Genomic DNA, 54,727 nt, shown 5'->3' on the forward strand with positions numbered 1-54,727 from the left:
TCCTGAAGGAACACGACCTCGATGCGCGCCGCACCGCGTTCGAAACCGACGCGGCCGCGCGCGCCGCGTGGTGGCAGCGCGCGACTGGCGGCGCACCGCCGGCGCCCGGCACGACGGTCGTCAGCCTGTTCGCATACGAGAATCCGGCCGTCGACGCGCTGCTCGCGCAGTGGCGCGACGGCCCGTCACCGGTCGTCGCGCTCGTGCCGGCCGGCCGCGTGTCGCCCGCCGTGGCGCGCTTTTTCGGGGTCGAGTCGTTCGGCGCGGGCGCGCATGCGAGCAGCGGCAACCTGGTCGCTCACGGGCTCGCGTTCGTTCCGCAGGCCGACTACGACCCGCTGCTGTGGGTGGCCGACATCAATTTCGTACGCGGCGAGGATTCATTCGTCCGTGCGCAGTGGGCACGCAAGCCGTTCGTGTGGCACATCTACCCGCAGGCCGACGATGTGCACCTGCCGAAGCTCGACGCCGCGCTCGCGCACCTGTCTGCCGGCCTCGCCGACGCGCCGCGCGCAGCGCTCGGGCGCTTCTGGCATGCGTGGAACGGCGCCGGCACGCCCGACTGGGCCGATTTCCTGCAACACCGCGCCGCACTGGACGCCAACGCGGCCCGCTGGGCCGATACGCTCGCGGCCGTCGGCGATCTCGCCGGAAAGCTGGCCGAATACGCAAAATCTCAGTTAAAATAAACGGTTATCCGACGGCTGACCATGCAAGCGCTCGCTTTTGGCGTCCACCGGAACGCACCGCTTGGCACCTCGGCTGTTGCGCAACGCTCAGGCACCTATTTATTTGATTTGATCAGGACAGTTTTTTTATGAAGACCGCACAGGAACTCCGCGTAGGCAACGTCGTGCAGATCGGCAGCGACGCATGGGTCATCTCGAAGACGGAATACAACAAGTCGGGCCGTAACGCCGCCGTCGTCAAGATGAAGATGAAGAACCTGCTGACCAACGCAGGCCAGGAATCGGTCTACAAGGCCGACGACAAGTTCGACGTCGTCGTGCTCGACCGCAAGGAAGTGACGTACTCGTACTTCGCCGACCCGATGTACGTGTTCATGGACGCCGACTACAACCAGTTCGAAGTCGAAGCCGAAATGATGGGCGAAGCGCTGAACTACCTCGAAGACGGCATGGCATGCGAAGTCGTGTTCTACAACGAGAAGGCGATCTCGGTCGAACTGCCGACGATCCTCGTTCGTGAGATCACCTACACCGAGCCGGCCGTCAAGGGCGACACGTCGTCGGGCAAGGTGCTGAAGAACGCAAAGCTCGCAACGGGCTTCGAACTGCAGGTTCCGCTCTTCTGCAACACCGGCGACAAGATCGAAATCGATACGCGCACGAACGAATACCGCAGCCGCGCGTAATCGCCAGCGATTCCCGCGTCGAACAAAGCGCCCTTCGGGGCGCTTTTTGTTTGCCTATCGCCAACAGCGACCGCAAACCAGTGCCATATCAAGCACAAAATCCACCGGTAAAGATATTCAATTTGTATCATCGGTAACTGTTTTATAGCGCCGGAGAAATAATGCGCGTTACGCGTTCGGCGGGGCATAAAATCAGTTTTTAATCTGACATGCGGCTGCGGCTCCCGATGGCCGACGGCCCGCCTCTCTTGACTCGACTCGCGTCCACCATGCCACACGCCCTGATTGTCGAAGACGATCCCAACAGTCTCTCCGGCCTCACCGCGCTGCTCGCCGCAGACGGCTTCTCGGTCGACACGGCCACGTCGCTCGCCGAAGCGCGTACGGCGCTCGGCCGCTCGATTCCCGATGTCGTCCTCGTCGACCTGAACCTGCCGGACGGCAGCGGGTTCGACCTGCTCCAGCACCTGCCGCAGCAACAGCCGAACGGCTCGTTGCCCGTCATCGTGCTGACGGGCAACGCGACGGTCGAAAGCGCAATCGAGGGCCTGCGTCACGGTATTTGGGACTACCTGCTGAAGCCGATCAACATTCCGCGCCTGCGCAGCCTGCTCGCGCGAATCCCCCGCCCGTACGAACTGATCGACGAAGTGCAGTCGCTGCGCGCATCGCTGCGCCATCTCGGCCGCTTCGGCGCACTGGTCGGCCGCAGCGACGCGATGCAGCACGTGTACGACATGATCGAGCACAACGCGCGCACCGAAACGGCCGTGCTGTTCGCGGGCGAAGCCGGCACCGGCAAGAAGCTGGCCGCACGCACGCTGCATGAACTGAGCCGCCGCCGCAAAGGGCCGTTCGTGTCGTTCGACTGCCGGACGATCACGCAGGCCGGCCGGCACGGCGCATCGCTCGACAGCGTGCTGTTCGGCCATGAGCGCGGCGCATTCGACGGCGCCGAGCGCCGCGAATCGGGCCTGTTCGAACAGGCGGGCGGCGGCACGCTGTTCCTCGACGAGATCACCGCGCTGCCGCTCGTGCTGCAGGAAGCGCTGCTGCAAGCGCTCGATTCGCAGAACTTCATGCGGATCGGCGGCACGAGCGCGATCACGAGCGATTTCCGGCTGATCGCGACCACGCGCCGCCCGGCGCGCGAAGCGGTCGCGAACGGCACGCTGCGCGAGGATCTGTGGCTGCGCCTCGATGCGGCATCGGTCACGATGCCGCCGCTGCGCGAGCGCGACGGCGACGCACTCGCGATCGCGGACGCGCTGATCGACGAACTGAACCGCGAAGCGCGCGCGACCGGCCGCAACACGACCGACAAGCGCGCGGCGCCAGGCTTCGTGCGCGAATGCGTGTCCTACGAATGGCCCGGCAACGTGCGTGAGCTGCAGGAGCGCGTGCGCTTCGCGTACGACGCATCGGGCGACTTCATCGAGACGCTGCGCGCCGGTGAGACCAGCTTCGCCGCCGGCGCCGCGCTGAACGGCAGCAGCGTGCAGATCAAGGTCGGCACGCCGCTGGCCGACGTCGAGGATCTGCTGATCCGTGCGACGCTCGACGCGGTCGGCGGCACGCGCCACCGCGCGGCGACACTGCTCGGCATCAGCCCCAAGACGCTGTACAACAAACTGCAGCGGATGAAGGTGAACTGAGCGGCCGGCGATGCATGCGGGCGCTGACAGGATTTGACCGTTAGTTGCGCCATGAGGTCGCCGTGCCGGCATGCCTGATTTCCGCCGCAGTCCCGTTCACGCCTGCCGCACCCCATGTAAAAAGCCGCGCGGTTGCGCGGCTTTTTGCTTCAGCGACCGGAATGGCGCGGTTCCGCGCCCCTTCCCCGCTTACGCCAGTGCGCTGCTCAACAGCGCCTGCGCCTGCAGATACTCGGGCTGCACGATCAGCCTGTCCCACTTGAGCGCCTTGCCGCGCGCGCGCATCCGCTTGAGACGTCGTACCGACTCGGCCGATGCGTGCGCCTTCAGCCCGTTCAGCACGACCTCGGCTGCGTCCGGCTGGTTGCAGACGAGCACCATGTCGCAACCGGCGGCGAGCGCGGCTTCGGCCGCCTGAGTGAGCGTGCCGCCTTCGCGGGCGGCCTCCATCGACAGGTCGTCGCTGAAGATCGCGCCCGTGAAGCCGAGCCGGCCGCGCAGGATGTCCTGCAGCCACACGCGCGAGAAACCGGCCGGCCGCTGGTCGACCCGCGTGTAGATCACGTGCGCGGGAATCACCGCGGACAGCGACAAGCCGAGCCAGTCGTACGGCGCGACGTCCTGCTTGAGGATCGCGTCGAGCGTGCGATCGTCGGTCGGCAGCGCGACGTGCGAATCGGCCTCCGCGAAGCCGTGCCCCGGAAAATGCTTGCCGCAGTTCGCCATGCCGGCGAGCGACAGCCCGTGGTTCAGGCTCTTCGCGAGCAGCGTGACGACGCGCGGGTCGCGATGGAACGCGCGATCGCCGATCACTTTCGAGTGCCCGTAGTCGAGATCGAGCACGGGCGTGAAGCTCATGTCGATCCCGCACGCGCGCAGCTCGGCGGCCAGGATGTAGCCGACGGCGGTCGCGACCTTCGTCGCGAGCAGCACGTCGCGATCCCACAGCTCGCCGAGGCGGCGCATCGCGGGCAGCACCGTGAAACCGTCGGTGCGGAAACGCTGCACGCGCCCGCCCTCATGATCGACGGCGATCAGGACGTCTTCGCGCACCGCGCGGATCGAGTCGGTCAGCGCGGTCAGTTGCGCACGATTCTGGAAGTGCCGCGCGAACAGGATCACGCCGCCGGTGTTCGGATGCGCGAGGCGCCGCGCATCGTCGCGCGACAGGGCCGTGCCGACGACGTCGAGCATGACCGGGCCGGGAGTCGTTTTCATCGAATCGGGAATTCCGTCAGGAGGAGGTTCGGGAAACAGGTGCAGGCGCGGCGTCCGTCTCGGCGATCACGAACGACACCGCATAGTCGCGTTCGTCGCTGACCGTCACGCGCGCCGTGATGCCGCGCGCGGCAAGCCAGTCGGCCAGCTCGCCCGACGCGACCACGTACGGCTCGCCGCTCGGGTGGTTGAGGGTCTGCAATGCACGCCACGTCATCGGCCAGTGCATGCCGAGCCCGATCGCCTTCGAGAACGCTTCCTTCGCGGAAAAGCGCGTCGCGAGAAACGCGATGCCGCGCGCCTCGGAACGTGCGCGACGCGCATGGAACACGCGCAGCTCGTCGGGGCCCAGCACCTTCTCGGCAAACCGGCCGCCCGTGCGTTCGAGCACGGCCGCGACGCGGCTCACCTGGGCAATGTCGGTACCGATACCGTAGATCGCCATGTCAGTACGCGCCGGAGCGTCCCAGCGGAGCCGGGTTGCAAACGACGCCGGCGGCGCGATGGAACTTCATCTTCAACGCGCGCCGCCATGCAGCGCGGCGACGCGTGCGGCAACCATGATCGCCTTCATCTCGCGCACCGCGTTGTCCCAGCCCGCGAAGATCGCGTGCGCGACGATTGCGTGGCCGATGTTCAGCTCGACGATGCCGTCGATCGCGGCAATCTGCTGCACGTTCGTGTAATGCAGGCCGTGACCCGCGTTGACCTTCAGGCCGAGCTGCGCGCCAGCCTGCACGCCCGCGACGATGCGCTCGTATTCGCGCTGCTGCGCGGCTTCGTCTTGCGCCTCGGCGTAGCGGCCCGTATGCAGTTCGATCACCGGCGCGCCCGCTTCGTGCGCGGCGCGGATCTGCGTTTCGTCCGGATCGATGAACAGCGACACGCGCACGCCCACGTCGGCAAGCTGCTTGCACGCCGCGCGCACGGCCTCGAAGTGGCCGGCGACGTCGAGGCCGCCTTCGGTCGTCAGTTCCTCGCGCTTCTCGGGCACGAGGCACGCGTCGTGCGGACGCACTTCACACGCGATGTCGAGCATCTCGGCCGTCACCGCGCATTCAAGGTTCATGCGCGTCTTCAGCAGCGGGCGCAGCTTGCGCACGTCCGCGTCGACGATGTGACGGCGATCCTCGCGCAGGTGCAGCGTGATCGCGTCCGCACCGGCCTCTTCGGCGGCGAGCGCCGCGCGGATCGGGTCGGGATAGGCCGTGCCGCGCGCATTGCGCAGCGTCGCGACGTGGTCGATGTTCACGCCCAGGTCGATGGCGGTGGGCGTTGTCAGGAAGAAGCTCATAGGTTTTGCAGGTCGATCAGGATCTGGCGCGTGGCAAGCGGCGTACCGCCGAGATAGGTGTTCAGCAGGAAGCGCATCAGCGTCTTGCTTTGCGCAACCGTCTGGGCTCGATGGTAATCGTCCTGCTCCATGTCGAGCAACGTCTGTCCGGTGATGACCGGCCAGTGCGACGGCACATCGTCGTCCGCATTGCGCACGCCGCGCTCGGGATCGAACACGTAGCGGCGGTCGGGTTCGACCGCACGGCGCGCGACCGTGCGGTTCAGCGCCATCGCGTAGCCGGTCTCGCGCAGCAGCACGCGCTCGAACGAACGCAGCACCTGCACCGCGGGTTCGCCGTGCGCGAGGCGCGTGAGGGTCAGCACGTAATGATTGAACAGCGGCGGCTGGGGATCTTCGCGCGCGCAGAACTTCACGAGCAGTTCATTCGCGTAGAAGCCGCACAGCAGCCCGTCGCCGACGAGCGGCAGCATCCCGCCGACCCACTCGGCGCCCGTCAGCGTGCGCACCTCGGATTTGCCCGACCAGGACAGCAGCAGCGGCTGGAATGTCTGCAACACGCCGCGCAGTGCGGAGTGCGGGCGCTTCGCACCCTTCGCGACGAGCGCGAGCCGGCCGTGATCGCGCGTCAGCACGTCGACGATCAGGCTCGTTTCCCGGTACGGATAGCTGTGCAGCACGAACGCCGGCTGCTCGGCGACGCGGAAATCGGACGTGCGAGACGTCGCGCGCCGCGCCTTGCGCGGCGGTTCGGGCGGTGCCGGCAGCGGCGCGTCGTTCGCGCCGGCCGTCACCGCGTCTTCAGTCGACGTCAGCGCGTCATTCGTACCCATAGGCGCGCAGCCCCGCCTCGTTGTCGGCCCAACCGCTCTTCACCTTCACGAAGGTCTCGAGGTACACGGGGCCGTCGAACAGCTTCTCCATGTCCATCCGCGCCTCGGTGCTGATCTGCTTGAGCTTCTCGCCCTTCTTGCCGATCACCATCGCCTTGTGCGAATCGCGCTCGACGAGGATCGTCGCGAAGATGCGCTTCAGGCGCCCCTCCTCCTCGAACTTGTCGATGATGACGGTGCTCGTGTACGGCAGTTCGTCGCCGGTCCAGCGGAACACCTTCTCGCGCAGGATCTCGGCCGCGAGGAAGCGCGAGCTGCGATCGGTCAGCTCGTCCTCGCCGTAGATCGGCTCGCCTTCCGGCAGGTACGGCTTGATCGTCTCCAGCAGGCGCTTGATGTCTTCCGGCCGCTGCGCCGACAGCGGCACGAGTTCGGTGAATTCGCGCAGCGCGCTCATCTGCTGCATGAACGGGAACAGCGTCGCCTTGTCGGCCACGCGATCGATCTTGTTCGCGATCAGCAGCGTCGGCATGCCGGGCGGAATCAGGTCGAGCACCTTCTGGTCGTCGGGCCCGAAGCGGCCCGCTTCGATCACGAACAGGATCACGTCGACCGACGTCAGTGTCGACGTGACCGCGCGGTTCAGCGAACGGTTCAGCGCGGTGCTGTGACGGGTCTGGAAACCCGGCGTGTCGACGAACACGAACTGCGCGTCGTCGAACGTGTTGATGCCGGTGATGCGATGGCGGGTCGTCTGCGCCTTGCGCGACGTGATGCTGATCTTCTGGCCGACGAGTGCGTTCATCAACGTCGACTTGCCGACGTTCGGGCGGCCCACGATCGCGATCATGCCGCAACGGAAACCGGTAGGAGCGGGAGTGTTCATATCGTTTGGGAGACAGGTTCGGAAACGGCCGCGCGGCGCGCGGCACGATCGATGGGCAATTCAGTGGTCGGCATCGGCCACGCGCGCCTGCGTGGCAGCAAGGCTCGCACCGCCCGGCGGCGTATCGGAATCGGGCGCCGCGGCATCGCGAGCACGCACGGTCGCGCGCGAAGCGGGGTCGGAGCCGGCCGAAGGCTTGTCGGCGGACGACGATGCCGGATCGGCTGCGTGGCCGGCCGGTTTGTCGGCTGCGCGCGGCGCGGGCGCGGCTTCCGCGGGTTTTTCCGCAACCTTGTCGGTGCGCTCGGCCGGCTTTTCGGCAACCTTGTCGGTCGCCGGCTTCGTCGCCCGTTCGCCCTTGTCGGCAGCCGACTCGACATGCGCCGCTCGAATCGCGGCCATCGGCGCCGCAGCCGGCTCTACGCCGGCGCCGGTCGCAGCGGTTGCCGCAGGCACCGCACCGGCCGCCTTGGCCTCGCGCGCCGCCGCACGTTCCTTCCGCTCCGGCGAGCGCAGGTCGAGCGCTTCCTGCACGCCCTTCACGCCCGGCACGATTTCGGGTTCGACATGCTTCGACCCGCGCGCGTTTTTCGAGCGCTTCGGCTTCGTGGCCAGCATCGGCGCGGCCGCCATCACCTCGTCGAGCGCCTTCTTCGCTGCGGCCTGCTCGGCCGCGCGCCGGCTCGCACCGGAGCCCGACACCTTCACGTCCAGCTTCGGCACCGTGCATTCGACTTCGAATTGCTGATTGTGCGCCGCACCATGCGTCGCGACGACCGTGTAGGTCGGCAGCGCGATCTTGTGCCCCTGCAGGTATTCCTGCAGCAGCGTCTTCGCGTCCTTGCCGAGCGTGCGCGGATCGATGTGGTCGAGAATCGGGATGTAGAGGCGCTTGATGACCCCTTGGGCGGCTTCGAAGCCGCCATCGAGGAACACGGCCCCGATGATGGCTTCGAACGCGTCCGCGAGGATCGACGGGCGGCGGAAACCGCCGCTGCGCAGTTCGCCCTCGCCCAGCCGCAACCCGTCCGAAATATTCAGGGCCTGAGCAATTTCGTACAGCGACTGCTGTTTGACGAGGTTGGCGCGTACGCGCGACAGGTCACCTTCGTCCAGCTTGCTGAAACGCTGGAACAAAAGGGCGGCCACCGCGCAATTCAGAACGGAGTCGCCGAGAAACTCGAGCCGTTCGTTGTGCGTGGCACTGTGACTGCGATGGGTCAAAGCCTGGCGCAACAATTCCGCATTGCGAAATTCGTAGCGCAGCCGGCTTTCCAACTGGGATAGGGGCATGTGCAGGAGTATAACGCGGGCGCCGGTCGGGCCGAAACGGCACGGCCGGACACGAAAAGGCGTGACGAGGCGGTGTTACCGCCGGTTCTTAAAGTAGTTCGGCAATACGCGACGCGGCCCGTGCATCGCGTATTGCGCGTGAGTCGAATGCGATCAGTTGAAGGAACCGATGCGCTTCAGGTCGCTGAAGTTCATCCAGATGAAGAACGCGCGGCCGACGATGTTCCGGTCCGGCACGAAACCCCAGTAGCGGCTGTCCGCGCTGTTGTCGCGGTTGTCGCCCATCATGAAGTAGTGACCGGGCGGCACCTTGCAGATCACGCCGCGGCTGTTGTACGTGCAGTTGTCGCGATACGGATAGTCGTATGCGCCCATCACGAACGGCGGCACCGCGGGGTTGTTGAGGATCGCGTTCTTCTTGTTGCCGATCGTCTCCTCGAACTGCTTCGCGTAATTCTGGCGCTCGTCGTCGAAGAAATCGGGCAGCGGCGTTTCGGGCACCGGCTGGCCGTTGATCGTGAGCTGCTTGTCCTGGTACGCGACCGTGTCGCCCGGCAGGCCGATCACGCGCTTGATGTAGTCGACCGACTCGTCCTTCGGATAACGGAACACGACGACGTCGCCGCGCGACAGCGGGCTGCCCTGCGTGATCTTCGTGTTCGTGACCGGCAGGCGCAGCCCGTACTCGAACTTGTTGACGAGGATGAAGTCGCCGACGAGCAGCGTCGGCACCATCGAGCCCGACGGAATCTTGAACGGCTCGATGATGAACGAACGCACGACGAACACCGCCAGGATCACCGGGAAGAAGCTCGCGGTGTACTCGAGCCACCACGGCTGGCGCAGCTTCTCGTCGCGCAGCTTCGAACGCGTCTGCACGGCGTTTTCGTCCGCGAAACGCTTGTCGATGCGCGACTGCTGGCGATCGAACTCCTCGATCGCCGAGTCGGCCGCCATGCGTCGCCGCGGCAGGAACACCAGTTTGTCCAGCACCCACGCTACGCCCGTCACGGCGACGAGCACAAAAAGAATCAGCGCAAAATTCATGAAAGGAACAGTCCTGTTATTTGTCTTCGACGCGCAAGATCGCAAGGAACGCTTCCTGCGGGATCTCGACCGAACCCACCTGCTTCATGCGTTTCTTGCCTGCTTTCTGCTTTTCGAGCAGCTTCTTCTTGCGCGTGATGTCGCCGCCATAACACTTCGCCAGCACGTTCTTGCGCAGCGCCTTGATGTTCTCGCGGGCGATGATGTGCGCACCGATCGTGGCCTGGATCGCCACGTCGTACATCTGGCGCGGAATGATCTCGCGCATCTTCGCCGCCACTTCGCGGCCGCGATACTGCGATTGCGACCTGTGGACGATCACCGACAGCGCGTCGACCTTGTCGCCGTTGATCAGCATGTCGACCTTCACGACGTCCGCCGACCGGTATTCCTTGAACTCGTAGTCCATCGACGCGTAGCCGCGCGACACCGACTTCAGGCGGTCGAAGAAATCGAGCACGATCTCGGCCATCGGGATTTCGTAGGTGAGCTGCACCTGGCGGCCGTGATACTGCATGTTGATCTGCGAGCCGCGCTTCTGCGTGCACAGCGTGATCACCGAGCCGACGTAGTCCTGCGGCATGTAGAGATTCACCGTGACGATCGGCTCGCGGATCTCCTCGATCTTCGGCGGCTCCGGCATCTTCGCGGGATTCTCGACCATCACGATCGAGCCGTCGCTCATCAGGACCTCGTAGACCACGGTCGGCGCCGTGGTGATGAGGTCCATGTCGAATTCGCGCTCCAGCCGCTCCTGCACGATCTCCATATGCAGGAGACCCAGGAAGCCGCACCGGAACCCGAAGCCGAGCGCCTGCGACACTTCCGGCTCGTACTGCAGCGACGCGTCGTTGAGCTTCAGCTTCTCGAGCGATTCGCGCAGCGCGTCGTACTGGTTCGCTTCCACCGGATAGAGGCCGGCGAACACCTGCGGCTTCACTTCCTTGAAGCCCGGCAGCGCTTCCGCCGCCTGCTTGGCCGCATGCGTGACGGTATCGCCGACCTTCGCGGCCGTCAGTTCCTTGATGCCGGCGATGATGAAGCCCACCTGCCCCGCCGACAGCGAATCGAGATTGCGCGACTTCGGCGTGAACACGCCGATGTGCTCGACCGGATACTGCGCGCCGGTCGCCATCATCTTGATCTTGTCCTTCGGGCGCAGCGTGCCGTTGACGATGCGCACCAGCATCACGACGCCGACGTAGTTGTCGAACCACGAATCGATGATGAGCGCCTGCAGCGGCGCGTCCGGATCGCCCTTCGGCGGCGGCACCTTCGCGATCAGCGCTTCGAGCACATCCTCGACGCCGAGGCCCGTCTTCGCACTGCAGCGCGTCGCGTCGGTCGCGTCGATGCCGATCACGTCCTCGATCTCCTCGATCGCGTTCTCGGGGTTCGCGGCCGGCAGGTCGATCTTGTTCAGCACCGGCACGACCTCGACGCCGAGCTCGATCGCCGTGTAGCAGTTCGCGACCGTCTGCGCCTCGACGCCCTGGCTCGCGTCGACGACCAGCAGCGCGCCTTCGCACGCGGACAGCGAACGGCTGACCTCGTACGAGAAGTCGACGTGCCCCGGCGTGTCGATCAGGTTCAGGTTGTAGACCTTGCCGTCGCGCGCGCGATAGGACAGTGCAGCCGTCTGCGCCTTGATCGTGATGCCGCGCTCGCGCTCGATATCCATCGAGTCGAGCACCTGCGCTTCCATTTCACGGTCGGCGAGACCGCCGCAGACCTGGATGATGCGATCCGCGAGCGTCGACTTGCCATGGTCGATGTGCGCGATGATCGAGAAATTGCGAATATGATCCATTCAGTGCCGATCAAGCGAAAAAGGCGCGCTCGACGACTGCGGAGCACGCCTTGTGTAAGTCGGTGAAAAAACAGCCTATTTTAGCCGAAAAGGCCTTCACCGGGCGGTATTTCGGACGCCGGGCCGCGCGGCACCCGGCCGGGGCGCCTGCCGGGCGAAGTCCCGTGCGAAGCGACACCGGCCAGCGACAGGCTCAGCGCCGGGCCATGAGCGCGTCGCGCACCCTCGCGTCGTCGAACCGGTGGCGGCACACTTCCGCGCCGTCCAGCAGCAGCACCGGCACGTCCTCGTCGTAGCGGGCGACGAGCGCCGCATCGGTGTCGATGTCGACATAGTCGACCGCGACGCCGAATTCGGCCGCCACCGGCGCCAGTGCGTCGCGCATGTCGTCGCACAGGTGGCACCAGCCGCGGCCGTAGAGCGTGAACATCGGCGCGTTACTTCTGGCGCGGCCGCACCGGCACGAACTGCGTATTGTCGCCGCGCCGCACCAGCACCGCGACCGCCTTTTGCGGATCGAGCTGCGCGGTCACTTCGGCGAACTGCTTCGCGCTCGTGATGTCGGTATCGCCGACGCGCAGCACGATGTCGCCGCGCTGCAGGCCCGCACGGGCAGCCGGGCCGTCGACGCCGTCGATCTGCACACCGTTCTTCAACTTCAGCGTCTTCAACTGATCCGCCGTCAGGTCGCTAACCGTCAGACCGAGCGAATTGGTCTGGCGCGGCTTCTGCGGCGCGTTCTTGCGCTGTTCGGCCTTGGCCGTCGACTCGACCGGCGTCTCCGCGATCGTGATCGGCAAATCGCGCGCCTGACCCTTGCGCCATACGCTGACGGTCGCCTTCGTGCCGGGCTTCGTGTCGCCGACCATGCGCGGCAGGTCCGACGCCGCGTCGACCGGGCGGCCGTTGAACTTCAGGATAATGTCGCCCGGCTGGATGCCTGCCTTGTCGGCCGGGCCGCCCGGCTCGACGCTGCTGACGAGCGCGCCTTCGGCCTTCGGCAACCCGATCGAGTCGGCCACGTCCTTCGTCACCTCGCCGATCGCCACCGCGATCCGGCCGCGCGTGACCTTGCCCGTCGCCTTCAGCTGATCGGCCACGCGCATCGCCTCGTCGATCGGAATCGCGAACGAAATGCCCATGAAGCCGCCGGTACGGCTGTAGATCTGCGAGTTGATGCCGATCACCTCACCCTGCATGTTGATCAGCGGGCCGCCCGAGTTGCCGGGGTTCACGGCGACGTCGGTCTGGATGAACGGCAGATAGTCGCCCGTGTTGCGGCTCTTCGAGCTGACGATACCGGCCGTCACCGTGTTGTCGAGACCGAACGGCGAACCGATCGCGACGACCCACTCGCCGACGCGCACCTTGTTCGAGTCGCCGATCGCGACGACAGGCAGGTTCGACGCCTGGATCTTGACGACCGCGACGTCCGTGCGATCGTCGACGCCGATCAGCTTCGCCTTGAATTCGCGCTTGTCGGTCAGCGTCACGTAAATGGTGTCCGCGTCGTCGACGACGTGCGCATTGGTCATCACATAACCGTCGGCCGACACGATGAAGCCCGAGCCGACGCCGCGATTCTGCTCGGTGTCGGGCGGATTGTCCGGTGCCGGCGCATTCTTCGGGTTGCCGTTGCCGCTACCGTTGCCGGGCGCCTGCGGCAGCGGAATGCCGAAGAAGCGCCGGAAGAATTCCGACATGTCGCCGTTGTCGAAGCCCGGCGGGAGCATCCCGCGCGGGCCGCTGCTCGTCGGCACGTTGGCGGTGGTCCTGATGTTCACGACGGCCGGCCCGACCCTTTCGACCAGATCGGCGAAGTCGGGCAGGCTGGCAGCGGGAGCCGTCACCGCGATCGCGGTATGCGGCACGAGCGGCAGGCAGGCAGACAACGCCGCCGCCGCGAACCATTTGCGCAGCGTGTGTTTCATCATGTCGGAAGCCGTAGCGTTACTTGGAAGCCTTGTATTCTATGGCAGACGCGAACTGCTGCAACGTGGCCGGCGGCACTTCGCCGAGCACGGTGATCCAGTAGTCGCCGCGACGCTTCACGAGAACGTGCGTCGCACCGGTGCTGCCCGCGCCTTCCTTGCGCGTGTTCTTCTCGGCCGGTTCGATGAAAACGGAGATCGTCGCGAGACCGTCGGTGAAGACGGCCTGATCGACCGGAATCGGCGGATCGCCCGCATCGCGCGCAGCCATCGGCCGGCGCACTTCGCGGATCTTCTTGAAACCGGCGACGCTCGGCGCAAGCTGCCAGCCCTGCGCTTCCATGTCGACCGTCGCGACCGGCGGGCGCACGACGGTCCAGCCGCTCAGGTTGCGCATGCCGGCCGCGATCGCGGCCTTGTCGCCGCTCGCACCGCCCGTCTGCAATTGCGAGAACGCAATCTGTTCGAGCACGTGATCGTTCGCATCCAGCGTCTGCGAACGCAGCAGCAGCCCCGTGCGAGCGTCGGCCCAAAGCTTGTACGTGAAACGGTAGGCATCCTTCGGTACGAGCTCGACGACCTGCGCGTCGATCCCGGCCACGCGGTCCTTGCCGAGCAACTTCGCATCGTAGACGGACATCACGTGTTCGCCGCTCGCGCCGAGCAGCGCGGGGAACGAATCGCGCGTCTGACGGCGCTCGACCACGCACAGCTTGCGCTCCGGCACGAACGTGTACAGCTCGTCGTTATGCCGCAGCAGCTTGCGCGGCTTGCCGTCGAGCGTCTCGATCCGCTCGAACTCGCCGTCGCGGGACGCGACGTGCGCGATGCGCGACGACTGGACATACCCGCCGCGCTGGTAGACGAACGTGCCCTCGTAGCTCTGCTGCTGCGCCGCCAGCTGGACGCGGTCGAGCCAGTCGGCGGCACCCTTGCGGGTCGCGACGGGATCGTCCGGTTGCTGGGCGCTGGCAGGAAGGGATTGAACGGACAACAGGGCGGCTGCGCAAAGCAGGAGGGCCGGCAGCCGCTTCCATCCGGAGATGGCGTGATTCAACTGCAATGTCCGCATCGGGTTTATTGGCCTGGCGTGGTGGTCACGGCAGCGCGGATCAGCGGCATCGAACCCGTGACGACGGGCTGCTGCGCGAATTGCTGGTGCGCTTCAAGGTATTGGTCGAGACTGGCGTCGCGAATGATGTTGACGTCCTGCAGCCCCGGCTGGGCCGACGCCTGCGCGACCGTCACGCGCTGCAGGTTGCCGCTTTGCGGCGCACCGACCGACGCGACCTGGACGGCGCCCGGCGTGCCGGCCGTCTGCAGTTGCGGAACGACGATCCACGTCAGCGTGGCCGCCGCGGCGGCCACCGCGAACGCGGGCACGACACGCCGGCGCAGCGACAGCAGCCTGCGCGCGACCGGCGCGGCCGCCGGCGCGAGCAGGTGCGGCTCGCTCTCGAGCGCGGCCGACATGCGCGCGGTGAACGCGACGCTCAGCGCGGGCGACAACGCGAGTTCGTCCGAGCGCAGCGCATCGCCGATCAGGTGGTAATGGGCCCACGCAGCGCGATCCGCGCGGTCGAGCTCAGCCAGAAACTGCCCGTGATCCGGGCCATCGAACATTTCGCCGTCGACCAGCGCGGAAAGGCGCTCGCCGCGTGAGCACGCCTGCGACTGCGTATTGACCGACCCCATGATGCTCCCCATCTTGCACACCCCGTCGTGACTTCACGACTCTATCCGTTACTAGACCCCGACCCGCGTCGTTCCGCCCATCGCGCTTACCAGCGCTTGCCTTCGGGCGTATCGAGCAGCGGACGCAATTTGGCAGCGATTGCCTCGCGAGCACGGAAAATTCGCGACCGGACCGTCCCGATCGGACAGCCCATCATTTCCGCGATCTCTTCGTAGCTCAGGCCCTCGATCTCGCGCAGCGTAATCGCCTGGCGCAATTCTTCGGGCAAGGCGGCCATTGCAGCGTTGACCGTCTCGGCAATCTGCTTGCTCATCAACATCGACTCAGGCGTGTTGATATCCCTTAGTTGGTCTGCGTCGGAGAAAGTTTCCGCTTCCTCCGCATCGGCCTCGGTCGAGGTCGGTGCGCGGCGACCTTGCGTCGCAAGGTAGTTCTTCGCCGTATTGACGGCAATCCGGTACAACCACGTGTAGAACGCAGATTCGCCGCGAAATTGCGGCAACGCACGGTACGCCTTGATGAACGCGTCCTGGGCTACATCCTCGACCTCGGCGGGATCCCGCACGAGGCGCGAGATCAGCCGAATGATCTTGCGGTGGTATTTGGAGACCAGGAGTTCGAACGCTGCCTTGTCGCCCTTCTGTACGCGCTCGACCAGAACCTGATCAATTTCTTTTTCACTCACCTGACAAATCCATTAACTAGGGATGCAACGTGGAGCGCTATTGTAGCGTTCCCGCACCGGCCGCTGGTTACGGTCGGTAACCGTGCCGCCGTCATGCCCGCCCCGCCGCGCCCGCGGTTCTCGCCAGCACGGACAGCGCGCTGAACGACGCGGCGTCGAGCGCATCGGCCGGAATCAGCAGCGGCCGGGCCCGCCGGGCGCCCTGCCCGACCGACAGCACGAGCAGCAGGCTGCTCCAGTGCGCATGGCCCGTCACACGGCCGCGGGCCAGCAGCCGCCCGGTGCGGCCAAACGCCGCAATTTCCCCGAATGCGTCGATCCACAACTCGGCCGGTAGCCGGCGGGCGCAGGCCCGCACGGCGCACACGGCCAGCAGCGCGGCCGTCGCGGCCGACACGCATGCGCCGGCGGCAGCGCCCGCGCGCGGCGTCCAGAACAGGTATGCCGACGCGGCAGCCGACGCGACGAACGCGGCCAGCACGACATACGACACGGCCGAGGCCCGCAACGCAAAGCGCTGCGGACGCCCGGCCGGAGCATCGAATGGACTCGTCAAGCGATTTCAGCGTCAGACGCGCTTGAACACCAGCGTGCCGTTGGTACCGCCGAAGCCGAAATTGTTCTTCACGGCCACGTCGATCTTCATGTCACGCGCGGTGTTCGCACAGTAATCGAGATCGCATTCGGGGTCCTGGTTGAAGATGTTGATGGTCGGCGGCGACACGTTGTTGTGCAGCGCCAGCACCGTGAACACCGACTCGAGGCCGCCCGCGCCGCCCAGCAGGTGGCCTGTCATCGACTTCGTCGAGTTCACGACGAGCTTGTACGCATGCTCGCCGAAGGCCGCCTTCACCGCGTCGGACTCGTTCTTGTCGCCCAGCTGGGTCGACGTGCCGTGCGCGTTCAGGTACTGGACCTCGTCCGGGTTCACGCCGGCGTCGCGCAGCGCCGCGACCATGCAGCGGCGCGGACCGTCCATGTTCGGCGCGGTCATGTGGTACGCGTCGCCCGTCATGCCGAAGCCCGCGACTTCCGCGTAGATCTTCGCGCCACGCGCCTTCGCCGACTCGTACTCTTCCAGCACCATCACGCCTGCGCCCTCGCCCAGCACGAAGCCGTCGCGATCCTTGTCCCACGGACGGGACGCGGTCGCCGGATCATCGTTGCGGGTCGACAGCGCTCGCGCGGCCGCGAAGCCGCCGATGCCGAGCGGCGACACCGTCGATTCGGCGCCGCCCGCGACCATCACGTCCGCGTCGCCGGCCTGGATCAGGCGCGCGGCGAGACCGATGCTGTGCAGGCCGGTCGTGCAGGCCGTCACGGTCGCGAGGTTCGGGCCCTTTAGGCCGAACATGATGCTCAGGTGGCCCGAGATCATGTTGATGATCGAACCCGGCACGAAGAACGGCGAAATCCGGCGCGGGCCGCGATCGACGTAAGTCTGGTGCGTATCTTCGATCATCGGCAGGCCGCCGATGCCGGAACCGACCAGCACGCCGATGCGTTCCGCATTGGCGTCGGTCACTTCCAGACCACTGTCCTTGAGCGCCTGCACGCCGGCGGCGATGCCGTAATGGATGAAGGTATCCATGCTGCGGGCTTCCTTCGCCGGGATGTACTCCTCGGCGCTGAAACCCTTCACCTCGCCCGCGAAATGCACGGCGAGGTTCGACGGATCGAACTTCGTGACGGTGGCGATACCGGACTTGCCGGCGACGAGATTGGCCCAACCGTCGGCAACATTATTGCCAACAGGCGAAATCAGCCCCAGGCCTGTAACAACAACACGACGGCGGCTCACGGTAACCTCTTTTCCATTATTGGATGACAAAAACAAAAGCCACAATGGCCACAGGAACCAGCCCTGCGAGCCCTGTGGCTGTTAGTCCGTCCGGCGCGAAGCCGGCAGGATGGCGCGTCAATCGCGAAGATCGCGGCGACGTGGCGAACAAGCGCGAAAGGCGCTTACGCCTTGACGTTTGCGCGAGCGTAGTCGATCGCTTGCTGAACGGTCGTGATCTTCTCTGCTTCTTCGTCCGGGATTTCCATGCCGAACTCGTCTTCGAGAGCCATCACCAGTTCGACCGTGTCGAGCGAGTCGGCGCCCAGATCGTTCACGAACGAAGCTTCGTTCTTGATCTCGGCTTCCGCGACGCCCAGTTGTTCAGCGACGATCTTCTTGACACGTTGTTCGATGTTGTCCATTACCCCTCCGAGGGAAAGTTCAGATTTACAAGTGCGCGCATTTTATCAGGTTTGCTGACGCCAAAACGCGCGTTGGCTTGATGGCCGATCAAGCGCCGATCCGCCTGAAAAACGGGATACGGCGCGGATAGTAAACGAAAATCGTTACGACATATACATGCCGCCGTTCACGTGCAGCGTCGTGCCGGTGATGTAACCGGCCTGCGGCGATGCGAGGAACGCGACGGCATGGGCGATGTCCTCCGGGCTGCCGAGGCGGCCGAGCGGAATCTGGGTCTTGAGCGCGGCCTGCTGTTCTTCCGGCAGCGTCTTCGTCATGTCGGTGTCGATGAAGCCCGGCGCGACGCAGTTCACGGTGATGCCGCGGCTGCCGATTTCGCGCGCGAGCGCACGCGTCATGCCCGCGACGCCGGCCTTCGCGGCAGCATAGTTGACCTGCCCCGGGTTGCCGGCCGAACCGACCACCGACGTGATGTTGATGATACGGCCGCCGCGCGCCTTCATCATCGGGCGCAGCACCGCGCGCGACAGGCGGAACACCGACTTCAGGTTGGTGTCGATCACCGCGTCCCAGTCCTCGTCCTTCATCCGCATCGCGAGCTGGTCCTGCGTGATGCCCGCGTTGTTGACGAGCACGTTCAGCGCGCCGAATTCCTTCACGGTCGCGTCGATCAGCGTCTCGGCGGCCGCCGCGTCGTTGACGTTCAGCACCGCGCCGCGGCCCGTGACGCCCGCTTCCGCGAACGCCGCGGTGATCGCGGCAGCGCCCGATTCGCTCGTTGCGGTGCCGATCACCGTCGCGCCCAGGCGCGCGAGTTCGAGCGCGATCGACCGGCCGATGCCGCGCGACGCGCCGGTCACGATCGCAACCTGTTTATCGAGAGTCTTTTCCATGAATCGAATATCCGTCTCTTGAGAAAAGGCGCCGCGTCAGGCGGTCACCAGCTTGAGCGCTTCGTCGAGCGACGCCGGATCGAACACCGACGCCCCCGTCAGGTTGCCGTCGATGCGCTTCGTCAGGCCGGCGAGCACCTTGCCCGGACCGCATTCGATCACGTGCGTGACGCCCGTGCCGGCGATGTGCCGCACGCACTCGACCCAGCGCACCGGGCCTGCCGCCTGACGCACCAGGGCGTCCTTGATCGCGACCGGATCGCTGACCACGGCGACGTCGATATTGTTCACGACCGGAATCTGCGGCGCCTTCACGTCGACATTCGCGAGATAGTCGCGCAACTGGTCCGATGCCGGCTTGAGCAGCGACGAATGGAACGGTGCCGACACGGGCAGCGGCAGCGCGCGCTTCGCGCCCTTCGCCTTCGCGATCTCGCACGCCTTCTCGACGGCGGCCTTGTTGCCTGCGATCACGACCTGCGCGGGCGCATTGAAGTTCACCGCTTCGACGACCCCCGCTTCCGCGGCTTCGGCGCACACCGCGCGCACCGTGTCGTCGTCGAGGCCCAGGATCGCGGCCATGCCGCCCTGACCGACCGGCACGGCCGCCTGCATCGCCTGCGCGCGGAAGCGCACGAGCGGCACCGCGTCCTTGAACGCGAGCGCGCCCGCCGCGACGAGCGCCGTGTATTCACCGAGGCTGTGACCGGCGACGATAGACGGCGCCGGGCCGCCTGCCTGCTGCCACGCGCGGTAGCACGCGTAAGCGGCGGTCAGCATCACGGGCTGCGTGTTGGTGGTCAGATTCAGCTCTTCGGCCGGGCCTTCGGCGATCAGCTTGCCGAGGTCCTGATTGAGTGCGTCAGACGCCTCCTGGAGCGTCTCGCGCACGACAGCCAGATCGGCGAATGCGTTGAGCATGCCGACTGCCTGCGAGCCCTGCCCCGGAAAAACGAATGCAAATTTCATATCGTCCCCAATTGAATCGATTCGGACGGCGCGCACGAACGGCGCGCCGATGAGATCCGCGCGCAGCAGTCGCGCGCCGCGGATCAGAAGCGGAAGACCGACGCGCCCCAGGTAAAGCCGCCACCGACACCTTCGATCAGCACGTGCTGGCCACGCTGGATGCGGCCGTCGCGCACCGCGGTGTCGAACGCCAGCGGGATCGACGCGGCCGACGTGTTGCCGTGCTGGTCGACCGTCACGACCATGCGTTCCTGCGGCAGGCCGAGCTTGCGGCAGGTGCTGGTCATGATGCGGATATTGGCCTGGTGCGGAATCAGCCAGTCGATTTGTTCAGGCGCGAGATTCGCCTTTGCAAGCGCCTCGATCGCAACCTTCTCGAGTACGTTGACCGCGAGCTTGAACACGGCCTGCCCGTCCATGTACAGGAACGCGCTGCCCTCGATCACGCCACGATTCACGTTGCCCGGCGTGCAGAGGATATGCGAATAGCTGCCGTCAGCGTGCAGCGCGCTGCCGAGCACGCCCGGCTCTTCCGACGCGGACAGGATCACCGCGCCCGCGCCGTCGCCGAACAGCACGCAGGTCGTGCGGTCCTTGAAGTCGAGGATGCGCGAGAACGTCTCGGCGCCGACGATCAACGCCGTGCGGTGCTGGCCGCTGCGGATGAAGCTGTCGGCCGTCGCCATCGCATACGCAAAGCCCGAACACACGGCCTGCACGTCGAATGCCGCGCCGCCGTTCTTGATGCCGAGCTTGTTCTGCAGCAGGCATGCGGTGCTCGGGAACACGAAATCGGGGGTCGAAGTCGCGACGATGATCAGGTCGATCGACTGCGGATCGATACCGGCCATTTCGATCGCACGACGCGACGCCTCGAGCGCGAGATCGCTCGTCGTGACGTCCGGCGCGGCGAAATGGCGCGCACGGATACCCGTGCGCGCAACGATCCATTCATCGCTCGTCTCGATGCCTTCCTTCGCGAGACGATCGGTCAACTGCTGGTTCGTGACGCGGTCGGGCGGCAGATAGCTGCCCGTGCCGAGCACGCGGGAATAGAGAGTCGATTGGGCCATTTATGCTTTAGAGGATTGCGCAGCGGAAGGTTCGGCGTGAGGGCCTGCGGCCGGGCTTGCATGGCCCGCGCCGCCCGCGTCGTGCTCGCCGTCGCCGAGCGACGCCGAATTGTCCGCCATCGCGCGCGCGAGGCGCTCCAGCACGCCGTTTTTGACCGCATCATACCCGCGTTTGATCGCCCACTCAAACGCGTAGGCATCGGCCGAACCGTGGCTCTTGATCACGAGGCTCTTCAGCCCCAGCAGCGCCGCGCCGTTGTACTGGCGGTGGTCGACGCGCTTCTTGAAACGCATCAGGACAGGCAGCGCGAGCAGCGCCATCAACCTCGACATCAGCGAACGGCCGAACTCCTCGCGGATGATGTTCGACAGCATCTGCGCGAGCCCCTCGGACGTCTTCAGCGCGACGTTGCCGACGAAGCCGTCGCACACGATCACGTCGACGGTGCCCTTGTAGATGTCGTTGCCCTCCACGTTGCCGCGGAAATTCAGCGTGCTGGCGCGCAGCAGCTCGCCTGCGCGCTTGATCGTGTCGTTGCCCTTGATGACCTCTTCACCGATGTTCAGCAGGCCGATCGTCGGCCGCTCCTTGCCTTCGAGCGCGGCCACCAGTGCGTGCCCCATCTCCGCGAACTGCAGCAGGTGCTGCGGCTCGCAGTCGACGTTCGCGCCGAGGTCCAGCATCATCGTGTAGCCGGTCGGGTTCGGCAGCGCGGACGCGATCGCGGGCCGCTCGATGCCGGGCAGCGTCTTGAGTACGTAACGGGAAACGGCCATCAGCGCGCCGGTATTGCCGGCGGAGATGCAGGCCTGCGCCGCGCCCTCCTTGACGTGGTTGAGCGCGACGCGCATCGAAGAATCCTTCTTCTTGCGCAGCGCCACTTCGACAGGGTCGTCCATCGCTACGACTTCGGTGGCGGGCACGATGGTCAGCGCGGGATCGTCGAGGGCTTTCAGCTTCTTGAGCTGAGCGCGGATCGCGCTTTCGATGCCGACGAGCATCAGGTGCGCATCGGGATGCGCGCGGACGAACTTGACTGCCGCGGGAACGGTCACGGACGGGCCGTGGTCGCCTCCCATGCAATCGATTGTGAGCTTTACGGTCATGGAATGCGACGAATTTCAGGCACAAAAAAGCGGCAGTTGAATGCCGCCTTTTTGTTGAGCCAGGAAAGTGTCAAGCGAACCAGTTGTCACGCGAACGGCGAACGTAGCGCGCAACGCGTGACTTGACGCTTAGTCGTTCTTCGTCTTGACGACTTTCTTGCCGCGATAGTAGCCGTTCGGGCTGACGTGGTGACGCAGGTGCACTTCACCCGTGCTCGGCTCGACTGCCAGCGGCGTTGCCGTCAGGAAATCGTGCGAACGATGCATGCCGCGCTTCGACGGCGACTTCTTGTTTTGCTGGACTGCCATGACTAACTCCTAAATAATTTTCCGGATTCTAACACAGCCCGATCCGGCGCTTAACTACCCTGGCCCAAAGCCCTTACGCCTTCCCGCGCCACAACTGCTTAGTGTTTCTTGGTGCCGTCACCGTCCTTCTTCAGCGCTTGCAGCGCTGCGAACGGATTCGGCCGTTTGCCTTCGTCCGCGGCTTCGTCGGACTCTTCGCCCGCCTCTTCCTCAGGACCGCTCGCACCCGACACGAGGCTTTCGTGAACTGCCGGGCAAACCTCGTGCCTGGGCACGAGCGGCAACGAAAGCAGCAACTCCTCTTCGATCAAGTCGACGAGATCGAACTGGCGTGAGCCCACGATCACATCGGCTTCATCGTCGTCGAGCGGAAATTCTTCAGCTTCTTCTTCGGTCGCGACGACGCGGTACACCATGTCGACGCCGAACGTCTGGTCGTACGGGGTCATGCAGCGCTGGCACGTGAGCCACGCCTGGCCATGCACCGCGAGGCGCAGATACGGCTGCTGCCCATCGGCGCCGTCGTCCTGCAATTCCTTCTGCGTGAACCCTTCCGCCTGCCACGTGAAGACCGTGTCGCGATCTGGCGCGTCCGCCGGCACTTCGTTTAACATGCGCGGCAGTTGCGAGAGGCGCACCGCCCCTGCTGCCTGTCGCCCGCTGCGGGCGAACTCGAACAGGTCGACCGCGTGCGGATCAAGCGGCGCCGCAGGTTTGCCAGAAGAAGTGTTCATGTGCGCTCCTGCCTACAGGCTGACTTGCGGGATCCGGCTTGGCGCCGCTCACTCACGTACGGGTACGTATTTACTTCCGAAGACCCGGCAGGCGCCACCACGGAAGCCTGCCGACGAAAAGCGGGAAAGCATACCTGTTTTACCTTTTGCGGTCAATCACTTAAGCTTGCGTCCGCACAACACCCGACGACTCACCGATCCAACCGACCATGCCGGATACCGTTTGCCGCCCGCCGCGGCTGATTCTTGCCTCCAGTTCCCGCTACCGCCGCACGCTCCTCGAGCGCCTCGGCGTGCCGTTCGACGTCGTGTCGCCCGACCTCGACGAAACCCCGCTCGACGACGAAACTCCGGCCTCGACCGCCCTGCGCCTCGCCGGCGCGAAAGCGCGCGCCGTCGCCGCGACGATCGACGCGCCGGACGGCGTGCTCGTGATCGGGTCGGATCAGGTCGCGACCTTCGACGGGCTCCAGATCGGCAAGCCCGGCACGCACCAGCGCGCGCTCGCGCAACTCGTGTCGATGCGGGGCCGCGAAGTCGAATTCCACAGCGCACTCTGCCTGTACGACAGCCGCACGGGCGAGGCGCAGGTCGAGGACATCATCACGCGCGTGCGCTTCCGCTCCCTGCCCGAGGCCGAACTCGACGCGTACCTGCGCGCGGAAACGCCGTACGACGTCGCCGGCAGCGCGAAATCCGAAGGGCTCGGCATCGCGCTGCTCGACGCGATCGACTCGGACGACCCGACCGCGCTCGTCGGCCTGCCGCTGATCGCGCTCACGCGGATGCTGCGTGCCGTCGAATATCCGCTGTTTGCAACCATCCGTGGAGACCGCGCATGACGGCCGGCACGCTTTATCTCGTCCCGAACACGCTTGGCGAGGGCGACGAATCGATGCTCGCCGCCGTGCTGCCCGCGGCCGTGCAGGCACGCGCCGGCACGCTCGGCTATTACATCGGCGAGAACGCGAAAACGACGCGCGTCTTTCTGAAGAAGATCGGCACGACGCGTCCGATCCAGGAAATCGAGATCCGCGAGCTGAACGTCAATACGCCGGCCGGCGAAATCGACCGCCTGCTCGCGCCCGTGCTGGCCGGCGCGGACGCCGGCCTCGTGTCCGAGGCCGGCTGCCCGGCCGTCGCCGATCCCGGCGCATTGCTGGTACGCCGCGCGCACGAGCGCGGCGTAAAGGTCGTGCCGCTCGTCGGACCGAGTTCGATCCTGCTCGCGCTGATGGCGTCGGGCCTGAACGGCCAGAGCTTCGCGTTCAACGGCTACCTGCCGGTCGACGCGGCCGCGCGCGCGAAACGCCTGCGCGAACTCGAGCAGCTGTCGCGCAAGGCGCGCCAGACGCAGATCTTCATCGAGACGCCGTACCGGAATCACGCGATGCTCGACACGCTGATTGCGACCTGCGCGCCGTCTACGCAGATCTGCGTCGCGGCCGACCTGACCCTCGCGACCGAAACGATCGCGAGCCGCACCGTGGCGGACTGGAAAAAGGCGCCTGCGCCGAATCTGCACAAGCGTCCTGCGATCTTCCTGCTGCTCGCGAACTGAAACCGCGGCCGGCCGGCGGGCCATCATGGCCCGCCAGACGCCGGTCAGCGCAGGCTGAACGACGCGCCGCCGGCCGTCAGAGCCTTCATCGCGGCGCCGCCGACGGCGGCGCCGAACTTGCGTGCGACGCGGTTCGTCAGACTTTCCTTCACCGTATAGTCGACGAGATCGGGCGCCTTCAGCACGTCGCGCGCGACCGTGTCGGTCGTGCCGTAGCCGTCGGCAAGCCCGAGTTCGACGCTCTTCTCGCCGGTCCAGAACAGGCCGGAGAACATGTCGGGCGTCTCATGCAGACGCTTGCCGCGGCCCTCCTTCACGGCCTTGATGAACTGCGCGTGCACCTGGTCGAGCAGCGCCTGCGCATGCGCGTCCATCTTCGGCGTCTCCGGCGAGAACGGATCGTAGAAACCCTTGTTTTCGCCCGACGTGTGCAGGCGCCGATCGACACCGAGCTTGCCCATCAGCCCGGTGAAGCCGAAACCGTCCATCAGCACGCCGATCGACCCGACGATGCTCGCCTTGTCGACGAAGATCTTGTCGGCCGCGGCCGCGATGTAATAGCCGCCCGACGCGCACATGTCGGTCACGACGACGTACAGCGGCTTGTCCGGATGCTTCGCGCGCAGCCGCCGGATCTCGTCGTAGACCATACCGGCCTGCACGGGGCTGCCGCCCGGGCTGTTGATCCGCAGCACGACGCCGACCGTGCCGTCGTCGTCGAACGCGGAGCCGAGCGCCGTGTTGATGTCTTCGGCATTCGCATTGACGCCGGCCGCAATCTCGCCGTCGATCGTCACGAGCGCCGTATGCCGCCCGCTCGTCGATAGTTTCGAATCGCTCGAGAAATCGATCAGCGCGAACGCGAGCAGCACGAACACGCCCAGGAACGCGAAGCGGAAGAAAATCTTCCAGCGCCGCGCCGCGCGCTGTTCCTTCACGGCCGCGAGCGCGATCCGCTCGAGCGCCGCGCGCTCCCAGTTCGGTTCGCGGCTGTCGGGACGGGAGGAGGAGTCGGGGGAATTCGGTTGGTCGGACATGCGGTGTTGTCGTCAGTCGGTCGTGGCGGGAGCGGCAGGACGCAGGTCGGCGTCGGGCACCCAGAATACCGCACGCCCGTCGGGCGTGTCGCGTTCGTCGACCTCGACCGGCCGCAGGCGGCCGCCGCGGCACGGGCCGCCGACGCACTTGCCGGTATCCGGCGCGTAGATCGCGCCGTGCGTCGCGCACATCAGGTACAGGCCCGACGACTCGAAGAACTGCCCTTCGGACCAGTCGAGCTCCATCGGCACGTGTGCGCAGCGATTCAGGTAACCGTATGCGCGACCGTCGTAGCGCACGAAGAACACGACGGCCTGCTCGCCGCGCAACGTCGCGTCGACGCGCACGCCGGCGCCGCCGTCGGCCAGCGCGTCCGATGCGCACACGCGCACGGCGTCCGGCGCCGCGCTCATGCGTGCTCCCGCAGCCACGCGGCCAGCGCGTCGACGTCCGGCGCGACGAAGCGCGGCGCGAGCGCAGCCAGCGCGTCGGCCGTGTGCGCGCCGTATGCGACACCGACGCCGGCCGCTCCGGCGCTCGCGGCCATCTGCAGGTCATGCGTCGTGTCGCCGATCATCACGGTGCGCGCGAGGTCCTGCCCCAATTCCCGGGACAACTCGTGCAGCATCGCCGGATGCGGCTTCGAGAACGTCTCGTCCGCGCAGCGCGTCGCGTCGAACAGGCTCGTCAGCTTCGACTGGTCAAGCACGCGGTTCAGCCCGACCCGCCCCTTGCCGGTTGCAACGGCGAGCAGGTAGCCCGTATCGCGCAACTCGGCGAGCAGCTCGCGCACGCCGGCGAACAGCTCGATGCGCTGGTCGTCGAGCAGATAGTGATAACGGTAGCGCTCGGCCAGCCGCGGATAGTCGGACGGATCGAGGGTCGGAGCGGTAACCTGCAGCGCATCGCGCAGGCCGAGGCCGATCACGTAGCGCGACGCCTCGTCGGATGGCGTGGGCAGGCCGAGATCGCGGCATGCGGCCTGGATGCTGTGCGCGATGTGCGCAGTCGAATCCATCAGCGTGCCGTCCCAGTCGAAGACGATCAGGTCAAATTGCTGTCGAGCCATGCGGTTCAGGCGGTATCGCGCAGTGCGCTGAGTTGGTCGAGGAAGCGCCGGCATTCGTCCGGCAGCGGCGCATCGAACTGCAGCGCCTCGCCGGTCAGCGGATGGTTGAGCCGCAGCCGGTGCGCGTGCAGGAACATCCGTTTCAACGACGGCTGCGCATTCGCGCGCGCCAGCGCCTTGTTCAGTGCGAAATCGCCATACTTGGCGTCGCCGGCGATCGGCAGGCCGAGATGCGCGAGGTGCACGCGGATCTGATGGGTGCGACCCGTTTTGAGTTCCGCTTCGACGAGCGCGTAGTCGGGCCAGCGGTCGACGAGGTTGAACACCGTATGCGACGGCAGTCCGTCGTCCTGCACGCGCACGCGGCGCTCCCCTTCCGGGGTCGAATACTTGAACAGCGGCACCTTTACCGCGCGGCGGCGCCCCCAGTCGGGCTGCCATTCGCCGTGGACGCATGCGAAGTAACGTTTGTCCATCCGGTTCTCGCGGATCTGTTCGTGCAGGCCCACGAGCGCCGTGCGTTTCTTCGCGAGCATCAGGATCCCGGACGTCTCGCGGTCGAGCCGGTGCACGAGTTCGAGGAATTTCGCGCGCGGGTGCGCCTGGCGCATCTGCTCGATCACGCCGAACGCGACGCCGCTGCCGCCGTGCACGGCGACCCCGGCCGGCTTGTCGATGACGAGCATCGCGTCATCCTCGTACAGCACGTCGAAATTCGCGGGCGGCACGATGGGCGTGTCGGCACGCGCGAGGTCCGCCGCCGCCACGCGCACGGGCGGCACGCGGACGACGTCGCCGAGCGCGAGACGGTACTGCGCATCGATCCGGCCCTTGTTCACGCGCACTTCGCCGCTGCGGAGGATCCGGTAAATATGGCTTTTCGGCACGCCTTTACAGACGCGCAACAGGAAGTTGTCGATCCGCTGACCGGCCGAGTTTTCATCGATCTCGATCATCGATACCTGGCCGCTTGCGACCGAATTCTGGGATATTTTGCCTAACTCATTCATACTGAATATAATTTTGCCCAGCCTGACGTTGAGGGTGGCCTGACCGGCCGGCCCCGACCGAGTCGGGCAAGGTGCAAGCGGAAACCATTATTTTACTTGCGCCGGGGGTCCGCTGCTCGCCCCTAATCAAAGAGATGCAGCAAGTTGCACGCACGGCGCCGCCCGTCGGCAAGGATCGCGCCCACAGGCGGATTCGGTCGGCAAGGCGCCGCGGTAACGGAAAGTTGGTTGAAAAGAATTTGATCGGCAGCCCGACGGCGCGAAGTGCGTCCGCAGGCTGCCGGTTGCGAAAATTACGGCGTTGCGCCCGATTTGGCCCCGCGAAGCGTGCGGGGCTTGGCGACGTCAAACCAGGGAAGTACACCCCAAGCGGGAAAGTCGGGCTGGATTCGATACTCCCCGCTGCGGCCCAAGCCGCAGCATCTGCCGCCAGCCGGCGCGCGCGACCCATTGCGCGCGCCCGTGGCAATGCCCGGACTCAGGCTTAGCGCGCTTTTTTGCAGCGTGCGGTGTGTGAACGCCGTGCTTTGAAGCCGTATTCGCAGGTGCCCTACGGCCGCCGGCCCCGTCTTTCGGGCCCAAGCGCCTCTTCAGGCAATTCTCCCCGCCATCGTTCCCGCTCCAGCGTGCTTGTGACAACACAACAAGGTGCGGCCTGCCGTCGTTCCCGCCCTCGCGACTGACAACCGCGAGGCGTCGGCTGCGGAGCCGCCTGGAGTCGTTCATGAAACGCATGCTGTTCAATGCGACGCAGCAGGAGGAGCTGCGCGTCGCCATCGTCGATGGGCAAAAGCTCATCGACATCGACATCGAGACAGCCGGGCGCGAACAGCGCAAAGGCAATATCTACAAAGGTGTCGTCACCCGCATCGAGCCGTCGCTCGAAGCGTGCTTCGTCAACTACGGCGAAGATCGCCACGGCTTCCTGCCGTTCAAGGAAGTCGCCCGCCAGTACTTCAAGGAAGGCATCGACATGCGCTCCGCGCGCATCCAGGATGCCCTGCGCGAAGGCCAGGAGCTGATCGTCCAGGTCGAGAAGGAAGAGCGTGGCAACAAGGGCGCCGCCCTCACGACCTTCATCTCGCTCGCCGGCCGCTACCTGGTGCTGATGCCGAACAATCCGCGCGGCGGCGGTGTATCGCGCCGGATCGAGGGCGACGAGCGCCAGGAACTGCGCGAAACGATGTCGCAACTGCAGATTCCGGACGGCATGAGCATGATCGCCCGCACCGCGGGCATCGGCCGCAGCGCCGAGGAACTGCAGTGGGACCTGAACTACCTGCTGCAACTGTGGCGCGCGATCGAAGCGGCGTCGCAAAGCGGCAACTCCGGCCAGCCGATGCTGATCTACCTGGAATCGAGCCTCGTGATCCGCGCGATCCGGGACTATTTCCAGCCCGATATCGGCGAAATCCTGATCGACACGACCGAGATCCACGATCAGGCCCGTGCGTTCATGGACATCGTGATGCCGGACAACGTGTCGAAGGTGAAGCGCTACCACGACGACGTGCCGCTGTTCTCCCGCTTCCAGATCGAGCACCAGATCGAAACGGCGTACTCGCGCACGGTGCCGCTGCCGTCCGGCGGCGCGATCGTAATCGACCATACCGAAGCGCTCGTCGCGATCGACGTGAACTCGGCGCGCGCGACCAAGGGCGCGGACATCGAGGAAACGGCGACCCGCACGAACCTCGAAGCGGCCGACGAAGTCGCCCGCCAGCTCCGCCTGCGCGACCTCGGCGGCCTGATCGTGATCGATTTCATCGACATGGAATCGGCGAAGAGCCAGCGCGAAGTCGAGCAGCGCCTGAAAGACGCGCTCAAGCATGACCGTGCACGCGTGCAGATGGGCAAGATCTCCCGCTTCGGCCTGATGGAGCTGTCGCGCCAGCGCCTGCGCCCGGCCCTGTCGGAAGGCAGCCACGTGACCTGCCCGCGCTGTAACGGCACCGGCCACATCCGCGATACCGAATCGTCCGCGCTGCAGGTCCTGCGGATCATTCAGGAAGAAGCGATGAAGGAAAACACCGCGGCGATCCACTGCCAGGTGCCGGTCGAGGTGACCGCCTTCCTGCTCAACGAAAAGCGTCAGGAAATCAACAAGATCGAGTCGCGCTTCAAGGTCGGCATCGTGCTGATCCCGAACAAGCACCTCGATACGCCGCACTACAAGCTCGAGCGCCTGCGCCACGACGACGCGCGCCTCGACGATCCGCGCGCGTCCTGGAAGATGGCCGAGGAAGCTGCCCGCGAACTCGAGTCGGAAACCGGCTACAGCAAGCGCACGGCAGAAGTGAAGCCGAAGCAGGAAGCCGCGGTCAAGGGCATCACGCCCGAGCGCCCGGCCCCGAGCCCGGCGCCGCAGCGCCCGGTCGAGCCCGTTCCGGCCCCCGCACCTGTCGCCGCGGCAAGCGGCGGTTTCATCGGCTGGCTGAAGGGCCTGTTCGGCATGTCGCCGGCTCCGGCGCCCGCACCGGTTGCTCCGGCACCGGCGAAGGAACAGGCGGCCCGCCCGGCTCGCGAGCGTACCGAGAAGACCGAGCAGCGCGGCGGCGATCGCAACCGCAACCGTCGCGGCGGCGCCCAGCAGGCGCAAGGCGGGCGCGACCAGGCAGCAGCAGGCCGTGGTCAGCCGCAACGCCTGGAGCGCGAAGGCAAGGAAGCGCGCGAACCGCGTGAAGGCCGTGAGCCGCGCGAGGGTCGCGAGCCGCGTGAAGGTCGCGAAATCCGCGAAGGTCGTGAGGGCCGCGAAGGTCGCGAGGGCCGTGGCCAGCGCGAAGGTCGCGAACCGCGCGAGCCGCGTGAAAGCCGTGAGCCGCGTGAACCGCGCGAGAACCGCGAACCGCGCGAGCGTGCCGAGCAGCCGGAAGGCGTCGACGCAGCAGGTCGTGGCGAGCGCCAGGAACGCGGCGAGCGTCGCGAGCGCGGCGAACGCCGCAAGCCGACCCAGCATGCGGCCACGCTCGAAACCGTCACCCGTGGCGAAAACCATCCGGAAGCGGAAACCGACAAGGCCGTTGCAGAAGCCCTGCCCGGTGCCGAGCTGGCAGCCGATGCGGAAGCCGGCGCGCGTGACGGCGAGGAACGTCGCCGCCGCCGTCGCGGCCGCCGCGGCGGTCGTCGCGAGCGCGACGAAGACGGCGCAGTCGTCGACCAGGCCGAGCAAGACCCGAATGGCGAAGCCTCAGCGCAAACCGTGACGCCGGAAGCACCGGCCGCTGCCGAACCGGCCCACATGGCCGCACCGGCAGTCGTCGCGGCCGTGGCAGGCGCCGTCGTCGTCGAAGCAGCGGTCGAGCAGCATGCTGCGCCGGCCGCTGCCGAAGCTCAGCCGGCACCGGCACACGCCGAAGCGGCTCCGGCCGCTCCGGTCGAGCCCGCGCTCGCCGTCGAGGCGGCTGCAGAACCGGCACCGGTCGCACCGGCCGTCGACATGGAAGCCGGTCCGGCTCCGGTCGCGGTTTCGCCGACCGATGCGTTCGAAGTGCCGACAGTACCGGCAGCAGCGCCGGCCGCTGTCGAGGCGCCGCAGTCCACGCCCGTCGAGCAGGCCGCACCGGCCGTAACGACCGAAGCCGCTCCGCCGGCTGTCGAGCCGGCGCATGTCGAAGCGGCACCGGTCGAGGCCGTTGCAGCACCGGCCCCTGCCCCCGCGCAACCGGCAGCCGCGCCCGCTTCGGCGAGCCTGGATGTCGTGCTGGAGCAGGCCGGTCTCGTCTGGGTGAACACGGACGCCGACAAGTTCGCCGCTGCGCAGGAAGCCGCATCGCGCCTCCCGCGTCCGGCCCGCGTGCCGCGCGAACGCAAGGTGCTGCCGCCGGTCGATACGGCCCCGATGCAGCAGGTCGAAACGACGCACCACTGACCGGCACATCGCCCGACCAGGAAAAGCCCGCCTCCGGCGGGCTTTTTCACGTCCATGCTGCGGGTTTCCGCCCACCGGACCCGGGCGGCCGCTTGCGGCTAAAATACAAGTCTGGCTCGCACTTCTTTCAACATGTCCCGACGCATCATTCCTCTCGCCGACGTCAGCGGGATGCCGGACGTCTCCGGCGTCGCGCATGCCCCCGACGGCACGCTGGCCGACACGTTCGCCAGGCCGCTGCGCGACCTGCGCATTTCGGTGACGGACCGCTGCAATTTCCGCTGCGTGTACTGCATGCCGCGCGCGGTCTTCGACAAGGACTACCCGTTCCTGCCGCACAGCGCGCTGCTCACGCACGAGGAAATCGAACGCGTGGCGCGACTCTTTGTCGCACACGGCGTCGAGAAGATCCGCATCACGGGCGGCGAGCCGCTGCTGCGCAAGAATCTCGAATTCCTGATCGAGCGCCTCGCGCGCCTGACAACGCATGACGGCCGCCCGCTCGACCTGACGCTGACGACCAACGGCTCGCTGCTCGCGCGCAAGGCCCGCGCGCTGAAGGACGCCGGGCTCACACGCGTGACGGTCAGCCTCGACGCGCTCGACGATACGCTGTTCAAGCGCATGAACGACGCCGAGTTCGCGAGCGCCGACGTGCTCGACGGCATCTTCGCGGCCCAGGCCGCCGGCCTCGCGCCGGTCAAGGTCAACATGGTCGTGAAGCGCGGTACCAACGACGGCGAGATCCTGCCGATGGCCGAGCGCTTCCGCGGCACCGGCGTGATCCTGCGCTTCATCGAATACATGGACGTCGGCACGTCGAACGGCTGGAACATGACCGAGGTGCTGCCGTCGGCGGACGTCGTTGCGCGGATCGCCGAACATTTCCCGCTCGTGCCGCTCGACGCGCACACGGCGGCCGAAACCGCGCAACGCTGGGGTTATGCGGACGGCAGCGGCGAGATCGGCGTGATCTCGAGCGTCACGCACGCCTTCTGCGGCGACTGTACGCGCGCGCGGCTGTCGACCGAAGGCAAGCTGTACCTGTGCCTGTTCGCGTCGACGGGCCACGACCTGCGCGCGCTCGTGCGCGGCGGCGCAAGCGACGCCGAGATCGCGACCGCGATCGCCCGCATCTGGCAGGCGCGCACCGACCGCTATTCGCAACTGCGCGGCAGCGCGTCGGCCGAACCCGCGCCCGACGGCGCCGGCAAGCGCGTCGAAATGTCGTATATCGGCGGCTGACGCACGCCGCCCTTTCCGCCTTCGCACGATGCCCGTTTCCGCCTCTCCCTCGATCGCCGGCCTGCTGCTCGCAGGCGGGCGCGCCACGCGCATGGACGGCGTCGACAAGGGCCTGCAACTGCTCGACGGTACGCCGCTCGCGCTGCACGTGCTGCGCCGGCTCTCGCCGCAGGTCGACGAGACGCTGATCAGCGCGAATCGCCACGCCGATCGTTATGCGGAGCTCGGTGCGCCGTTCGACGCACGCGTCGTCGCGGACGAAACACCCGATTTCCCCGGCCCGCTCGCGGGTCTGCTCGCCGGCATGCGGGCCGCGCGCGCGCCGCTCGTCGCGTGTTCGCCGTGCGATACGCCGTTTCTGCCCGCCGACCTGGTCGCGCGGCTGCATGCCGCGCTCGACGCGCAGCAGGCCGACATCGCGATGGCGGTCACTGTCGATGCGCAGCAGGCGCGCTCGCCACAGCCGACGTTCGCGCTGCTGCGCACGGCGCTGGCCGACGATCTCGCCTCGCGGCTTGCCGCCGGCGACCGCAAGGTGCGTGCGTGGTACGCACGCCACAAGACGGTCGAAGTCGAGTTTCGCGACGAGCGTGCGTTTTACAATGCCAACTCCTGGCAGGAACTCGCCGCGCTGGCTCGTCGCTGACGGCGCCCGCGCCGTTCCCGCCCGGCGTCCACCGCACGCGAAACCCGCGCCCAGGCACCCTCCTCGCGCCACCGGCCACGAACCCGATACGCCTCGCGGCGCAGTCCGACTGATGATCACGCAATCCTCGCCCGCCTCCCGAACCGCACCCGATTCCGATGCCCCGCTGTCGCTTGCCGACGCGCAGGCGCTCGCGTGCCGCTTCGCGGTGCCTGTCGACGCGTGCGACACGGTGACGCTGCGCGACGCGCTCGACCGCGTGCTTGCGGCCGACGTGAACGCACCGTTCGACATTCCCGCGTACGACAACTCGGCGATGGACGGTTATGCGTTCGACGGCAGCGCCGGCGCGCACGCGGCGCCGCAGGGGGACGTCGCGCTGACGGTCGCCGGCACCGCGTTCGCGGGCCATCCGTTCGACGGCGCCGTGGCGGCCGGTTCATGCGTGCGCATCATGACGGGCGCACCGATGCCGGCCGGATGCAATACGGTGATTCCGCAGGAACGCGTGCGTGTCGACGGCGACACGATCCGCTTCGCCGCGCACGACGTCGCGCACGGCGCGAACTGCCGCAAGGCCGGCGAGGATCTCGCGCGCGGCGCCTGCGCGCTCGCCGCGGGCCGCATCCTGCGGCCGTCCGATCTTGGCCTGCTCGCGTCATTCGGCTTCACCGACGTCACGGTGCGCCGGCGCGTGCGCGTCGCCGTGTTCTCGACCGGCGACGAACTGCGCGAGCCCGGCGAACCGCTCGGTCGCGGTGCGCTGTATGACAGCAACCGCGGGATGCTGATCGCGATGCTCGAAAGGCTGCACGTCGACGCGATCGATCTCGGGATTGTCCGCGACGACCCGGCCGCGCTCGAAGCCGCGTTGCGCGACGCCGTCGCCGCGCAGGCCGATGCGGTGATCACGTCGGGCGGCGTATCGGTCGGTGAAGCCGACTTCACGCGCGACGTGATGGCACGGCTCGGCGACGTCACGTTCGCGAGCCTCGCGCTGCGGCCCGGCCGGCCGCTCGCGTGCGGCACGCTCGCACGTGCGCCCGGTGGCGCCGGTCACGCGCTGTTCTTCGGGCTGCCCGGCAATCCGGTCGCGTCCGCCGTGACGTTCTACGCGATCGTGCGCCCCGCGCTGCTGAAGCTGGCCGGCGCGCAGACGCCGCCGCCGGCGATGTACACGGCGCTCAGCACGCATGCGCTGAAGACGCGTGCGGGCCGCACCGAATACCTGCGCGGCATCGCGACGCGCGCCGCCGACGGCCGCTGGCACGTCGCGCCGGCCGGTTCGCAGAGTTCCGCGTCGCTGAGCGGCCTCTCGGCCGCCAACTGTTTCATCGTCCTGAGCCACGATACCGCGGCAGTCGACGCGGGCACTCCGGTCGACATCCTGCCGCTCGACGGCCTGATCTGAATTCCACTATCGATATATCTCTACGGGGGCAATCCGCACATGAAGAAACAAATTTCGTCGATCGCCGCGGGGCAGACCGCGAAGGCGCTGATCCTCGTCTACCTGACGTTCAGCGTGCCGATCGTGCTGCTCGGCATTCTCGTCGCGTACATCCGTTACGGGATGGTCGAGTTGAGCACGATCCTGAGCGCGCTGCTGCTGAACGCCATCCTCGGCTTCGTGCTGCTGTGGATCGCATGCCACGCATACAACTGGGTCGCGTCGCGCTTCGGCGGCATCGAGATCGTGTTGTCCGATCCGCCGGAGGAAGCGTGAGCGACGCGCCGCTGATCCGCGCGGCCGAAGCGCGCGACGCCGGCGCGATCCTCGCGCTGATGCGCGAGCTGGCCGAATTCGAGAAGCTCACGCACCTGTTCGTCGCGACCGAAGCGGATCTCGCCGACGCGCTGTTCGGCGAGCGGCCTGCCGCCGAAGCGCTCGTGGCCGAGCGCAACGGCGCGATCGTCGCGTATGCGCTGTTCTTTCACAACTATTCGACGTTCCTCGGTCGTCGCGGCCTCTATCTCGAGGATCTGTACGTGCAGCCGTCGCAGCGCGGCACCGGCCTCGGCACCGCGATGCTGCGCCACCTCGCGGCACTGGCCGTCGAGCGTCGTTGCGGGCGTTTCGAATGGTCGGTCCTCGACTGGAACCAGCCCGCGATCGATTTCTACGAAAAGATGGGCGCGACCGTGCTGCCCGAATGGCGCATCGTTCGCGTAACGGGCGACGCGCTGGATACGCTCGCAGGCCGCTGAGCGTCGGCCCGCGCGAGCCGCGGCCGAACTACCCTGCCGCAAAAGGAAACGGGCGCCGACGGCGCCCGATTTCATTGCGATCCGCCCGCACTCGAGCGGCTGAACCCGTCAAGCGTCGTCGGCATCGGCACCGCCGTCCGCACCGTCCGAACCGAGCAAGCCAGCCGCCGTATCGCCCGGCAACGCCTCGACCTGCTTCAGCTTGCGGCTCATCACACGCGTACGCTGTTCGGCGGACTCGATCGAGCGTGTGACCGTTTCCAGCTGCGCCTTCGTGCGCGCGAGCACGTCGCCGAACTTGCCGAACTCCGTCTTCACCGCGCCGAGCACCTGCCAGACCTCGCTCGAGCGCTGCTCGATCGCAAGCGTACGGAACCCCATCTGCAGGCTGTTCAGCAACGCGGTGAGCGTCGTCGGCCCCGCGACGGTCACGCGGTAGTCGCGCTGCAGCAGGTCGGTCAGCCCCGGGCGGCGCAGGATCTCCGCATAAAGCCCTTCGGTCGGCAGGAACAGCAGTGCGAAATCGGTCGTGTGCGGCGGCGCGACGTACTTCTCCGCGATCGTGCGCGCCTCCAGCCGCACGCGCGCTTCAAGCGCACGGGCCGCTTCCTCGACCGCCACCGCATCGGCGCGCTCCTGCGCGTCGATCAGCCGCTCGTAGTCTTCGCGCGGGAATTTCGCGTCGATCGGCAGCCACACCGGCGGTGCATCGCGCGTGCCCGCATCGCGGCCCGGCAGCCGGATCGCGAATTCGACGCGCTCGGTACTTTTCGGCACCGTCGCGACGTTCTTCGCGTACTGATCGGGTGTCAGCATCTGTTCGAGCAGCGCCTCGAGCTGCACCTCGCCCCAGGTGCCGCGCGTCTTCACGTTGGTCAGCACCTTTTTCAGGTCGCCGACGCCCGCCGCGAGCGTCTGCATCTCGCCGAGCCCGCGATGGACCTGCTCGAGCCGGTCCGACACGAGCTTGAACGATTCGCCGAGCCGCTGTTCGAGCGTCGCGTGCAGTTTCTCGTCAACGGTGCGGCGCATCTCCTCGAGCTTCGCCGCGTTGTTCGTCTCGATTTCCTTCAGCCGCTGTTCGAGCGTCGCGCGCACTTCGCCGATCCGGCGATCGTTCGCTTCGGTCAGTTGCGTGAGCTGCCGGTTCAACGTATCGCCGAACAACCTGAGCGCGGCCGTCTGCTCCTCGCGCGCCTGCTGCGCCTGACGCTGCACGCTCTCGCGCATCGCGTCGAACTGCTGCGCATTGCCGGCGACGAGCTTGCCGAGCTGCTGAGCGAAACCCTCGATCTGGTTGTTCTGCACGGTCGCCACGCTCGTCAATTGCGCGGCGAGCGTCTGCTGAAGCTGCGAGAAACTGCCGGCCAGCTCGGTGCGCGAACCGCGCGCGTTCTCGACGATCTCGCCGCGCAATTCGCGTTCGAGCCGCTCGACCGCGCGCGCCTGCGCATGCGCGGCATCCTCGATCTGGTCGCCGAGCACCGCCGCATCGTCGTGGCGGCCGCCGCCGCGAACGATCGCGACGATCGCCACCGCGAGCGCGACGGCCAGCACGACGACCGCCGCAAGCAACAACGTCATCGTCATGCGCGCGGCTTCCCGATCACGTCAGGGTTGATCGGATTCGGCGGCTGCCCCGCGCGCGGCCCCTCGCCCAGTGCGGCGATCAGGTTGTCGGCGGCAAGGTTCGCCATCGCACGGCGCGTCTTTTCGGTCGCGCTCGCGATATGCGGCGTCAGCACGACGTTCGGCACCTCGAGCAGCGCCGGATGCACGGCCGGTTCGCCTTCGTACACGTCGAGGCCGGCCGCGGCGATCGTCCCGTCGCGCAGCGCGGCGGCCAGCGCCGCGTCGTCGACGATCCCGCCGCGCGCGATGTTGGTCAGCGTCGCGGTGGGCTTCATCTTCGCGAGTTCGGCCGCGCCGATCGTGTGATGGTTTTCCTTCGTGTACGGCAGCACGAGCACGACGTGATCGGCGCGCGCGAGCAGCGCATCCTTCGACACGTATTCGGCGTTCAGCTCGGCCTCGATCTCGGGGGCGACCCGCGACCGGTTGTGATAGATCACCTGCATCCCGAAACCGCGCGCGCGGCGCGCGAGCGCCTGGCCGATTCGGCCCATCCCGATGACGCCGAGCGTCGAGCCGTAAATGTCGTTGCCGAGGAAACCGTCGTACGCCCACTTCTGCCAGTGACCGGCGCGCAGCCAGTGTTCGGATTCGGCGATCCGGCGCGCGGCGGCCATCATCAGCGCCCAGCCGAAATCGGCGGTCGACTCGTTCAGCACGTCCGGCGTGTTGGTGCCGAGCACGTTCGCCGCGTTGAACGCGGCCATGTCGAAGTTGTTGTAGCCGACCGCCATGTTCGACACGACGCGCAGGCGCGGCGCCGCCGCGAGCGCCGCCGCGCCGACTGGATCGCCGGCCGTCAGCGCGCCGTCCTTGTCGGCCAGACGCGCGGTGAGCGCATCGGGTGCGAGCGCGTCGCCGTCGTTCCAGTCGACTTCGAAATACTGCTTGAGGCGTTCGATCACGTCCGGAAAGATCGGACGCGCGACCAGAATCTTCTGCATCGCCATCTCCGTATGCCGCGGGCCGATCGCGGCGCGCATCGCGCCGCCGGGACTGCCCGCGCTTGGTTGAAAGTTGTCAGGTTACGCCGGGAAGAAGATCAGCGACGTCAGCAGGAACACCGGCACCAGGATGACGAGCGCCCAGCCGAGGTATGCGAAGAAGCTCGGCATCTTCACGCCGCGCGACTCCGCGATCGCCTTCACCATGAAATTCGGCGCGTTGCCGATATAGCTGTTCGCGCCCATGAACACCGCGCCCGCGGAAATCGCGGCGAGCGTCGACGCACCCGTCGTCATCAGCGTCTGCGCATCGCCGCCCGCGAGGTTGAAGAACACCAGATAGGTCGGCGCATTGTCGAGGAACGACGACAGTAGGCCCGTCGCCCAGAAGTACATCGCGTCGATCGGCTTGCCGTCCGGCCCCGTGACGAGATGGACGATCTGCGCGAATGCGCCGTCCGCGCCCGCGCGCAGGATCACGATCACCGGCGCGATCGTCACGAAGATTCCCGCGAACAGCTTCGCGACCTCCTCGATCGGCGCCCAGTTGAACGCGTTGCCTTCACGTGCGGAACGCGGCGTCAGCGCGAGCGACGCGAGCGTCACGACCACGAGCGCGACGTCGCGCGCGAGGTTCTGCAACGCGACGTGCGTGCCCCACACGTCGAACGCGATGTCCGGCTTCCAGATGCCGCTCATCAGCACGAGCGCGACCACGGCCGCGAGCAGCACGAAGTTGATCTTGCCGTCGATCGACAGCGCCGCGCCGTCGGGCGTCGGGTCGAGCGCGGCCGGCCGCTCCTCGCCGCCCTTCCGGTAGAAATACGTGTCGAGCACGAAGAACAGCGCCAGCAGCACGACGCAGATGAACAGCATCGGCAGCGCGAGATGGGTCGTCGTCCAGAAGAAGCTCACGCCGTTCAGGAATCCGAGGAACAACGGCGGATCGCCGAGCGGCGACAGCGAGCCGCCCGCGTTCGCGACGAGGAAGATGAAGAAAATCACGACGTGCACGACATGCTTGCGGTTGTCGTTCGCGCGCAGCAGCGGCCGGATCAACAGCATCGCGGCGCCGGTCGTGCCCATCACGCTCGCGAGCAGCGTGCCGAGCGCGAGGATCGCGGTGTTCAGCTTCGGCGATCCGTGCAGGTTGCCGTTCACGCAGATGCCGCCTGCCACCGTATAGAGCGCGGTGAGCAGCACGATGAACGGAATGTATTCCTCGAGCAGCGCATGCACGAGCGTGCCGAACGCGGTGCCCGCGCCGAACGCGAACGCGAACGGGATCAGGAACACGACCGCCCACCCCGCCGCAATCTTGCCGAAGTGGTGATGCCAGAATACCGGGGCAGCGAGCGGGAACAGTGCGATGGACAGCAGGATCCCGGCAAACGGGATGCCCCAGAGCGCGGACAGTGCGGCACCGTCGAGCGTTGCGGCCGATGCAAGCGCGGGAACGGCGCCAAGCGCGACTCCCGACGCCATGCCCGCCCAGGCGGCATGTCGTTTCATGCAGAACTTCCTTGTTCGAGTGGTAGTGGATGCGGCGGGCGCGTCATGCGCCCCGGACGACGATCGCATGCACGCGGTACGGGCCGTGCGCGCCCAGTACGATGGTCTGCTCGATGTCGCCCGTGCGCGACGGGCCCGACACGAAATTGACCGCGCGCGGCAACTCGCCGCGCTCCGCACGGATCAGCGCGAACGCGTCTTCATGACCGGCGACGATCCGCGACGCGGGCACGATCGCGATGTGCGTCTCCGGCAGCAGGCCGGCCGATGCATAGGTATCGGGACCGGACAGCAGCACCAGCGAACCCGTTTCGGCGGTCGCGCAAAAGCAGCCCGTGAGGCCGACGAGATCGCCGTCGCGCGGCTTGCGGCACTCGACCGACAGGCCTGCGCCGGCCCAGTCGAGATCGGCCAGCGTGCGCCATGCGACGGCCTGCGTTGGCAGGCCGTGAGCGGAAAGATAGCGGGCAGCGGCGGCCGGTGCGTCGGCGAGCGCCGCGACTTCGTCGACCGTCGTCGACAGGCGTGCCGCTTCGTCGACGAATGCGGCAACGAGATCGGCCGGCATCGGCGGGCGCGGGCCCTGCGGATGGCGGGCGAGATAATCGGCGACGCCGTCGCGCTCCGCTGCATCGGGCTCGGCCGCGCGCCCCTGCGCCGCGCGAATGCGCGCGAGGATCTGGCGACGGGCAGCAGAAGTGTCCATGAACGGTCCTCGTGACGTTGGCGTGCAATACGTCGGATTATACCGGCCGCCCCTGCCGCCACGCACCTTCGACCGAACGGCCGACGCTCACTTCGACGCGTCTTCCTCGACCGGCTGCGCGATGCCGAACACCTGGCGCAGGTAGGCGAGATAGGCCTTGTCGTCGCACATGCTCTTGCCCGGCGAATCCGACAGCTTCGCGACCGGCTGGCCGTTGCAGCGCACCATCTTGATCACGATCTGCAGCGGCACGTAGCCGAGGTCGTTGGTGAGGTTCGTGCCGACGCCGAACGCGAGCTTGCAACGGCCGCGGAACCGTTCGTACAACTGCATGACCTTCGGGATGTCGAGCGCGTCCGAGAACACGAGCACCTTCGTGCGCGGGTCGCACCGGTTCGCCTCGTAATGGCGCAGCATCCGCTCGCCCCAGTCGAACGGATCGCCCGAATCGTGACGCGCGCCGTCGAACAGCTTGCAGAAGTACATGTCGAAGTCGTTCAGGAACGCATCCATCCCGTAGACGTCCGACAGCGCGATCCCGAGGTCGCCGCGGTATTCCTTCGCCCACATCTCGAAGCCGTAGATCTGCGAGTCGCGCAGCCTCGGGCCGAGCGCCTGGCACGCCTGCAGGTACTCGTGAGCCATCGTGCCGAGCGGCGTGATGTCGTGCTTCATCGCGTAAAGCACGTTGCTCGTGCCCGCGAACTGCGGGCCGAGGCCGTCGCGCAGCGTGAGCGCGACTTCCTCGTGCCAGACCTTCGAGAAGCGCCGGCGCGTGCCGTAGTCGGCGATCTTGCAGTCGGCGAACTCGGGCTTCGCGCCGAGCAGCTTGATCTTCTCGCGCAGCCGCTCGCGGCCTTCGCGATAGTCGGGCTCGCGCTGCGTGTTGCGGAAATAGACTTCGTTGACGATCGCGAGCACCGGGATCTCGAACAGGATCGTATGCAGCCACGGCCCCTCGATCTCGATGTCGATCTCGCCGTTGCCCTTCGGCGAAGGCGTGATCGAGATGTACTTTTCGTTCAGGTGGAACAGCGCGAGGAAGTCGACGAAATCGCTCTTGATGAAGCGCATCCGCCGCAGGTAGTCGAGTTCGACGTCGGAAAAACGCAGCGAGCACAGGCCGCGCACCTCGTCGCGGATCTCGTCGATGTACGGCACGAGATCGACGCCTTGCGTGCGGCACTTGAAACGGTATTCGACGTTGGCCGCCGGGAAGTGATGCAGAACGACCTGCATCATCGTGAACTTGTAGAGATCCGTGTCGAGCAGCGAAGTGATGATCATGATTTGCGGCACCGCCAATATCGTGACAGGGCCCCGGCGCACAGCGCGCCGCCCGGTCTGTCGGCCATGTTACCCGAATGCGGGCCCGACCATCGCGAAACCGCCTGCCGCCCCGCTCCGTCGCGCCGACGCCCGTATCCGGGTTCCGCTTTGCGCGCCCCTCGGCGGGGCCCCATAAACTAATCACGAAACGATATAAGCCGGAAAGCCGACCACGCCATGCTGGTTTTGCGCTTCAGTTACAATGCCGCTTTTGGCGCCAACGCCACCCCATATATACCGCCAAGCAGGAGCGTTTTAATGACTCACGTTGTGACCGAAGGCTGCATCAAGTGCAAATACACGGATTGCGTGGATGTGTGCCCGGTGGATTGCTTCCGTGAAGGTCCCAACTTTCTCGCCATCGATCCGGACGAGTGCATCGACTGCGCCGTGTGCGTTGCCGAGTGCCCGACCAATGCGATCTATGCCGAAGAAGACGTTCCGGGCGACCAGCAGCAGTTCACCGAGCTGAATGCCGAGCTGGCAAAGGGCTGGCCGTCGATCACGAAGACCAAGCCGGCACCGGCCGACGCGGACGAGTGGAAGGACGTGCAGGACAAGCTGCACCTGCTCGAGCGCTGATCGCGCGGCGGCCGCAGAATTTTTTTGTGCGCTGCGGCCCAAAAGTATTGACAGGTTAGCCAACACTCCATACAATCTCGCTTCTCTGCTGTTTGTTCCCCGATAGCTCAGTCGGTAGAGCGCCGGACTGTTAATCCGTAGGTCCCTGGTTCGAGCCCAGGTCGGGGAGCCAAAAATGCATAGGCCCGTTGAAAGTGGACGGGCTTTTTGCTGGTAACCGAACACGCAGATGTACCGATTTATTCCCCGATAGCTCAGTCGGTAGAGCGCCGGACTGTTAATCCGTAGGTCCCTGGTTCGAGCCCAGGTCGGGGAGCCAGACAGCGAAAGGCCCGTCATTCGACGGGCCTTTTGTTTTTCCGGCCGCCCTTTCGCGTTATCGTGGCCCGGTCCCGCGCATGCTAGAGTCTCTATCCCGCATTCGCATCCGGTTCCGTCGATGAAGCACCGCCTCCTGCGCGCCGCCCCCTTCGCCGTCCTGCTCTCCGCATTCGCCATCGCGCCGCTCGCGCACGCGGAGGAAGTCGGCAGCGTCAATACCCACTTCCGCGTAACGGGCTCCGACCGCGTCGTCGTCGAGGCGTACGACGATCCGGTCGTGAACGGCGTGACCTGCTATGTGTCCCGCGCACGCACGGGCGGCATCAAGGGCACGCTCGGCGTCGCCGAGGATCCGAGCGAGGCGTCGATCGCGTGCCGGCAGGTCGGCCCCATCACTTTCAAGGAGCCGCTCAAGCAGCAGACCGACGTGTTCAGCGAACGCATGTCGTTCATCTTCAAGACGCTGCACGTCGTGCGCGTGGTCGACAAGAAGCGCAACACGATCGTCTACCTGACCTACAGTGACCGCATCGTCAGCGGCAGCCCGAAGAACGCCGTCACCGCGGTGCCGATGCCGGCCGGCACGACGATTCCGGTCAAGTAAGGCCCGCACCTGACGGGCGCGCGAGCGATACACTGTCGGTTCGACCGCTCCCGCGCCCGATCATGTCTGCCACCCGCCTTCCAGACTCCGCACGCTACTGGCGCACGCCGCTGCTGCCGGAGGCAGATCTGGTCACGGCCACCTATCGCGACCACACGTTCGCGCCCCACTGGCACGACGCGTACACGATCCCCGTGATTCTCGAAGGCGCGGAACGCTTCACCTATCGCGGCAGCGGCCATGTCGCCGAAACGGGCACCGTGCCCGTGATCAATCCCGGCGAAGTGCATACGGGCTCGCGCGCGGCCGACGAAGGCTGGTGCTATCGCGTCAGCTACATGCCGGTCGAATTCATCCGCGAACTCACAAGCGCGATCGCCGGCCGCCCGCAGGACGCGCCGTGGTTTGCCCCCGACGTGATTCGCGACGCCGACCTCGCGGCCCGGCTCACGCTGGCACACCGGATGATGGAAGCCGGCAGCGAGCGCGCGCTGTCCTCCCATGCGCACGGGCAGCCGGCCGACGATCCGGCGGCCGGCGATCCGGCGGCCGGTGATCCAGCCTCCGGCGCACCCATCTATGATCCGCTCGCCGCCGAAACGGCCATGCTCGACGCGCTGTCGACGCTGATCGTGCGCCATGCCGACGCGCAGCCGCGACCGGCGCCGCTCGCGGCGGACGAACCGCGCGTCGATGCGATGCGCGAGCGGCTCGCCGCCGATCTCACGTGCACGGTGACGCTCGACGAAGTCGCGCAGGCGGCCGGCCTGTCGCCGTTCCACGCGGCGCGCCTGTTCACGCGTACGACCGGCATGCCGCCGCATGCCTGGCGCAACCAGCTGCGATTGCAGCGCGCGCTGGCGCCGCTGCGGGCGGGCGTGCCCGTCGCCGACGTCGCGGCGGCCAGCGGCTTCGTCGACCAGAGCCACTTCACGCGGCATTTCAAACGGATGTTCGGCGTGCCGCCCGGGCGCTGGCAGGCGAGCTGACGCGCGGCTTCCCGCATCCGGCCGTTCGCTTGCCGCCGCGCCGACAACCGCCCGGGCAGCCACCCTCCCGCGACCGCAAGAACATACAAGCCCGAAAACCACCGGCCCGCTATCCTCCAGCGCATGGAGGAGCACGCTTTGAACCCGACACCCGCATCGCCCCGTCGCCGCCCGCTCAATGAATGGCTCGACGGCGCGCGCGACACGATCCCGATGATGATCGGCGCTGCGCCGTTCGGCGTGATTTTCGGCACGCTCGTCGGCGGCGGTCCGCTTGCCGCGTGGCACGGCGTGCTGATGTCGCTCGCCGTGTTCGCGGGCTCCGCGCAGTTCATCGCGCTCGGCCTGATCGCGGGCAGCGCGAGCTTCGTCGTCGTACTCGCGACGACGCTGATCGTGAACCTGCGCCACCTGCTGTACAGCGCGACGCTCGCGCCCTATGTCGCGCACCTGCCGCTGCGCTGGCGCGCCACGCTCGGCGCGCTGATGACCGACGAGGTCTTCGCGGTCGCCTATGCGCACTACCGGCACTTCCCGCCCGGTACGATCGGCCCGCACTACTTTTTCGGCTCCGGGCTCGCGATGTACCTGAACTGGCAGGTCTGGACGCTCGCGGGCATCGGCTTCGGCGCGGCATTCCCGGGCCTGCAGTCGCTCGGCCTCGATTTCGCGATGGCGGCGACCTTCATCGCGATCGTCGTCCCGCAGCTCGGCACGCTGCGCTATTTCGCGGCGGCCGCGACGGCCGGCACGCTCGCGTACTTCTGGCAGGGCTGGCCGTACAAGCTCGGGCTGCTCGGCGCGGTTGCCGCCGGCGTCGCGATCGGCGTCGCGCTGACACTGCGGCACGAGCGCTCGCGCACGCGGTCACGCACGGAGGCCGCATCGTGAGCTACGCGCTGCTGATCCTCGGGATGGCCGCCATCACCTACGCAATCCGCACGACGCTGTTCCTGTTCGGCGAGCGGCTGACCTTCCCGCCGCTCGTGCGGACCGCACTCGGCTTCGTGCCCGTCACCGTGCTGACCGCGATCATCGTGCCGATGACCGTCTCGCCGCATGGCGGCACGGCCGAACTGACCTGGCGTAATCCGCAGCTCGTCGGCGCGCTCGCCGCCGTGCTCGTGTCGGCTGCGACCCGCCGCCCGCTCGTGACGATCGCGGCGGGTCTCGCGGTGTTCTTTTTCTGGCAAGGGATCGTGCTGCCGCACTGGCTGCCCGCCTGAGCGGACACTCCACCGCGCGCGCTCAAGTTTCCGCGCGGCGCGCCGATATAGGAAATGAAAACCCGCCACCGGCCTCGGCGCGCACCGGTCAGTCGACGCTGCGCCCGCACCGGTGCGCCGTGCCGACCGCCGGCCTGCGCGGGCCGCCATCGAGACGATTCATGGGCCAGATCACCCTTTCCCTCAAGGACGACACGCTCGAGTCCCTGCGCAAGGACTACGACGCGTTCGTCCGCGTGTCGCTGAAACTCGACCCGCAGTTCGCGACACCGTCGTTCGAGGATTTCCTGCGCGCGAAGCTGCTCGACAACATGGTTCCGCTGACCGAGCACGCGGTGCAGCGCATGCTGCAGGGCGGCCAGTACGCGTGGGCAAAGCGCACGCTCGACAAGGAATTTCCGGACGTCGTCGCGATCCTGATGCGGCAGGCCGGCGAATTCGGCTTCGGTTTCGCGTCGCGCTCCGAATGGACGCCCGACGAACTCGCGAAGGCGTGCCGCGACTGGGCGAAGGCGATCGTCGCCGAGGCGCAGGGCGACCCGGCGCAGATCGACCCGCTCGCGTCGCAGATCAAGGGCGCGGCTCAGGACATCCAGGCGCTCGAAGAACTGATGCAGACGCCCGCATGGCGGCTCGCGGAATCGCTGCGGCAACGGATTTACGAGGCCAAGCTCGCATGCGAGATGAGCGTCGGCAGCACCGCGCGCGACAAGCTCGGCGAACTGCGCGGATTGCTGCGGCTCGGGCTCGCACATGGCTCGTTCCAAAAACAGGAAGCGCAGCAGATCATGGAATACCTGCGGCTGCTGAAACCGGAGATCTTCGTCGAAGAGCCGTACGACGTCTTCGCGCGGCTCGCCGCATGGCTGCGCAGCGTATTCACGCCGGCTGCCGCGCGCCCCGCGCAGGGACAAGGCCAGGGACAGCGCCGGCCGTGACCGCGCGCCCGCGCTGCTGAAAGCATGAACACATGAAAACGGCCCGGTTCGCGCGAAGTGAACCGGGCCGCCGGACGGCCGCCGTCGCGACGCGCCGTCCAGGGCGAGCGTCGCGCGGCGCCAGGCACCGCTTACTGCGTGGCGCCCTGGGCCGATGCACCGCCCTCCGCGCCGACCGATGCACCGCCCTCGGTTGCTTCGCCGGCCTTCGCCTTGGCCGAGCCGACATGGCTCTTGGCCGACTTCGCGGTGTGCTTCGCGTGCTTCTTGGCCGAGTGGACGGCCGACGACGCCGTATCCTTCGCGCCGTCGGCTGCCGCGCCGACCGCATCGGTTGCGCCGCCGACCGCATTGCCCGACGCGTTCGTGCCGGCGCTACCCTGCACGCCCGCGCCGACGCCCGCTGCCGGGGTCTGCGCCTGCACGCCGGCACCTGCCGCGCCCTGCGCCGCCGTGCCCGTCTGGGCAAACGCGGCCGAAGTGGCGAACGCCGTCAGCGCGGCACCGATCAGCATCGTACGAATCTTGGACATGACAATCCTCCTCAAGAAGTTGTGGGCGCGAACCGCAGCGATGCGGTCCGTCGCGTCCCCCGCCGCAACACGCAGCAGGTACGACAAAAGACCCGCGGCCCGCACGGCAGGTTCTCGAATCTCTCAGACTGTTACCCACCGTTTCATTTGCTGACGAATCGCTCACAGTCCTTAACATCTGCGTGCCGCGACCGCCCGCGCTCGCACGCCGGCCCGCGGTGCCGTATGATGCGAGGCGATTCCTTCCGCGCATTGCGCACCTTTTTCGTCATGCCCAACCTGGATTTCACGCTGACCGGCGAATACGTCGAGCTGCACAACCTTCTCAAGATCACCGGCCTCGCGGACAGCGGCGGCACCGCGAAACTGATCGTCGCGTCCGGCGCGGTGAAAGTCGACGGCGCGGTCGAGCTTCGCAAGACCTGCAAGATCCGCGCGGGCCAGGTCGTGCTGCTCGGCGACACGCGCATCGCGGTGCGCGAGGCTTAGGGCCTGTTCCCCCTGTCCGCGACATGGCCATCGGCGCGCGCGTTCGACACGGTACGAATAAAGCCGTAAGCTAGCCGGCTCTCAAAATAAATACAGACAGCGCGGGCCCGCACCCGCGCGAGCGCCCATTCCATGTCGCATTCCGGTCTCACGCGGACGGCCGCCGCGCCGCCGTCGCTGTCCAGTCACGCTGCCGATACCGCGCGCCTCGCCGCACCGCTCGCGATCGCGCAACTTTCACAAATGGCGATGAGCGTCACCGACACGGTGCTGCTCGGTTCGCTCGGCCCCGATTCGCTCGCGGCCGGCGGTCTCGGCGCGAACTTCTTCTTCGTCATCGTCACCATTCTGCAAGGCGTGCTGTCGTCGGTCAGCGTGAGCGTCGCACATGCGCGCGGCGCCCAGGCCGAGGACCGCGTGCCGCACATCTACTGGACCGGGTTCGCGCTATCCGTGCTGCTCGCGATTCCGGCAATCGTCGCGCTGTCGCTGGCCGAACCGATCCTGCTGATGTTCCACGAGCCGCCGCTGCTCGCGCATCACGTCGGCGAATACACGGGCATCCTCCGCTTCGCGGCGCTCGGCAGCCTGATCGGCGTCGGGCTGATGCGCGCGTTCCTGCCGGCGATCGGCGCCGCGCGGCGGCTGCTATGGGTGTCGATCGGCGGCGTCGGTGTCAACGGCGTGCTGAACTACGGGCTGATCCACGGCGCATTCGGGCTGCCGCGCCTCGGCTTTCTCGGGTCGGCGGTCGCGACGACGATCACGATCTGGCTCACCGCGCTCGCGCTGATCTGGCTGCTGCACGGCCGGCAGCGCTTCCGCCATTTCGTGACCGCGGCGCGCCCGAAGCTGCCCGTGATGGGCGAGCTGATCGGCATCGGCTGGCCCGTTGCGATCACGTACGGGGTCGAATCGACGCTGTTCCTCGGCACCGGCCTAACGGTCGGCGTACTCGGCGCGACGTCGCTCGCCGCGCACCAGATCGCGCTGAACGTCGCGTCGGTATCGTTCATGGTGCCGCTCGCGATCGGCCAGGCCGCCAACGTCCGGGTCGGCTACTGGGTCGGCGCGGGCTCGCCCGTCGCCGCGCGGCATGCGGGCTTCGTCGCGCTCGCGCTCGGCGTCGCGTTCATGTCGCTGTCGGGCGTCGTGATGATCGTCGCGCCGCACACGATCGTCGGCCTGTATCTTCATCTCGACGACCCGGCCAATGCGGCCACGGTGTCGCTCGCGGCATCGCTGCTCGGCATCGCCGCGGTGTTCCAGATCGTCGACGGGATGCAGACCGTCGCGTCGGGCGCGCTGCGCGGCTTGAAGGACACGCGCATCCCGATGCTCGCCGCGACCTTCGGCTACTGGGGCATCGGCTTCCCGACCGGCTACTGGTTCGCGTTCCATGCAGGCCTCGGCGCGCGCGGCCTGTGGTGGGGGCTCGCGGCCGGCCTCGCGAGCGTCGCGGCGCTGATGGCATGGCGCTTTCATCTGAAGACCGCGTCGCTCATCGCGGCGCGGCATTGAGCGCGACACGACACGAAATCGCGGCCGACGCTATGCTTGTCGGCTGAAGGCCCGAAGTCCCGAAGACGCCGCGCGAGCGGCGCGACTGCCTCACGATACGCCCGACGCCGCGCATTGCGCGGCCTTTCCCCTTTCCAAGAGGAGTGCATCATGAACGAAGCAGTTCGGATGGAACGCGACACGTTCGGCGAGATCGCCGTGCCGGCCGACCGGCTCTGGGGCGCGCAGACCGAGCGCTCGCTGCAGAATTTCCGGATCTCGACGGAGAAGCAGTCGCCCGAGCTGATCCACGCGCTGGCGATCGTCAAGCGTGCCGCGGCGGCCGTGAACCAGTCGCTCGGCGTGCTGGCCGACGACAAGGCGCGCGCGATCATCGACGCGGCCGACGAGATCATCGCCGGCAAGCATCCGCGCGAATTCCCGCTCGCGGTCTGGCAGACGGGCTCCGGCACGCAGACCAACATGAACCTCAACGAGGTGATCGCGAACCGCGCGAGCGAGCTGATGGGCGGCGAGCGCGGCGAAGCGCGCAAGGTTCATCCGAACGACGACGTGAACCGCGGCCAATCGTCGAACGACGTGTTCCCGACCGCGATGCACGTCGCGGCCGCGTACGCGATCGTCAATCACCTGCTGCCGGCGCTGCGCACGCTGCGCACGACGCTCGACGCGAAATCGAAGGCGTTCGCCGATATCGTGAAGATCGGCCGCACGCACCTGCAGGACGCGACACCGCTCACGCTCGGCCAGGAGTTTTCCGGCTATGTCGCGCAACTCGACCAGGGCATCCGTCACGTCGAATCGGCGCTGCCGCACCTGTACGAACTCGCACTCGGCGGCACCGCGGTCGGCACGGGGCTGAACGCGCATCCGGAGTTCGCGGTGCGCGTCGCCGACGAAATCGGCCGCCTGGCGAAGCTGCCGTTCGTGACGGCGCCGAGCAAGTTCGAGGTGATGGCGGCGGCCGACGCGCTGGTGTTCGCGCACGGCGCGCTGAAGACCGTCGCGGCCGGCCTGATGAAGATCGCGAACGACGTCCGCTGGCTCGCGAGCGGGCCGCGCTGCGGGCTCGGCGAGCTGTCGATTCCGGAGAACGAGCCGGGCAGCTCGATCATGCCGGGCAAGGTGAACCCGACACAGTCGGAGGCCGTGACGATGCTGTGCTGCCAGGTGTTCGGCAACGACGTCGCGGTCAACGTCGGCGGCGCGAGCGGCAATTTCGAACTGAACGTGTTCCGGCCGATGATCGCGCACAACGTACTGCAATCGGTGCGGCTGCTCGCCGACGGCGCGCAGAGCTTCAACGACCACTGCGCGGTGGGCATCGAGCCGAATCGCGCGCGCATCGACCTGCTGCTGAACGAATCGCTGATGCTCGTGACGGCGCTCAATCCGCATATCGGCTACGACAAGTCCGCGCAGATCGCGAAGAAGGCGCACAAGGAAGGCACGACGCTGAAGGCTGCCGCGCTCGCGCTCGGCTATCTGACCGAGGCGGAATTCGATGCGTGGGTGCGACCCGAGCAGATGATCGGGTCGCGGTAACGGCGGAACGACGGGCGCGGCGCCCGCGACGGTCAGACCGCGCCTTTCGCGACCTCTTCCGGCTTCATCTCGACGATCTTGTCGAGCGCGGCCCGCACGTCGGCCGCATATTTTGCGAGCACCTTCTGCTCGTCGGTCTCGGGCACGAACGGCGGCACCGGCACCGGGTTGCCGTTCTCGTCGACCGCGACGAACACGACCAGGCAATCGGTCGTCTGGCGCAACACGCCGCCCTTCGGATCGCCAGCGTGCACGGATACATGGATGTGCATGCTGGTGCGCCCCGTCGCGACGACGCGCGCCTTCAGCTCGACGAGATTGCCGACCAGGATCGGGCGCTGGAAACGGATGTTGCCGACACTGACCGTCACGCAATAGCGGCTCGACCAGACGGCCGCGCATGCATACGCGACCTCGTCGATCCACTTCATCAGCGCGCCGCCATGCACCTTGCCGCCGAAGTTCACGGACGACGGCTCGGCGAGGAAGCGGAATACGGTTTCGGTGCGGTCGAGAGCGGCCGGTACGGGGGACGGTTGGGGCATCTTGTTGGCTCCGGGCGGCAGGGGCGCTGTAATCGGGCCATTATACGTTGCACTGCGGCAACGCGCCGCGGGGCGCCCAATGTGGCGCGGCGGCGCCGACGCGCCTGAAACGTACGCGGATCGGCGCCCGTCAGCGGCGTATCGTGATGCCCTGGTCGATCGTCCCGTACATCTCGAGGCTGCCGCCCCGCTCGCCGGCAGCGCCCGCGCCGCCCTGCGCACAGGCCGAGCAGACGAGCACGGCCGCCAACAGGCAGAAAATCGTCTTCATCATTGCATCGTGTCACGTGCGGCGGCCCGCTGCCGCCGCGTCCGGCCATTCTACGCGTGCCCCGCACGGGGCCGCAGTCCGGTCTTCCGCAAGGTCGGTGCCCGCGCCGGTACCGCTATTCGACATTTCAGCCGGATCCGAAACATCGAATGCCCGCACCCACTACACTGCAAGTCATCCCGCCTGACGAGATACGACGATGACCGATCACGACGACCACCACTTTCCGGGCCTGAGCCGCATCGGCGCGCTGATCGCCGACCCGGGGCGCGCCGCGATGCTGTGGGTGCTGATGGACGGCAGCGCGCGACCGGCCGGCGAACTGACGATGATCGCGGGGCTGTCGCCGTCCGCGGCAAGCGCGCATCTCGCGCGGCTGACCGAAGGCGGCCTGCTCGCGCTCGAAGTGCGCGGCCGGCACCGCTATTACCGGATCGCATCGTCCGACATCGCGGCATCGCTCGAGGCGCTCGCGAACGTCGCCCGCGCGGCCGCGCCGCACCGCCCGGTTCCGCCGCCGTCGCGCACGGTGCCGGCCGAACTGCGCTACGCACGCACCTGCTACGACCACATGGCCGGCGAACTCGCAGTGCGCATCTTCGACGGGCTCACCGCGCACGGCTGGCTGCTCGCCAACGGCGATGAGATCGAGATCACCGAACTCGGCACCCGGGCGCTCGCGCAATGGGGCATCGACGTCGCCCAGCAGCGCGCGCGCCGGCGCCGCTTCGCGTGCGGCTGTCTCGACTGGAGCGAGCGGCGCTCGCATCTCGGCGGCGCGCTCGGCGCCGCACTGCTCGAGAGCTTCTGTGCGCACGGCTGGATCGAGCGCTCCGCACGACCGCGCGTGCTGCGCGTCACCGTGCCCGGACAGCAGGTTTTCGACGGGTGGCTTACGTCCGCTTGACGCCAGCATTGCAGCTGCACGACAACGGCTCGCGATGGACAGGTTTTGTTACATCGCGTGCCATCCGGCTTACAAAACACCGAGCACTGAAACAGACCGAGCGGATATTGTGAACTCAACGGCACGAATCGACGCGCCGCGATAACGACGAAGACGCTCACCATGGCCCCCCTGTTCACGCTCAAGCGATCCGCCCGCTATACGCTGCTCGCGTTCGTCGCGCTTGCGACGCTGCCCCCCGCATTCGCACAATCGGCCGATGCCCCGCCGTATGCGGCCGCGGCTCGGCAACCGGGCGGCGATCCGCCGGGCCGCGTCGCGCGGCTCAATTACCTGTCGGGCGCCGTGACGACCGAACCGGCCGGCACCGATACATGGTCGTATGCCGCCGTGAACCGGCCGCTGACGACCGGCGACCAGCTCTGGAACGATGCCGGCGCGCGCTCGGAACTGCACATCGGCTCGACCGCGGTGCGGCTCGGCAATTCGACGAGCCTGTCGGTGCTGAACCTCGACGACACGACGACGCAACTGAAGGTCGGCCTCGGCACCGTATCGACGCACGTGCGCCAGCTGCCGGCCGGCGGATCGTACGAAATCGACACGCCGAACCTCGCGCTCGGCATCACGGGCCCCGGCGACTATCGCGTCGATGTCGCGCCGAACGGAGCGAGCACGACGGTCACGGTGCGCAGCGGCAGCGCGACCGCCTACGGCAGCAACGGACAATACCCGCTGTCACCCGGACAGCAGGTCGTGTTCACGGGCACCGACCTGCAGGTTGCGCAGCAATCGCCCGCGCCGGGCCCCGATGCGCTCGACCAGTGGGCCGCCAGCCGCGACGCGTCCGAGGAGCGCTCGGTATCGGCCCGCTATGTGTCCCGCGACGTTCCCGGCTACCAGGATCTCGACGCGAACGGCACGTGGCGCGAAACCCCGAATTACGGCTCGGTATGGGTGCCGAACGACACGCCGGCCGACTGGGCGCCGTATCACGACGGCCACTGGATCTGGCAGGCACCGTGGGGCTGGACGTGGGTCGACGATGCACCGTGGGGCTTCGCGCCGTATCACTACGGCCGCTGGGCGTACGTGGACGATAGCTGGGCATGGGTGCCCGGCCCGATGGTCGTCAGCCAGCCGCCCGTCTATGCGCCGGCGCTCGTCGCGTTCGTCGGTGGCGGCGGCGGTCCCGACTGGAGCGTCGCGCTCACCGTCGGCGGCGTCGCCGCGGCCGGCTGCGCATGGTTCGCGCTCGGCCCGGGTGAGCCGTGGCACCCCGGCTGGGGCGGCTGGAGCCCGCACTACTACGATCGCGTGAACCGCAACATCGTGGTGAACAACGTCAACGTGAACAAGACCGTGAACGTGACGAACATCACCAATATCACCAACATCAACAAGACGTACGTGAACTTCCACGCGCCGCACGCGATCGCGGCCGTGCCGGCCTCCGCGTTCGTGCACGGTCAACCTGTTGCGCACTTCTCGCAGCATGTCGATCCGCAGCAATGGCGCAATGCGCACGTGACACCGGGTACGCCCGGTATCGCGCCGGTGCGCCAGAGCTTTACCGGCGGGCTGCGCAATGCCGGCTACCGTCCGCCGGAGGCGATCGCGCAGCACCCGTACGTCGCGACGCGCAATCCTGCCGTGCCGGCCGCGTATCGCGACCAGGCCGCCGCCCACCTCGCGCAGCAAGGCGCACGCGTGCCGGGCGCCGGCGCCCCCGTCGTGAAGACGAACGTGCCGGCCGACTACACGGCTCGCCCGGTTCGCGTTCCGGGCAACCCGAACGGCGGCGCATGGGCAATGCACAACGTGCAGCTCGTGAATCCGCACGGCCCCGTCGTGCAACCTTCACGCGCGCCGCGCGAAGGCCAGCCGCCAGCCGCGCAGGCCGGACGTCCGGGCGCACCGGTGCCGGTGCCGGGCGCGCCGACTCTCGCGCGGCCGGCGAACGGCGAGAACCCCAATGCGCCGCGCTTCGCCAACGGCGGCATGCCGCAGGCACCGGGCAACCCGGCGCCGCGCCAGGCGTTCGGGCCCGGAAACGGTGTCCCGCATCCGCCGGTGGCCGGCAATTTCCCGTCGGGCAACGGCAACGCGCACGCAGCCGAGGCGCCGTCACCGGCGTGGATGCAGCCGCACACGCCGATGGAGCGTCAACGCCCCGCCCCGCCGGCCGCGCTGCACGCGGCAGGACAGAATGCGCTGCCGCCCGTGCGCAGCGCGGTGCCGGTGCCGCATCCGGACGGCACGCCGGCTCCGCAGGGCGCGCAGCCCGGCGGCCGGAACGAAGCGCCGCGCGCGCTGCCGCAGCCGAGGTTCGACAATACGGCGCAAATCCCGCAGCCGCGTCCGCGCCCCGAATTCCCGACGCCGGCCCAGCATGGGCAGCCGCAACCGGAACGGGCCGCCCCCGCGCCGCAACCGCGCCCCGAATTCGCGCAACCGGCGCCACACCGCGAAGT

The 54,727-nt window shown here is 67.3% G+C and carries 56 protein-coding genes and 2 tRNA genes (2 of these 58 only partly in view); 24 read left to right on the forward strand and 34 right to left on the reverse strand.

Going from position 1 to position 54,727, the window contains the following annotated elements:
• The 3 genes from earP to ACNQQL_RS07530 all read left to right on the forward strand — a co-directional run.
• Positions 1-689, forward strand: partial view of an elongation factor P maturation arginine rhamnosyltransferase EarP gene (gene earP, locus ACNQQL_RS07520; RefSeq protein WP_347063736.1) — the 3' portion only. The gene continues 505 nt to the left of window position 1, outside the view; only the last 689 of its 1,194 coding nucleotides appear in the window; the start codon falls outside the window, past its left edge; its stop codon occupies positions 687-689.
• A 128-nt stretch (positions 690-817) separates the two neighbouring features.
• Positions 818-1,375, forward strand: coding sequence for an elongation factor P (efp, locus tag ACNQQL_RS07525; RefSeq protein ID WP_034186515.1), 558 nt, complete (start codon positions 818-820; stop codon positions 1,373-1,375).
• Between the two features lie 269 nt (positions 1,376-1,644).
• Positions 1,645-3,030, forward strand: a complete 1,386-nt coding sequence (locus ACNQQL_RS07530) for a sigma-54-dependent transcriptional regulator (protein ID WP_175962311.1) — start codon at positions 1,645-1,647, stop codon at positions 3,028-3,030.
• A 189-nt stretch (positions 3,031-3,219) separates the two neighbouring features.
• Here the strand turns inward: ACNQQL_RS07530 and nagZ are convergent, their stop codons facing one another.
• The 22 genes from nagZ to ACNQQL_RS07640 form a co-directional block, all read right to left on the reverse strand.
• The gene (nagZ, locus tag ACNQQL_RS07535; RefSeq protein ID WP_347063737.1) at positions 3,220-4,248 is read right to left on the reverse strand and encodes a beta-N-acetylhexosaminidase; all 1,029 of its coding nucleotides are present in this window, start codon (positions 4,246-4,248) and stop codon (positions 3,220-3,222) included.
• 16 nt (positions 4,249-4,264) lie between these two features.
• Positions 4,265-4,693, reverse strand: coding sequence for a holo-ACP synthase (gene acpS, locus ACNQQL_RS07540; RefSeq protein ID WP_021159685.1), 429 nt, complete (start codon positions 4,691-4,693; stop codon positions 4,265-4,267).
• A 72-nt stretch (positions 4,694-4,765) separates the two neighbouring features.
• Positions 4,766-5,542 (reverse strand): pyridoxine 5'-phosphate synthase, encoded by a 777-nt coding sequence (pdxJ, locus tag ACNQQL_RS07545; protein ID WP_347063738.1) that lies wholly within the window; start codon positions 5,540-5,542, stop codon positions 4,766-4,768.
• A complete protein-coding gene (recO, locus tag ACNQQL_RS07550; RefSeq protein WP_072435992.1) occupies positions 5,539-6,375 on the reverse strand; it encodes a DNA repair protein RecO in 837 nt (278 codons plus the stop codon). The genes pdxJ and recO overlap by 4 nt, the downstream gene beginning before the upstream one ends.
• Positions 6,362-7,261, reverse strand: a complete 900-nt coding sequence (gene era / locus ACNQQL_RS07555; protein ID WP_072435993.1) for a GTPase Era — start codon at positions 7,259-7,261, stop codon at positions 6,362-6,364. Before era ends, recO begins: the two co-directional genes overlap by 14 nt.
• A 60-nt stretch (positions 7,262-7,321) precedes the next feature.
• Complete coding sequence (rnc, locus tag ACNQQL_RS07560) at positions 7,322-8,554, reverse strand: ribonuclease III (protein ID WP_347063739.1); 1,233 nt, start codon at positions 8,552-8,554, stop codon at positions 7,322-7,324.
• 153 nt (positions 8,555-8,707) lie between these two features.
• The gene (gene lepB / locus ACNQQL_RS07565) at positions 8,708-9,601 is read right to left on the reverse strand and encodes a signal peptidase I (RefSeq protein WP_072435995.1); all 894 of its coding nucleotides are present in this window, start codon (positions 9,599-9,601) and stop codon (positions 8,708-8,710) included.
• Between the two features lie 16 nt (positions 9,602-9,617).
• Positions 9,618-11,411 carry a translation elongation factor 4 gene (gene lepA / locus ACNQQL_RS07570; protein ID WP_034183103.1) on the reverse strand — a complete coding sequence of 598 codons (1,794 nt, stop codon included), beginning with the start codon at positions 11,409-11,411 and terminating at the stop codon, positions 9,618-9,620.
• 193 nt (positions 11,412-11,604) lie between these two features.
• On the reverse strand, positions 11,605-11,841 hold the full coding sequence (locus ACNQQL_RS07575) for a glutaredoxin family protein (protein WP_034183102.1): 237 nt from the start codon (positions 11,839-11,841) through the stop codon (positions 11,605-11,607).
• A gap of 7 nt (positions 11,842-11,848) precedes the next feature.
• Positions 11,849-13,345 carry a DegQ family serine endoprotease gene (locus tag ACNQQL_RS07580; RefSeq protein WP_072435998.1) on the reverse strand — a complete coding sequence of 499 codons (1,497 nt, stop codon included), beginning with the start codon at positions 13,343-13,345 and terminating at the stop codon, positions 11,849-11,851.
• Between the two features lie 16 nt (positions 13,346-13,361).
• A complete protein-coding gene (locus ACNQQL_RS07585) occupies positions 13,362-14,414 on the reverse strand; it encodes a MucB/RseB C-terminal domain-containing protein (RefSeq protein ID WP_347063740.1) in 1,053 nt (350 codons plus the stop codon).
• Between the two features lie 5 nt (positions 14,415-14,419).
• The gene (locus tag ACNQQL_RS07590; RefSeq protein ID WP_072436000.1) at positions 14,420-15,037 is read right to left on the reverse strand and encodes a sigma-E factor negative regulatory protein; all 618 of its coding nucleotides are present in this window, start codon (positions 15,035-15,037) and stop codon (positions 14,420-14,422) included.
• Positions 15,038-15,123: 86 nt separating this feature from the next.
• Positions 15,124-15,723 carry an RNA polymerase sigma factor RpoE gene (rpoE, locus tag ACNQQL_RS07595; protein WP_034183098.1) on the reverse strand — a complete coding sequence of 200 codons (600 nt, stop codon included), beginning with the start codon at positions 15,721-15,723 and terminating at the stop codon, positions 15,124-15,126.
• Positions 15,724-15,814: 91 nt separating this feature from the next.
• Entirely contained in the window at positions 15,815-16,279 is a 465-nt protein-coding gene (locus tag ACNQQL_RS07600; protein WP_347063741.1) for a hypothetical protein, read from the reverse strand.
• A gap of 12 nt (positions 16,280-16,291) precedes the next feature.
• A complete protein-coding gene (fabF, locus tag ACNQQL_RS07605) occupies positions 16,292-17,524 on the reverse strand; it encodes a beta-ketoacyl-ACP synthase II (RefSeq protein ID WP_072436002.1) in 1,233 nt (410 codons plus the stop codon).
• Between the two features lie 164 nt (positions 17,525-17,688).
• On the reverse strand, positions 17,689-17,928 hold the full coding sequence (acpP, locus tag ACNQQL_RS07610; RefSeq protein ID WP_004197638.1) for an acyl carrier protein: 240 nt from the start codon (positions 17,926-17,928) through the stop codon (positions 17,689-17,691).
• Positions 17,929-18,072: 144 nt separating this feature from the next.
• Positions 18,073-18,822 carry a 3-oxoacyl-ACP reductase FabG gene (gene fabG / locus ACNQQL_RS07615; RefSeq protein WP_072436003.1) on the reverse strand — a complete coding sequence of 250 codons (750 nt, stop codon included), beginning with the start codon at positions 18,820-18,822 and terminating at the stop codon, positions 18,073-18,075.
• 36 nt (positions 18,823-18,858) lie between these two features.
• Positions 18,859-19,791 (reverse strand): ACP S-malonyltransferase, encoded by a 933-nt coding sequence (gene fabD / locus ACNQQL_RS07620; protein ID WP_347063742.1) that lies wholly within the window; start codon positions 19,789-19,791, stop codon positions 18,859-18,861.
• A gap of 83 nt (positions 19,792-19,874) precedes the next feature.
• Positions 19,875-20,864, reverse strand: a complete 990-nt coding sequence (locus ACNQQL_RS07625) for a beta-ketoacyl-ACP synthase III (protein ID WP_072436005.1) — start codon at positions 20,862-20,864, stop codon at positions 19,875-19,877.
• Positions 20,865-21,971 (reverse strand): phosphate acyltransferase PlsX, encoded by a 1,107-nt coding sequence (gene plsX / locus ACNQQL_RS07630; RefSeq protein ID WP_034183092.1) that lies wholly within the window; start codon positions 21,969-21,971, stop codon positions 20,865-20,867.
• A gap of 129 nt (positions 21,972-22,100) precedes the next feature.
• Positions 22,101-22,280 (reverse strand): 50S ribosomal protein L32, encoded by a 180-nt coding sequence (gene rpmF, locus ACNQQL_RS07635; RefSeq protein WP_006759765.1) that lies wholly within the window; start codon positions 22,278-22,280, stop codon positions 22,101-22,103.
• A gap of 98 nt (positions 22,281-22,378) precedes the next feature.
• Positions 22,379-23,014 carry a DUF177 domain-containing protein gene (locus ACNQQL_RS07640; RefSeq protein ID WP_347063743.1) on the reverse strand — a complete coding sequence of 212 codons (636 nt, stop codon included), beginning with the start codon at positions 23,012-23,014 and terminating at the stop codon, positions 22,379-22,381.
• Between the two features lie 209 nt (positions 23,015-23,223).
• On the opposite strand from ACNQQL_RS07640, the gene ACNQQL_RS07645 reads away from it, so the two are divergent.
• Both ACNQQL_RS07645 and ACNQQL_RS07650 read left to right on the forward strand, forming a co-directional pair.
• Complete coding sequence (locus ACNQQL_RS07645; RefSeq protein ID WP_347063744.1) at positions 23,224-23,856, forward strand: Maf-like protein; 633 nt, start codon at positions 23,224-23,226, stop codon at positions 23,854-23,856.
• On the forward strand, positions 23,853-24,575 hold the full coding sequence (locus ACNQQL_RS07650; RefSeq protein ID WP_034183089.1) for an SAM-dependent methyltransferase: 723 nt from the start codon (positions 23,853-23,855) through the stop codon (positions 24,573-24,575). The genes ACNQQL_RS07645 and ACNQQL_RS07650 overlap by 4 nt, the downstream gene beginning before the upstream one ends.
• Before the next feature lie 44 nt (positions 24,576-24,619).
• Here ACNQQL_RS07650 and ACNQQL_RS07655 read toward each other — a convergent pair whose 3' ends face one another.
• Genes ACNQQL_RS07655 through ACNQQL_RS07670 form a run of 4 tightly spaced genes read right to left on the reverse strand, consistent with a single transcriptional unit; the run spans position 24,620 to position 27,692 of the window.
• Complete coding sequence (locus tag ACNQQL_RS07655) at positions 24,620-25,612, reverse strand: S49 family peptidase (RefSeq protein ID WP_347063745.1); 993 nt, start codon at positions 25,610-25,612, stop codon at positions 24,620-24,622.
• Between the two features lie 12 nt (positions 25,613-25,624).
• On the reverse strand, positions 25,625-26,026 hold the full coding sequence (locus tag ACNQQL_RS07660) for a Rieske (2Fe-2S) protein (protein WP_034183087.1): 402 nt from the start codon (positions 26,024-26,026) through the stop codon (positions 25,625-25,627).
• Positions 26,023-26,682 carry an HAD-IA family hydrolase gene (locus ACNQQL_RS07665; protein WP_072436010.1) on the reverse strand — a complete coding sequence of 220 codons (660 nt, stop codon included), beginning with the start codon at positions 26,680-26,682 and terminating at the stop codon, positions 26,023-26,025. The genes ACNQQL_RS07660 and ACNQQL_RS07665 overlap by 4 nt, the downstream gene beginning before the upstream one ends.
• A 5-nt stretch (positions 26,683-26,687) precedes the next feature.
• Positions 26,688-27,692, reverse strand: coding sequence for an RluA family pseudouridine synthase (locus tag ACNQQL_RS07670; RefSeq protein WP_072436011.1), 1,005 nt, complete (start codon positions 27,690-27,692; stop codon positions 26,688-26,690).
• A gap of 724 nt (positions 27,693-28,416) precedes the next feature.
• Between ACNQQL_RS07670 and ACNQQL_RS07675 the strand changes: the two genes are divergently transcribed.
• From ACNQQL_RS07675 to ACNQQL_RS07700, 6 genes are all read left to right on the forward strand, one after another.
• Complete coding sequence (locus tag ACNQQL_RS07675; RefSeq protein WP_347063746.1) at positions 28,417-31,560, forward strand: Rne/Rng family ribonuclease; 3,144 nt, start codon at positions 28,417-28,419, stop codon at positions 31,558-31,560.
• A 132-nt stretch (positions 31,561-31,692) separates the two neighbouring features.
• Positions 31,693-32,805, forward strand: a complete 1,113-nt coding sequence (moaA, locus tag ACNQQL_RS07680; RefSeq protein WP_347063747.1) for a GTP 3',8-cyclase MoaA — start codon at positions 31,693-31,695, stop codon at positions 32,803-32,805.
• Positions 32,806-32,833: 28 nt separating this feature from the next.
• Entirely contained in the window at positions 32,834-33,451 is a 618-nt protein-coding gene (gene mobA / locus ACNQQL_RS07685) for a molybdenum cofactor guanylyltransferase MobA (protein WP_347063748.1), read from the forward strand.
• Positions 33,452-33,563: 112 nt separating this feature from the next.
• Positions 33,564-34,862 (forward strand): gephyrin-like molybdotransferase Glp, encoded by a 1,299-nt coding sequence (gene glp / locus ACNQQL_RS07690; protein ID WP_347063749.1) that lies wholly within the window; start codon positions 33,564-33,566, stop codon positions 34,860-34,862.
• A 39-nt stretch (positions 34,863-34,901) separates the two neighbouring features.
• Positions 34,902-35,177 (forward strand): hypothetical protein, encoded by a 276-nt coding sequence (locus ACNQQL_RS07695; protein WP_006476519.1) that lies wholly within the window; start codon positions 34,902-34,904, stop codon positions 35,175-35,177.
• Entirely contained in the window at positions 35,174-35,659 is a 486-nt protein-coding gene (locus tag ACNQQL_RS07700; RefSeq protein ID WP_347063750.1) for a GNAT family N-acetyltransferase, read from the forward strand. The genes ACNQQL_RS07695 and ACNQQL_RS07700 overlap by 4 nt, the downstream gene beginning before the upstream one ends.
• A gap of 108 nt (positions 35,660-35,767) precedes the next feature.
• On the opposite strand, the gene rmuC is transcribed toward ACNQQL_RS07700, so the two are convergent.
• The 5 genes from rmuC to pncB form a co-directional block, all read right to left on the reverse strand.
• Positions 35,768-37,249 (reverse strand): DNA recombination protein RmuC, encoded by a 1,482-nt coding sequence (gene rmuC, locus ACNQQL_RS07705; RefSeq protein ID WP_347063751.1) that lies wholly within the window; start codon positions 37,247-37,249, stop codon positions 35,768-35,770.
• Positions 37,246-38,235, reverse strand: coding sequence for a 2-hydroxyacid dehydrogenase (locus ACNQQL_RS07710; protein ID WP_072436418.1), 990 nt, complete (start codon positions 38,233-38,235; stop codon positions 37,246-37,248). Before ACNQQL_RS07710 ends, rmuC begins: the two co-directional genes overlap by 4 nt.
• A gap of 81 nt (positions 38,236-38,316) precedes the next feature.
• On the reverse strand, positions 38,317-39,747 hold the full coding sequence (locus ACNQQL_RS07715; RefSeq protein ID WP_347063752.1) for a sodium:proton antiporter: 1,431 nt from the start codon (positions 39,745-39,747) through the stop codon (positions 38,317-38,319).
• Between the two features lie 43 nt (positions 39,748-39,790).
• On the reverse strand, positions 39,791-40,453 hold the full coding sequence (locus tag ACNQQL_RS07720; protein WP_111017539.1) for a LutC/YkgG family protein: 663 nt from the start codon (positions 40,451-40,453) through the stop codon (positions 39,791-39,793).
• 87 nt (positions 40,454-40,540) lie between these two features.
• The gene (gene pncB, locus ACNQQL_RS07725) at positions 40,541-41,740 is read right to left on the reverse strand and encodes a nicotinate phosphoribosyltransferase (RefSeq protein WP_204426016.1); all 1,200 of its coding nucleotides are present in this window, start codon (positions 41,738-41,740) and stop codon (positions 40,541-40,543) included.
• Between the two features lie 300 nt (positions 41,741-42,040).
• Here pncB and fdxA point away from each other — a divergent pair, with 300 nt between their 5' ends.
• From fdxA to ACNQQL_RS07765, 8 genes are all read left to right on the forward strand, one after another.
• Entirely contained in the window at positions 42,041-42,364 is a 324-nt protein-coding gene (gene fdxA, locus ACNQQL_RS07730; protein WP_034183076.1) for a ferredoxin FdxA, read from the forward strand.
• Positions 42,365-42,460: 96 nt separating this feature from the next.
• A tRNA-Asn gene (locus tag ACNQQL_RS07735) sits at positions 42,461-42,536 on the forward strand.
• 71 nt (positions 42,537-42,607) lie between these two features.
• Positions 42,608-42,683, forward strand: a tRNA-Asn gene (locus ACNQQL_RS07740).
• 120 nt (positions 42,684-42,803) lie between these two features.
• Positions 42,804-43,289, forward strand: a complete 486-nt coding sequence (locus ACNQQL_RS07745; RefSeq protein ID WP_072436022.1) for a CreA family protein — start codon at positions 42,804-42,806, stop codon at positions 43,287-43,289.
• A gap of 62 nt (positions 43,290-43,351) precedes the next feature.
• The gene (locus ACNQQL_RS07750) at positions 43,352-44,278 is read left to right on the forward strand and encodes an AraC family transcriptional regulator (protein ID WP_347063753.1); all 927 of its coding nucleotides are present in this window, start codon (positions 43,352-43,354) and stop codon (positions 44,276-44,278) included.
• Between the two features lie 123 nt (positions 44,279-44,401).
• Positions 44,402-45,169, forward strand: coding sequence for an AzlC family ABC transporter permease (locus ACNQQL_RS07755; protein WP_347063754.1), 768 nt, complete (start codon positions 44,402-44,404; stop codon positions 45,167-45,169).
• Positions 45,166-45,504, forward strand: a complete 339-nt coding sequence (locus ACNQQL_RS07760; RefSeq protein ID WP_347063755.1) for an AzlD domain-containing protein — start codon at positions 45,166-45,168, stop codon at positions 45,502-45,504. The genes ACNQQL_RS07755 and ACNQQL_RS07760 overlap by 4 nt, the downstream gene beginning before the upstream one ends.
• Positions 45,505-45,665: 161 nt before the next feature.
• The gene (locus ACNQQL_RS07765) at positions 45,666-46,442 is read left to right on the forward strand and encodes a DUF4088 family protein (protein WP_072436025.1); all 777 of its coding nucleotides are present in this window, start codon (positions 45,666-45,668) and stop codon (positions 46,440-46,442) included.
• Between the two features lie 131 nt (positions 46,443-46,573).
• On the opposite strand, the gene ACNQQL_RS07770 is transcribed toward ACNQQL_RS07765, so the two are convergent.
• A complete protein-coding gene (locus ACNQQL_RS07770) occupies positions 46,574-46,975 on the reverse strand; it encodes a hypothetical protein (protein ID WP_347063756.1) in 402 nt (133 codons plus the stop codon).
• Between the two features lie 270 nt (positions 46,976-47,245).
• On the opposite strand from ACNQQL_RS07770, the gene ACNQQL_RS07775 reads away from it, so the two are divergent.
• From ACNQQL_RS07775 to fumC, 3 genes are all read left to right on the forward strand, one after another.
• Entirely contained in the window at positions 47,246-47,464 is a 219-nt protein-coding gene (locus tag ACNQQL_RS07775; RefSeq protein WP_006486208.1) for an RNA-binding S4 domain-containing protein, read from the forward strand.
• Positions 47,465-47,596: 132 nt separating this feature from the next.
• The gene (gene norM, locus ACNQQL_RS07780; RefSeq protein WP_065500472.1) at positions 47,597-48,985 is read left to right on the forward strand and encodes a multidrug efflux MATE transporter NorM; all 1,389 of its coding nucleotides are present in this window, start codon (positions 47,597-47,599) and stop codon (positions 48,983-48,985) included.
• A 150-nt stretch (positions 48,986-49,135) separates the two neighbouring features.
• The gene (gene fumC / locus ACNQQL_RS07785; RefSeq protein WP_175963730.1) at positions 49,136-50,530 is read left to right on the forward strand and encodes a class II fumarate hydratase; all 1,395 of its coding nucleotides are present in this window, start codon (positions 49,136-49,138) and stop codon (positions 50,528-50,530) included.
• Between the two features lie 32 nt (positions 50,531-50,562).
• On the opposite strand, the gene ACNQQL_RS07790 is transcribed toward fumC, so the two are convergent.
• Both ACNQQL_RS07790 and ACNQQL_RS07795 read right to left on the reverse strand, forming a co-directional pair.
• Entirely contained in the window at positions 50,563-51,075 is a 513-nt protein-coding gene (locus tag ACNQQL_RS07790) for an acyl-CoA thioesterase (protein WP_011544912.1), read from the reverse strand.
• A 130-nt stretch (positions 51,076-51,205) separates the two neighbouring features.
• Entirely contained in the window at positions 51,206-51,349 is a 144-nt protein-coding gene (locus tag ACNQQL_RS07795; protein WP_310137330.1) for a hypothetical protein, read from the reverse strand.
• Between the two features lie 196 nt (positions 51,350-51,545).
• On the opposite strand from ACNQQL_RS07795, the gene ACNQQL_RS07800 reads away from it, so the two are divergent.
• Both ACNQQL_RS07800 and ACNQQL_RS07805 read left to right on the forward strand, forming a co-directional pair.
• Positions 51,546-52,253 (forward strand): helix-turn-helix transcriptional regulator, encoded by a 708-nt coding sequence (locus tag ACNQQL_RS07800; RefSeq protein ID WP_347063757.1) that lies wholly within the window; start codon positions 51,546-51,548, stop codon positions 52,251-52,253.
• A 162-nt stretch (positions 52,254-52,415) separates the two neighbouring features.
• Positions 52,416-54,727 carry the 5' portion of a DUF6600 domain-containing protein gene (locus tag ACNQQL_RS07805; RefSeq protein ID WP_347063758.1) on the forward strand. Its footprint extends 244 nt past the window's final position, so only the first 2,312 of its 2,556 coding nucleotides appear in the window; its start codon is at positions 52,416-52,418; the stop codon falls past the right edge of the window.

The organism is Burkholderia sp. LFS061, from assembly GCF_047978125.1.
Lineage (GTDB): Bacteria > Pseudomonadota > Gammaproteobacteria > Burkholderiales > Burkholderiaceae > Burkholderia > Burkholderia pyrrocinia_C.

What these genes read in the sequence shown, in the direction of transcription:
- rmuC (WP_347063751.1), bottom strand. Translation starts at nt 37,249, where the DNA reads ATGACGATGACGTTGTTGCTTGCGGCGGTCGTCGTGCTGGCCGTCGCG.
- efp (WP_034186515.1), top strand. Translation starts at nt 818, where the DNA reads ATGAAGACCGCACAGGAACTCCGCGTAGGCAACGTCGTGCAGATCGGC.
- ACNQQL_RS07750 (WP_347063753.1), top strand. Translation starts at nt 43,352, where the DNA reads ATGTCTGCCACCCGCCTTCCAGACTCCGCACGCTACTGGCGCACGCCG.
- ACNQQL_RS07710 (WP_072436418.1), bottom strand. Translation starts at nt 38,235, where the DNA reads ATGCAGAAGATTCTGGTCGCGCGTCCGATCTTTCCGGACGTGATCGAA.
- ACNQQL_RS07650 (WP_034183089.1), top strand. Translation starts at nt 23,853, where the DNA reads ATGACGGCCGGCACGCTTTATCTCGTCCCGAACACGCTTGGCGAGGGC.
- fabG (WP_072436003.1), bottom strand. Translation starts at nt 18,822, where the DNA reads ATGGAAAAGACTCTCGATAAACAGGTTGCGATCGTGACCGGCGCGTCG.
- ACNQQL_RS07670 (WP_072436011.1), bottom strand. Translation starts at nt 27,692, where the DNA reads ATGAATGAGTTAGGCAAAATATCCCAGAATTCGGTCGCAAGCGGCCAG.
- ACNQQL_RS07695 (WP_006476519.1), top strand. Translation starts at nt 34,902, where the DNA reads ATGAAGAAACAAATTTCGTCGATCGCCGCGGGGCAGACCGCGAAGGCG.
- fdxA (WP_034183076.1), top strand. Translation starts at nt 42,041, where the DNA reads ATGACTCACGTTGTGACCGAAGGCTGCATCAAGTGCAAATACACGGAT.
- pdxJ (WP_347063738.1), bottom strand. Translation starts at nt 5,542, where the DNA reads ATGAGCTTCTTCCTGACAACGCCCACCGCCATCGACCTGGGCGTGAAC.
- rpmF (WP_006759765.1), bottom strand. Translation starts at nt 22,280, where the DNA reads ATGGCAGTCCAGCAAAACAAGAAGTCGCCGTCGAAGCGCGGCATGCAT.
- ACNQQL_RS07775 (WP_006486208.1), top strand. Translation starts at nt 47,246, where the DNA reads ATGCCCAACCTGGATTTCACGCTGACCGGCGAATACGTCGAGCTGCAC.
- ACNQQL_RS07770 (WP_347063756.1), bottom strand. Translation starts at nt 46,975, where the DNA reads ATGTCCAAGATTCGTACGATGCTGATCGGTGCCGCGCTGACGGCGTTC.
- pncB (WP_204426016.1), bottom strand. Translation starts at nt 41,740, where the DNA reads ATGATCATCACTTCGCTGCTCGACACGGATCTCTACAAGTTCACGATG.
- ACNQQL_RS07745 (WP_072436022.1), top strand. Translation starts at nt 42,804, where the DNA reads ATGAAGCACCGCCTCCTGCGCGCCGCCCCCTTCGCCGTCCTGCTCTCC.
- glp (WP_347063749.1), top strand. Translation starts at nt 33,564, where the DNA reads ATGATCACGCAATCCTCGCCCGCCTCCCGAACCGCACCCGATTCCGAT.
- ACNQQL_RS07590 (WP_072436000.1), bottom strand. Translation starts at nt 15,037, where the DNA reads ATGGGGTCGGTCAATACGCAGTCGCAGGCGTGCTCACGCGGCGAGCGC.
- ACNQQL_RS07645 (WP_347063744.1), top strand. Translation starts at nt 23,224, where the DNA reads ATGCCGGATACCGTTTGCCGCCCGCCGCGGCTGATTCTTGCCTCCAGT.
- plsX (WP_034183092.1), bottom strand. Translation starts at nt 21,971, where the DNA reads ATGACCGTAAAGCTCACAATCGATTGCATGGGAGGCGACCACGGCCCG.
- ACNQQL_RS07665 (WP_072436010.1), bottom strand. Translation starts at nt 26,682, where the DNA reads ATGGCTCGACAGCAATTTGACCTGATCGTCTTCGACTGGGACGGCACG.
- ACNQQL_RS07625 (WP_072436005.1), bottom strand. Translation starts at nt 20,864, where the DNA reads ATGGCCCAATCGACTCTCTATTCCCGCGTGCTCGGCACGGGCAGCTAT.
- fabD (WP_347063742.1), bottom strand. Translation starts at nt 19,791, where the DNA reads ATGAAATTTGCATTCGTTTTTCCGGGGCAGGGCTCGCAGGCAGTCGGC.
- ACNQQL_RS07720 (WP_111017539.1), bottom strand. Translation starts at nt 40,453, where the DNA reads ATGGACACTTCTGCTGCCCGTCGCCAGATCCTCGCGCGCATTCGCGCG.
- nagZ (WP_347063737.1), bottom strand. Translation starts at nt 4,248, where the DNA reads ATGAAAACGACTCCCGGCCCGGTCATGCTCGACGTCGTCGGCACGGCC.
- lepB (WP_072435995.1), bottom strand. Translation starts at nt 9,601, where the DNA reads ATGAATTTTGCGCTGATTCTTTTTGTGCTCGTCGCCGTGACGGGCGTA.
- fumC (WP_175963730.1), top strand. Translation starts at nt 49,136, where the DNA reads ATGAACGAAGCAGTTCGGATGGAACGCGACACGTTCGGCGAGATCGCC.
- ACNQQL_RS07715 (WP_347063752.1), bottom strand. Translation starts at nt 39,747, where the DNA reads ATGAAACGACATGCCGCCTGGGCGGGCATGGCGTCGGGAGTCGCGCTT.
- ACNQQL_RS07660 (WP_034183087.1), bottom strand. Translation starts at nt 26,026, where the DNA reads ATGAGCGCGGCGCCGGACGCCGTGCGCGTGTGCGCATCGGACGCGCTG.
- acpS (WP_021159685.1), bottom strand. Translation starts at nt 4,693, where the DNA reads ATGGCGATCTACGGTATCGGTACCGACATTGCCCAGGTGAGCCGCGTC.
- norM (WP_065500472.1), top strand. Translation starts at nt 47,597, where the DNA reads ATGTCGCATTCCGGTCTCACGCGGACGGCCGCCGCGCCGCCGTCGCTG.
- era (WP_072435993.1), bottom strand. Translation starts at nt 7,261, where the DNA reads ATGAACACTCCCGCTCCTACCGGTTTCCGTTGCGGCATGATCGCGATC.
- ACNQQL_RS07530 (WP_175962311.1), top strand. Translation starts at nt 1,645, where the DNA reads ATGCCACACGCCCTGATTGTCGAAGACGATCCCAACAGTCTCTCCGGC.
- moaA (WP_347063747.1), top strand. Translation starts at nt 31,693, where the DNA reads ATGTCCCGACGCATCATTCCTCTCGCCGACGTCAGCGGGATGCCGGAC.
- recO (WP_072435992.1), bottom strand. Translation starts at nt 6,375, where the DNA reads ATGGGTACGAATGACGCGCTGACGTCGACTGAAGACGCGGTGACGGCC.
- ACNQQL_RS07580 (WP_072435998.1), bottom strand. Translation starts at nt 13,345, where the DNA reads ATGATGAAACACACGCTGCGCAAATGGTTCGCGGCGGCGGCGTTGTCT.
- ACNQQL_RS07640 (WP_347063743.1), bottom strand. Translation starts at nt 23,014, where the DNA reads ATGAACACTTCTTCTGGCAAACCTGCGGCGCCGCTTGATCCGCACGCG.
- lepA (WP_034183103.1), bottom strand. Translation starts at nt 11,411, where the DNA reads ATGGATCATATTCGCAATTTCTCGATCATCGCGCACATCGACCATGGC.
- ACNQQL_RS07755 (WP_347063754.1), top strand. Translation starts at nt 44,402, where the DNA reads ATGGAGGAGCACGCTTTGAACCCGACACCCGCATCGCCCCGTCGCCGC.
- ACNQQL_RS07655 (WP_347063745.1), bottom strand. Translation starts at nt 25,612, where the DNA reads ATGTCCGACCAACCGAATTCCCCCGACTCCTCCTCCCGTCCCGACAGC.
- ACNQQL_RS07790 (WP_011544912.1), bottom strand. Translation starts at nt 51,075, where the DNA reads ATGCCCCAACCGTCCCCCGTACCGGCCGCTCTCGACCGCACCGAAACC.
- ACNQQL_RS07795 (WP_310137330.1), bottom strand. Translation starts at nt 51,349, where the DNA reads ATGATGAAGACGATTTTCTGCCTGTTGGCGGCCGTGCTCGTCTGCTCG.
- ACNQQL_RS07675 (WP_347063746.1), top strand. Translation starts at nt 28,417, where the DNA reads ATGAAACGCATGCTGTTCAATGCGACGCAGCAGGAGGAGCTGCGCGTC.
- ACNQQL_RS07800 (WP_347063757.1), top strand. Translation starts at nt 51,546, where the DNA reads ATGACCGATCACGACGACCACCACTTTCCGGGCCTGAGCCGCATCGGC.
- mobA (WP_347063748.1), top strand. Translation starts at nt 32,834, where the DNA reads ATGCCCGTTTCCGCCTCTCCCTCGATCGCCGGCCTGCTGCTCGCAGGC.
- rnc (WP_347063739.1), bottom strand. Translation starts at nt 8,554, where the DNA reads ATGCCCCTATCCCAGTTGGAAAGCCGGCTGCGCTACGAATTTCGCAAT.
- ACNQQL_RS07575 (WP_034183102.1), bottom strand. Translation starts at nt 11,841, where the DNA reads ATGTTCACGCTCTACGGCCGCGGCTGGTGCCACCTGTGCGACGACATG.
- ACNQQL_RS07765 (WP_072436025.1), top strand. Translation starts at nt 45,666, where the DNA reads ATGGGCCAGATCACCCTTTCCCTCAAGGACGACACGCTCGAGTCCCTG.
- acpP (WP_004197638.1), bottom strand. Translation starts at nt 17,928, where the DNA reads ATGGACAACATCGAACAACGTGTCAAGAAGATCGTCGCTGAACAACTG.
- ACNQQL_RS07585 (WP_347063740.1), bottom strand. Translation starts at nt 14,414, where the DNA reads ATGCGGACATTGCAGTTGAATCACGCCATCTCCGGATGGAAGCGGCTG.